The sequence below is a fragment of the Dietzia sp. 111N12-1 genome (genome assembly GCF_001658045.1).
GTDB lineage: Bacteria > Actinomycetota > Actinomycetes > Mycobacteriales > Mycobacteriaceae > Dietzia > Dietzia kunjamensis.
Map to the genome: position 1 here is coordinate 56,872 of NZ_LSSV01000049.1, position 57,671 is coordinate 114,542.

Genomic DNA, 57,671 nt, shown 5'->3' on the forward strand with positions numbered 1-57,671 from the left:
CGCGGGGATGACCGCGTACGACGAGCTGTCCCCGGAGGACGAGCCGAGGGCGATGTGGCGCCAGGCGTGGTGGAAGCGCGTCGCGGTGTTGCTGGCCGGGCCCTTCATGAACGTCGTCCTGGCGATCGCGTTGTTCTACACGGTCGCCCTCGGTTGGGGCCTGGTGAACCGGGACGTCCAGCCGATCCCCACCGACCGCGTCGCGGCCGTCGTCGGGGACACCTGCGCGGGGGCGGACCGGTGCGGGACCGGGGTGGGTCCGGCCGGCGAGGCGGGGATCCTGCCGGGCGACCGGATCACGTCGGTCGACGGCGTCCCGGTGGCCAGTTGGGACGACCTGTCCACCGTGGTCTCGGCGCGGCCCGGTGAGACCGTGCCGGTGGCGGTGGAACGCGACGGGGAGACGATCACGACGACGACGACGTTGACGTCAACGGGCGTGGACGGCGAGCAGCGGGGTGCGCTCGGGGTCCGACTCTCGGAGGACGGGATCCCCCGGGAGATCCTCGATGATCCGGCCTATCAGACCGTCAACACCTACGACGCCCTCAGCGCGGTGCCCGCGACCTTCGTCTTCACCGGGGAGATGGTCGAGGCGACCGTCGATGGGCTGATCTCGTTCCCGGCCAAGATCCCGGCGGTGGCCGCGTCGATCTTCGGGGGCGAGCGGGCGGACGACTCCCCGGTGTCCGTGGTGGGGGCCAGCTACATCGGCGGGCAGGCGGTCGAGCAGGGCCTGTGGAGCCTGTTCCTCCTGTTCCTGGCCGGCCTCAACCTGTTCCTGGGGGCGTTCAACCTCGTGCCCCTGACCCCGTTCGACGGCGGCCACATCGCGGTGGTGTTCTACGAGAAGATCCGCGACGCCGTCCGCCGGCTTCGCGGCCTCGCGCCGGGCGGCCCGGCGGACTACGAAAAGCTGGCGCCACTGACGATGGGGGTGTTCGTACTCCTCATCGGCGTCTCCGCGATCGTGATCACCGCCGACTTCGTCAACCCGATCCTGCTGCCCGGCTGAGCCGGGCGCACACCCACCTCGCACCCGCGCCCGGTTACCCGGATAATGGGACGCGGGACCTGCGAGCACCCGGCTGGCAGCCCCTACGGAAGGCCTGAAGTGAACGACTCATCCTCGATCCCAGTGGGACTGGGCATGCCCGACGGCCCGCCGCCGGTCCTCGCGCCCCGGCGCACGACCCGGCAGCTGTTCGTGGGCCAGGTGGGCGTGGGCAGTGATCATCCGGTCTCGGTCCAGTCCATGACCACCACCAAGACCCACGACGTCAACTCCACCCTCCAGCAGATCGCCGAGCTCACGGCGTCCGGGTGCGACATCGTCCGCGTGGCGTGTCCCCGGCAGGAGGACGCCGACGCGCTGGAGACCATCGCGCGCAAGTCCCCGATCCCCGTGATCGCGGACATCCACTTCCAGCCCAAGTACATCTTCGCGGCGATCGATGCCGGGTGTGCCGCGGTGCGCGTCAACCCGGGCAACATCAAGGAGTTCGACGGACGCGTCAAGGAGGTCGCCAAGGCCGCCGGTGACGCGGGCATCCCCATCCGCATCGGTGTCAACGCCGGGTCGCTGGACCCGCGCCTCTTGGCCAAGTACGGCAAGGCGACCCCGGAGGCGCTCGTCGAGTCGGCGATGTGGGAGGCCTCGTTGTTCGAGGAACACGGCTTCGGCGACATCAAGATCTCGGTCAAGCACAACGACCCGGTGATCATGGTCGAGGCCTACCGCCGGCTCGCCGCGCAGACCGATTACCCGTTGCACCTCGGCGTGACCGAGGCCGGGCCCGCGTTCCAGGGCACGATCAAGTCGGCCGTGGCGTTCGGTGCACTGCTCTCCGAGGGGATCGGCGACACCATCCGGGTCTCCCTCTCCGCCCCGCCGGTGGAGGAGATCAAGGTCGGTACGCAGATCCTGCAGTCGCTGAACCTGCGTCCGCGCAAGCTCGAGATCGTCTCGTGCCCGTCGTGTGGCCGCGCCCAGGTGGACGTGTACAAGCTCGCCGACGAGGTCACGGCCGGACTCGAGGGGATGAGCGTCCCTTTGCGGGTGGCCGTCATGGGCTGCGTCGTCAACGGGCCCGGCGAGGCCCGTGAGGCCGATCTGGGTGTCGCGTCCGGAAACGGCAAGGGCCAGATCTTCGTCAAGGGCGAGGTCATCAAGACCGTGCCGGAGGCGATGATCGTGGAGACCCTCATCGAGGAGGCCATGCGGATCGCCGAGGAGATGGGCGAGCCCGTGGGAGACGCCGCCGAGGGCCAGGGGCCCCAGGTCAAGGTCACGCGATAGACCGTGACCGACACGGCTGCCCCGGAGGCCGGGCTCGGCGGGTGCCGGGCGGTCGGTCGGGGAGAGTCGCGGGCGCTTCTCGCCGTGCTCGCCGCCGACCCGTTGGTGTCCGCGCCGGCGGCGGAGAAGTTCGCCTCGTCGGGTGTGGCCGCCGGCGCGGACGGACGGTTCCTCACCTTGGGCGGGCCTGAGCGGTCTCTCGCGTTCGTCGGCAGTTCGGTGTTGCCGCTCCGGGGGGACGCCGCTGATCAGCGCGCTCTCGGTGACGCGGTGGCCCGACTGGGACTCGGGCCCATGTCGGTGCACGGTCGGCGCGACCTGGTCGCCGGCATGTGGCCGGCGCTGCGTGGACGTTGGGGCGAGGCCCGGGAGTACCGGGCGCACCAGTTCCTCATGGCGCTCGAGGGCCCGCTCGATCCGGCGCTCGTCCTGGACGGGATCCGGCCCGCGACCTTGGAGGAGTTCGAACCGGTGCTCGCCGCCGCCGCGGCGATGTACCGCGAGGAACTGCGCGCCGACCCGTTCGCAGTGGGCTCCGGGATACCGTTTCGTCGCCGCGTGGCGCGGTCCCTCGCGCGGAGGAGGACCTGGGTGGGGATCGACGACGGCGAGGTGGTCTTCAAGGCCGATGTCGCCGCGATCTCCACGGAGGTCGCCCAGATTCAGGGCGTATGGGTCCACCGCGACCGGAGGGGTGCCGGGCTGGGGTCCGGCGGTACCGCCTCGGTGTGCGCCGCCCTCCGCTCACGCGGGCTTCGACCTTCTCTGGTGGTGAACGGGTCCAACGGCGCGGCGCGCGCCGCTTATCGGCGGGTGGGCATGGTCGACTGCGTCGACTACGCGACGGTCCTGCTGTGAGTCGGCTCGCAGCGCCACCCCGGGCGGGGTGGCGTCGGCCCGCCGACTGCGGGATCGGCGGCGCCTGTGGAAAAGTGGAGCACAGTCAGACTGCGGACCCCGGAAGGTGCGAACCGATGACAGACAGTGCGGCAGTGCGCGCCGTGGGCAACGTTCTCCGGGGGAGGGCCGTGTGAGTACCCCGATGACAGCACCTGTCACCCCGGAACCCGCGAGCATGACGGCACCCGCGGCTGTATCGGCGCCGGCGGCCGCGACGGGGCCGGCGGTGGTGGCGTCGGCGCCCACGACGGGCCCGGCACCGGGCGCGGCGACCAGCCCGGATTTCCGATCGCAGCGGTCGGCCGACCGCGCCATGCGGCGTCTGCTCGGCGTCCGGGGCGTCGACCGCGAGGCCGGCTCCGGCGCCCACCGTGCATTCCGGATCTCGGTGATGGTCTCGGCCGTTCGGTGCCTCATCACCTACCTCGCGATCCCGATTCTCGTGCCGCTGCTCAGCCTGTCCGGCTGGGTCGCGGCGCCCGTCGGTCTCGCGTTGTGTGTGGTCGCCGTGGTGAACGGTGTGGTCAGCGTCCGCCGGTTCTGGGCGTCCGACCACGCCAAGCGCTGGATGTACACCGGCTTCATGGCGGTCGTGTTCGCGATCCTCGCCGTGGCGATGGTCTCCGAGTTCCACCGTCTGGGGGTGATCTGATGGATCCGCGACAGGACTCCGACCCCGGTGTGGACACCGCGGCTGACGAGACCGACCCGGTGATGCCCGACGATTCCGGCCCGCCCGAGAACCGCGAACCCGGCCAGTCGTCCGCGGACGTGATCACGATGTGCCTGTTCGGGGCGATGGTGCTCATCGCCTCCGTGTGCTTCGTCATCTGGTGACCGGACCGGGGCGACCGGTCGCGCCGGGCGGGCCTATCCTGGGGGCATGACCACCTCCACCCGTCAGCCTCTCGTCCCAGGCGAACCCACCCCGATCCGGACCGTTCCCGAGTCGATCCCCCGGCCGGAGTACGTCTGGCGCGACAGCGTCGACGAGGCCAACGGGGAGGCGTGGGTTCAGCCGGCTGAGGTCATCGACGCGATGCGCGTGGCCTCCAGGCTGGCCGCGGACGCTCTCGTGCTCGCTGGCGAGGCGGTCGCGCCCGGCGTGACGACCGACGAGATCGACCGGGTCGTACACGAGTTCCTGTGCGACAACGGGGCGTACCCGTCGACCCTGGGGTACAAGTCGTTCCCCAAGTCGAGCTGTGTCTCGCTCAACGAGGTGATCTGCCACGGCATCCCCGATACCACGGTGATCCGTGACGGGGACATCGTCAACGTCGACGTCACGGCGTTCATCCACGGCGTCCACGGTGACACCAACGCGACGTTCCTGGCCGGGGATGTCAGCGAGGAGGTCAGACTCCTGGTCGAGCGCACCGAAGAGGCGATGAACCGGGGGATCAGGGCCATCCGACCCGGGCGCGAGGTCAACGTCATCGGGCGGGTCATCGAATCCTATGCCCGACGCTTCGACTACACGGTCGTGCGGGAGTTCACCGGCCACGGTGTCGGCCCGACCTTCCACAACGGTCTGGTCGTGCTCCACTACGACGAGCCGTCCCGGACCGAGGTCCTCGAGCCGGGTATGACGTTGACCGTCGAACCGATGATCTCCCTCGGCGGGCCGGGGTTCGACGTCTGGGACGACGACTGGACCGTGACCACGGCCGACAAGGCGTGGACCGCCCAGTTCGAGCACACCGTCGTCGTCACCGAGGACGGGTACGAGATCCTCACCCTGCCGTCCGGCTCCTGAGCGCGTCCGGCGTCCCGCGGGCCCACCCGGCCGGCCGGGAAAAGTTTGTGGACGATCGTCCTGATGCAGCCCGCGGTCGTGGACAATCCGGGGCATACTGTCCACCATGATCGATACCCCTCGTGGACCCGTGGAGCAGATCGACCTGGTGGTGGTGGGCGCCGGCTTCGGCGGCATCGCCATGGCCGACCGTCTGTTGGGGGAGGGGCGTGGCCGGGACTTCCTCGTCGTGGAGGCCGCGGACTCGGTGGGGGGCACCTGGCGCGACAACACCTACCCGGGGTGCGCCTGCGACGTCCCCACCGCCCTGTACTCGCTGTCCCGACACGCCCACCCCGGGTGGTCCCACTCGTTCGGGAGGCAACCGGAGATCCGGGCCTATCTCGAGTCCGTGACGGACCGCATCGGTCTCCGTGACCGACTCGTCACCTCCTGCGAGGTGACCGCGGCGGTGTGGGACACCGAGTCGGCGCACTGGGTCGTCGACACGAGCCGCGGGCGGATCCGGGCGCGCGATCTCGTGGTGGCCTCGGGGGCGCTGTCCGCCCCCTCGATCCCCCGGCTACCCGGTCTGGAGTCGTTCGAGGGCCAGGTGTTCCACTCCGCGAGGTGGCGCCACGACATCGCGCTCGAGGGCCGGAGGGTCGCCGTCGTCGGGACGGGGGCCTCCGCGGTCCAGTTCGTCCCCGAGATCGCCGGGCCCGCCGAGCACGTCACGGTCTTCCAGCGGACCCCGGGCTGGATCCTGCCCAGGCTGGACCGATCGATCTCCGGACGCCGTCAGCGGCTCTACCGACGCTTCCCGTTGGTACAGCGGCTGGTCCGGGGTCGTATCTACCTGGGGCGTGAGCTCTACGTCGTGGTGTTCACGCGAGCCCAGTTCCTCTTGCGGTTCTTCGAGTGGTTCGCACGGTTCTACCTCTTCCTCAAGGTGCGGGACCGCGGGATGCGCCGTGAGCTCACCCCCCATTTCTCGATCGGGTGCAAACGGGTGTTGCTCACCAGCAACTGGCTCCCCGCCCTCACCCGGTCCGACGTGACCCTGGTGTCCGGCGCGGCGTCGGCTGTCACCCCGCGCGGGCTCGTGGCCGACGACGGCACGGAGCATCCGGCGGACGTCATCATCTTCGGTACCGGCTTCCAGCCGACCGAGCCGCCCATCTCTCGCGTGATCACCGGCGCGGACGGGCGCACCCTCGCCGACCACTGGGACGGCAGTCCGCGAGCGCACAACGGCATCACCGTTGCGGGGTTCCCCAACCTGTTCCTGCTGTACGGCCCCAACACCAACCTGGGGCACTCGTCGATCGTGTACATGCTCGAGTCCCAGGCGGATCACGTACTGCGGTTGCTCGACCTCGCCGGGCGGGAGGCCCGACGCACCATCGAGGTCCGTCCGGAGGTGGAGGAGTCCTACGCCGCCCGGATGGACCGCGAACTGGCGCACACGGTGTGGAACCAGGGCGGCTGCTCGAGCTGGTACATCGACTCGCGGGGACGCAACTCCCTGCAGTGGCCGACGTTCACCTTCCGGTATCGGGAGCAGGTCCGCACCGTCGATCCGGACGAGTTCGTCCTCGCCTGAGGCCGGCGGGGAGCGGGTGTCACGCGACTCGCGGCCCCGCCCCCGATCGTCGGCCCACCGACGTCGCCCCCGGTCGTCTGCCTTCCGGCATCGTCCGGTAGCTAGAAGCCGCGGTCCGGGAAGTCCAGACCCAGCAATGCGTTCTCGACGACCTCGGCCATCGCCGGGTGGATCCAGTACTGCTTGCGCGCGAGGTCCGGCACCGTGATCTCGAACTCCATGGCCTGGATGAGGATCTGCACGAGAGACGGGGCGTGGGCGCCCATGAGGTGGGCGCCCAGGAGCAACCCGGTGGCGCGGTCGGCGATGAGCTTGCAGCACCCGACCGAGTCCTCCATCGCCCATCCGTACGCCACGTCGCCGTAGTCCTGGGTCTTCACGGTCACGTCGTACCCGGCCGCGCGGGCCTCTGCTTCCGTCAGCCCGACCGACGCGATCTGTGGCCAGCTGAACACCGCGTACGGCACGTGACTGTGGTGGAACGGCTGCAGGTTCTCCGGGTGGTTGAGGTTGTGGCCCAACACCCGCTGCTCGTGGTTGGCCACGTGCTTGAGCTGGAACGGCGAGCTCACGTCGCCCAGCGCCCAGACGCCCTCCGCCGTGGTGCGGCCGAACTCGTCCACGCGGACCCGCTCGCCGTCCATCTCCACCCCGGCCGCGTCCAGACCGAGCAGGTCCCCGTTCGGGGTCCGACCCGTGGCGACCAGCAGCGCGTCGCCTGCACAGGTCGACCCGTCCTCGAACGTGATCTCCACGCCCCGGCGGTCGTCACCGGTCGCGGTCATCGAGGTGACGTGCTGGCCGAGGCGGACGTCCCACCGTCCCCGGGCGGCGTCCGTGAACCGATCGGCGAGTTCGCGGTCGAGGTGCTTGAGCAGTACGTCCGACCGGCCGATCACGGTGACCTCGACGCCCAGCGCGGAGAACACGTGGGCGAACTCGCAGGCGATGAATCCTGAGCCCTGGATGACCATGGATTTCGGCAACTCGGGGATCCGCATGACGTCGTCGCTGGTGTGGTAGGCGACGCCGGCCCCGGTGACGATCTCGGGGATCGACGGCCGTGCCCCAGCGGCGATCACGACGGAGTCCGCGGTGATGATCTCGCCGGTCCCCGTGTCGATGGTGCGCGGGCCGACGAAGGTCGCGTGTCCGTCGAACACCGTGACGTTGTCGCAACGGTTGCGCCGGTAGTCCTCCCCGCTCGACGCGATCGGGTCGATCCGCCGGTCGAAGACCCGCGAGACGATGTCCGGCCACCGGACCCCGTCCAGCGTCGAATCGACACCGTAGGCGGACGAGTGCCGGATCGAGGTGGCCGTGTCGGCGGCGTAGACGAACATCTTGGTGGGGATGCAGCCGACGTTGAGGCAGGTGCCACCGAACGTCCCCTTCTCGCAGATCGCCACGGACTTGTCGGCGAACGATTCGTCGATCAGCGAGTTGCCGCTGCCCGTGCCGATGACGACCAGGTCGAAGTGGCGGGAGGGGGTCTGGGTCATGGGGTTCAGGACTCCTTGGTGTGTGAGGACAGGGTCTGGTCCAGCCAGCGCCCGAGATGGTCGAAGACCACCTCGAGGACGTCGGCGCGGGAGAGGAAGACGTCGTGCCGGGCACCCGGTACGGGGACGTCGGTGACGTCACGGGAGACACGGTCGGCGAAGCGCTCCATCGACCGGACGTCCAGGATCAGATCGGTGTCCACGTCGAGCACGGCGCCCCGTGGGCGGGCCCCGACCGACGACGCCGTCGAGCGGAGCAACAGGACCGGGAGCGGTAGGTCGACCCCGGACTGTAGCCGCTTCTGGGCGCGCCGGACCGCGGCCAGCCACCCCGCCCGGACACCCACCCCGCCGGGGGGCTTGAGCGTGGTGTCGAAGTGGTAGTCACCGTCGTGGTCGACGTGCGTGCTGATCACATACCGGTCCGAGGTGGGTAGCGGCAGTCGGTAGAAGGGCCGGAGGGATCCGAGCGTGCGGATGACGGGGTCCAGCACGGGGCGGGCGCGCTCCGGGACGTCGAGCTGGAACCACGGGGAGTTCAGCACCACCCCCACGACGGGGGCGAGAGCGCCCCTGTCGCGACGTCTGCCCAGCCACAACGGCACCACCAGCCCCCCGGTCGAGTGGGCGGCCACGAGGACCGGCGTTCCCGGGTGCTCGGAGACGATCACGTCGAGGGCCTGATCCAGCTCGTCGTCGTACCTCTCCAGGTCGGTGGTGAAGTGCGGTGTCAGACCTTCCTTCCGGGACCGGCCACATTTGCGCAGGTCGATCCCGTAGGTCGCGAACCCGCTCGACGCGAGGAACTCGGCGAGGTGGGTGTGGAAGAAGTAGTCCGACAGGCCGTGGACGACCAGGACGACGCCGGTGGGCTCGGCCGGTGCGTCCTCGTGGCGGACGAGGGTCGCGGAGATCTGCCCCTCACCGTCGGGATCGGCACCGAGAGGCAGGTCGCGCCGTGTGTACGACGGCCCCAGCAGATCCGGGGCCCACTGCGGGTCGGATCCGTCGGGGGCGCCGGGATCTGGAGAGGGCGTCGACACGACGACCACCCTAGTCCGGTGTGTCCCACGCCCGGCGCGGTGAGTAGTCTGACAACCCTGTGGGCGCGGGCCTGTCGGGACGACCCGCGTCGACGAGAGATTCGGGTCCACGACCAATGAGCGAGGGTAGCCGGTGACTTCAGACCAGGTGGCAAAGCACGGAACGACGGATGTGGCGCTCATCGGCGCGGGCACCATGAGCGCGACTCTGGGTGCCCTGCTGCGGCGGCTCCAACCGGACTGGGACATCCAGGTGTTCGAACGGCTCGAGGGGCCCGCACTGGAATCCTCCGACGCCTGGAACAACGCCGGCACCGGGCACTCCGCCCTCTGCGAGCTCAACTATTCGCCCAAGACCGCCGACGGCGACGTCGACATCACCAAGGCCGTCAGCGTCAACGAGAAGTTCCAGGTCTCCCGGCAGTTCTGGTCGTACGCGGTCGAGAACACCATCCTCGGCGACCCCACCGAGTGGATCCGCCCGGTCCCGCACATGAGTTTCGTGGCGGGCAAGGACGGTCAGGACTACCTCCGGAAGCGTTACGACAAGCTCGCCGGGCACCCGCTCTTCCCGGGAATGGGTCACACCACCGACTTCTCCGAGCTGGAGCGGCTCGTTCCGCTCATGGCCCGCGGTCGCTCGCCCGAGCAGCCCTTCGCCCTGAGCCACTTCTCGAACGGCACCGACGTCAACTTCGGTGCGCTCACCCGGCAGCTCATCAAGTACCTCACCCGCACGGGCACCGAGGTGCACTACCAGAACCAGGTCAAGGACCTCGAGCGCAACAGTGACGGCAGCTGGCGGCTGACCGTGGCCAACCGGCACACCGGTGACGAGCGCACCGTCGACGCCAAGTTCGTGTTCGTCGGCGCGGGTGGCGGTGCCCTGCACCTGCTCCAGAAGTCCGGCATCCCCGAGATCAAGGGCATCGGTGGCTTCCCCGTGGGCGGCCAGTGGCTGCGCTGCACCAACCCCGAGCTCATCGAGCAGCACCAGGCGAAGGTCTACAGCCAGGCCTCCGTGGGCGCGCCGCCCATGTCGGTGCCGCACCTGGACACCCGCGTCATCGACGGCAAGAAGGGTCTGCTGTTCGGGCCGTTCGCCGGGTGGACCCCCAAGTTCCTCAAGATGGGCAGTTTCCTCGACCTGCCGTCGAGCATCCGGGCCGGGAACCTGCTGCCCATGGCCAATATCGGCCTCACCGAGATGAGCCTGGTCAAGTACCTCATCACCGAACTCGCGAAGAACCACGGTGCGCGGGTCGACGCACTGCGCGACTTCGTGCCCTCGGCGCAGGACGGGGAGTGGGAGAAGGTCATCGCCGGCCAGCGTGTCCAGGTGATCAAGCCCAGCGGCCGGGGCGGAACCCTCGAGTTCGGCACCGCCGTGGTCAACGCGGCGGACGGGTCCATCGCGGGTCTGCTCGGAGCCTCCCCGGGCGCCTCCACCGCGGTGGACGCCATGGTCGACGTGCTCAAGCGCTGCTTCCCGAGCCGGTTCGCGGACTGGACCCCGGCCCTCGAGGAGATGATCCCCTCGCTCGGCCGGGACCTCGCCGAGGAGCCGACCCTGTTCACCGAGCAGTTCGAGCGCTCGACCCGCACCCTGAAGCTCGACCAGAAGGCCTGACGGAACGGCGCTGATCCGCCACCACGCACCATTCCTCATCCCCCGGTCGCCCGACGTGGTGGCCGGGGGGTGAGTCGTGTCACGGGCCGCAGGCCGGGGCCTGGGGCCGAGCCGGGGGCGGATAGGATCAGCAGCATGATCCGGCCTGTGAACCCGTACCCCGTCGGTCTGGACCTCGAAGGCCGTCGTGTCGTGGTGATCGGCGGAGGGTCCGTGGCGCAACGACGCATCCCCGTGCTGCTCGAGGCGGGTGCGGTGGTGCACCTCGTGAGCCCCGACGTCACGCCCACGCTCCAGGGACTCGTGGACGCCGGGCGCATCTGGTGGGAGCCACGAGAGTACGAATCAGGCGATCTCGAGGGTGCGTGGTACGTGGTCGCCGCGACGAGGAACTCTCTGGTCAACGCCCGGGTCGCGGCCGAGGCCGAGCAGAACCGCACCTTCTGCGTCCGGGCTGACGCCGTGACGTCGGGTTCCGCGGTGACCCCGGCGGTGGTCCGCAGGGGCGAGATGCTCGTCGCAGTTCTCACCGGCGACCGCGCGCGTACCGCCGAGGCCCGGGACGTGGTCGCGCGGGCCCTCAGCGACGCGGGGGCGGAGGCACCCGAGGTCGACGAGGCGCTCCGCGGCACGGTCGCGTTGGTCGGAGGCGGGCCGGGGGCCGACGACCTCATGACGGTGCGTGGACGTCGACTGCTCGCCCGCGCCGACGTGGTCGTGGCCGACCGTCTCGCCCCCCAGCGCCCACTGGCCGAGCTGCGGGCGGACGTCGAGATCGTCGATGCGGCCAAGATCCCCTACGGGCGGGCCATGGCGCAGGACGCGATCAACGAGGTGCTGGTGGACCGGGCACGAGCCGGCAAGTTCGTGGTCCGCCTCAAGGGCGGGGACCCGTTCCTCTACGGGCGTGGCTACGAGGAGGCGCAGGCGTGCGCGGAGGCGGGAGTGCCGTGCACGGTCGTGCCGGGCGTCTCCAGCGCCCTCGCGGTCCCGGCCCTCGCGGGGATTCCCGTGACCAACCGCGGGATGACACACGAACTGACGGTCGTGTCCGGGCATCTCCCGCCCGGGCACCCGGGCTCCCTCATCGACTGGGACGCCCTCGCTCGTATGCGCGGGACGCTGGTGGTGCTGATGGGGGTCAAGAACTCCCCGGCGATCGCCGAGTCGCTCATGGCGGGGGGTCGCTCGTCGGACACCCCGGCCGCGGTGATCGTCGACGGCAGTCTCGACGGTCAGTCGACCCATCGCTGCACCCTCGGCACCCTCACCGACACCCTGGCGACCCACGAGGTCAGGCCCCCGGCCATCGTGGTGGTCGGCGACGTGGCCGGGCTTCCGCAGGCGCTGTCCACGGACCTGCGGCACCGCTGACGCATCCCGACGCCGGGCGTGGTGCGTGCCCGTCAGGAACCGACGCGGCGCCGCTCGGTCAGGAAGACGTCCGAGTAGGTGGCCGGATCCTGACCGCGTAGGTGCGAGGTGTGGTCCTGCATGACCAGCCGCGCCGAACAGACGTTGCGGATCGCCACCAACTCGACTTCCACGCCTGGGAGTTCCTCCGCCAGCCGGCGCGCGATCGCCAGTCCCTCGCGGTACCAGTCGACCGGATCGACGCCGTCGGTCCAGACGGGCACGCCGTAGCCGTAGCCGAGAAGGCCGAGGGCGGCGCCGCTGTCGTCGACGCTGCTCCCGTAGTCCGCGAATCCGCGCCGCCAGTCGTCATTCCATCGCAGGATCCGGCTCTCCAGATCAGCGGTCAGTCCAAGGCTGCGAGGCGTGGCGAAGTCCATGAACCCGTCCCGGAGGCGGGGAGGCTGGTAGTAGGGGAGCCGTCCCGCCCACAGTCCCCACGTCACGCCGTACTCGGGCATGAGCCGGATCGTCGGCGTGCGGTCGGGGTCGGGTCCGTTGCCCGGCGCCCGCCAGCCCTCGGTGCGCACGTAGTCGCCCCGCAGAGGGTGGACGTAGTCCAGTTGATCGGCGGCCAGCTCACACACGACATACCGCTCCGCGGTGCAGAACACCGCCGTTCCGGTCAGGCTCACCTCGAGCCGGTCGGCGAGCTCGTGGCCGCGGTCGAGCCAGGCCAACTCGTCGAAGCCCTCGCGCCACACTGGTTGGTCGACGGGGCGGTCGCCGAGATGGACGAAGTTCTCTTTCCATTCGTCGATCCACGCCTCGATGTCGTCCCGCAGGTCGCCGGGGAGGTCGAGGTCGGCGGCCACGCCCTGGTCGTGGCGCCGATGTCCGGGCGGGAAAGCGGAGGGCGATCCGAAGAGGTGCGCCTCGTAGTACTGGACCGGCGACAGGCACAGACGGGGCAACGAGGCGAGCCCAGGTTCCTCCTGCAGCCGCCACGCCGCGCGGGAACCGTGCGAGGGAAGGACCCGCGGCGTGGCGGGGACGGAGTCGGCGTCGGCGTCGGGATCGGGACTCGAACTCACGGCTCCGTGACCATGGTGAGAACGGTTTCCGAGGTGCGCTCGAGGGTGTGCCCGGCCCGACGGGCCACCCGGAGGAGGGAGGCGACGTCACCCATCTCGGCCCGGGACGTGGCGAGCGTACGGGCGAGGAGACCCTTGTGATGCTTGGAGAAGTGCGAGACCACCTTGCGCGTGCCGTCGGGGTAGTCGGTGACGACGTCGACGGTGATCGCCCCCGGGACCGGCCCCAGCTGGTGGTAGCCGCCGGAGCGCAGGTCCACCACGAGGTCGTCGCCCCACCCGGCGGTGGAGGCGGTGAGGGCCGGCTTCCAGGTCGAACGCAGGGTGCCCAGTCCGGGCAACTGCGTCCCGGCGGAGAGGCGGTAGTGCGGAATGGGGTCGGTAGCACCGAGCAGGCCGAACAGGGCCGAGCCGATCCACAGCCGCGACTCCGCTCGTGACCGGGTGGCCGCGGTGAACGAGGCGGGGTCCAGGGCGTCGAAGAGGACGCCGGTGTAGCGGCTCAGCGCCGACGCGGTGGGGGAGGTCCACAGGTCGGCGTTCAGTGTCACCTCGTCGCCGAGCTTCTCACTCAGCCCGAGCGCGTCGCGAGCTGCCGCCGCCTCCCCCGAGCACAGCGAGACGAGGGAGTCGGCGACGGCGCGGCGGGTTCCTTCGAGCTCGGGGAGCGAGAGCGCGGCCAGGTCGAGCGGCTCCCCGGACCCGCCGACGGATTTGGTCTCGGAAGGGGACAGGAGGATTCGCACCCGGCTCAGGGTACCGAGGCCACCGGCAGCCCCGACGGCGGGCGGCGGGTCCGCGAGCAGGGGCGGCTAGGCTGGTGCATCGTGATCACGCGTCTGTCCCACCTTTTCCTGCGCACGCTCCGCGATGACCCGGCCGATGCCGAGGTCCTCAGCCACAAACTGCTGGTCCGCGCCGGGTACGTCCGCCGCGTCGCTCCCGGCGTGTACTCCTGGCTGCCGCTGGGTCTGCGCACCCTCCGCAGGGTCGAGCAGGTGGTGCGCGAGGAGATGAACGCCTTCGGCGCGCAGGAGATCACCCTGCCCGCACTCCTCCCGCGGGAACCGTACGAGACCACCGGACGGTGGACCGAGTACGGCCCGGCGTTGTTCCGGCTGAAGGACCGCAAGGGCAACGACATGATGCTCGGCCCCACCCACGAGGAACTCTTCACGCTCACCGTGCAGGGCGAGTACTCCTCGTACAAGGACCTGCCCGTCACGCTGTACCAGATCCAGACCAAGTACCGCGACGAGGAACGACCCCGTGCCGGGATCCTGCGCGGTCGCGAGTTCGTCATGAAGGACTCGTACTCGTTCGACGTCGACGACGCCGGACTCGAACGCTCCTACCAGGCGCACCGAGAGGCGTACCGACGCATCTTCGACCGTCTCGGGATCGAGTACGTCATCTGTGCCGCCACCTCCGGCGCGATGGGTGGTTCCGCCTCCGAGGAGTTCCTCGCCGTCTCCGCCGCCGGCGAGGACACGTTCGTCCGATCCACCGACGGGCAGTACGCGGCCAACGTCGAGGCCGTTGTCACCCCCGCGCCGCCCGCCCTCCCGATCGAGGGTTCGCCGCGGGCGGTCGTGCACGAGACCCCGGACGCGCCGACCATCGACACGCTCGTCGCCTGGGCGAACTCCGCAAACCTCGGCCGGGAGGTCACCGCCGCGGACACTCTCAAGAACGTCATGTTCAAGGTGCGTCGGCCCGGTCAGGACTGGGAGCTGTTGGCGGTGGGCCTACCGGGCGACCGCGAGGTCGACATGAAGCGGGTCGAGGCCGCGCTCGAGCCGGCGGAGGTCGAGATCCTCGACGAGGCGGATTTCAAGACCAACCCGTTCCTCGTGAAGGGGTACATCGGCCCGCGCGCGCTGCAGGAGAACGAGGTCCGCTACCTCGTCGACCCCCGGGTCGTCGACGGCACGGCGTGGATCACCGGAGCCGACGAGCCCGGCAAGCACGTGGTGGACCTGGTGTGCGGCCGTGACTTCACCCCGGACGGCACCATCGAGGTCGCCGAGGTGAGGGAGGGCGACCCGGCACCGGACGGGCACGGCACCCTGACCCTGGCGCGCGGGATCGAGATCGGCCACATCTTCCAGCTGGGCCGGAAGTACACCGACGCCTTCGGGTTCGACGTCCTGGGCGAGAACGGCAAGCCCGCGAGGGTGACCATGGGGTCCTACGGCATAGGGGTCTCACGTCTCGTGGCGGTACTCGCGGAGCAGTTCGCCGACGACAAGGGCCTGGTCTGGCCCGCTGAGGCCGCGCCCGCGGACGTCCACGTGGTGATCGCCAACAAGGACGATGCCGCGATCTCGGGAGCCGCGACGCTGGTGGAGGCGTTCGACCGCGCCCGACTCGAGGTCCTCTTCGACGACCGGAAGGCCTCGCCCGGAGTGAAGTTCAAGGACGCCGAGCTGATCGGTGTGCCGTGGGTGGTCGTGGTGGGTCGCGGCTGGTCCGAGGGCACCGTCGAGCTGCGCGAGCGCGCCACCGGCGAGGTCACCCAGGTCCCGGTGGACGGTGCCGCGGAGGAGATCGTCCGGTTGATCGGCGCCGGACGCCCCTGAGCCTCAGGCCGGCGGCGGGAACCCGGGTAGCGCCTCGAACGGCGCTCCCGGGACCAGGGTTCTCCAGCGTGCGAGTTGCACCGCCGCCGCGGTGAGGGCGTCGACGCAGAAACGGCGGGTCTCCGGCGTCCGGGCGAGGCCGAGTTCGACGCGCCAGGCCTCGCAACAGTCCGATTCGATCCGGATCGCCAGAAGGACGGGAGCGCCGGGGGCGTCCGGATCGGGGACGTATCCGACCGGCGCGGGGGGCGATGCCGGCCACAACACCTCAGCCGCGTCCCGACGGGCTCGATGAGCAGCGAGCTCACGCCTGACCGCGGCTCGGATGGAGCCGTCCGCCCGGGACAGGACGAGACCGTACCCGTAGACCGCCGCGTCCTCGGCGGCCAAACCGACCGGAGCGCTCACGCGAGTTCCACCTCGACCGCCGCCGTGCACGCCGCCGAGACCGCGCCGGCGATCTCCGCGCGGGCCCCCTCGGTCGCCGCGGCCGCACCGGCGGCGTCGGCCGCGTCGGCGCGGAGTCGCGAGCGCACCTCCTCGGCGGGCGGGCAGACCGGCGCCGGTGTCGGCACGGGGGTCGGCTGCTGCTCGTCGTCCTGCGGGCGGTCCACGAGCCCGGCGAGCCGTTCCGCGTGAACTCTCCGGGTGTCGGCGAGCCGACGCAGGGCACCCACCCGATCGCCGTGGGAGGCGTCCGCGGCCGCGAGTTCCCGTGCGTCGCGCTCGGCGGCCTCGAGCAGGCCGAGCAGGGGATCGGGGCGGTCGGTGACCGTGGGCAGGGCACAGCCGCCGGCGACTGCGAGCCCGGCGACTCCGGCGGCCGCGACGGCGAACTGACGGCGCGAGAGGGCGACGGGGGCGGAATGGGGCACTCCGACATCCTGCCAGGGGTCGGAGAAGGGGGCGGCGAGGCGGTACAGTGATGCGGCCCGTCCGCGTCCCGGAACGGAATCCGCCAGCCCGCACTCCAGGAGCACAGTGATCGTCCCCGAGCCCGACCGGGCCCATATACGCAAGGCGGTCTCGGACCGCAGCCTCGACCTCGAGGACCTCCGGGAGGACACCCGTTCGTCCACGTGGCACGTGACGGTCGTCGTGGACGGGGACTCCGGCGTCTCCCTCGACGATCTCGCCGAACTCTCCGTCGATCTCGACCCCCTCGCCGAGCAGTGGGGGGGATCGGGCCAGCCGGTCACGCTGGAGGTCACCAGCAGGGGCGTCGACGCGCCGCTGGAGCACCCCCGTCACTGGGCCCGTGCCCGCGGACGCCAGGTCGACCTGCTCTACGTCGACGGCGCCGACGGGCCGACCCGGGGGCGGGTCGGAGACCTCGACGAGGACTCGGGGACCGTCCGCATCGTGTCCAGGGCGGGCCGGGGGACCAGAGTGGACTCGGTAGCGTTGGATCGGGTGGCCCGCGCCGTGATCCGGGTCGAGTTCCGGCCAGCGCCACAGGAGGAGCTGGACCTGTTGTCCGAGCCGGAGAACCCCGGGCACGGCGTGCGAGAAGGAGAAAACAGTTGAACATCGACATGGCAGCGCTGAACATGCTGTCCCGAGAGCGCGAGATCCCGCTGGACGACCTCGTGCACACTCTCGAAAACGCGCTGCTCACCGCCTACAAGCGGACCGAGGGCTCGCATAGGGTGGCCCGGATCGCGCTGGACCGCAAGGCCGGCACGGTCGCCGTCATGGCCGCCGAGGTGGACGAGGACGGCAACCGCATCGGGGAGTTCGACGCCACCCCCTCCGACTTCGGGCGGGTGGCCGCGGCCACGGCACGGCAGATCATCCTGCAGCGTCTGCGCGAAGCCGAGACCGACCGCATCTACGGTGATCTCGTCGCGCGCGAGGGCGAGGTGGTCAGTGGGGTCATCCAGTCCGACTCCCGCGCCAACGCCCGTGGGATCGTGGTCGTCCACATCGGACCCGAGAACGGGGGCACCGAGGGGACCATCGCCCCGGCCGAGCAGGTACCGGGTGAGACCTACACGCACGGGGAGCGCATCAAGTGCCACGTCGTCGAGGTGCACAAGGGGCCCCACGGCGCCTCCGTCTCGCTCTCCCGCACCCACCCGGACCTGGTCCGGGGACTGTTCGCGCTCGAGGTCCCGGAGATCGACGACGGCTCGGTGCGGATCGCGGCGATCGCGCGTGAGGCGGGCCACCGGACGAAGATCGCGGTGGAATCCACCATCTCGGGACTCAACGCGAAGGGCGCCTGCATCGGACCGAACGGGGCCCGTGTGCGCGCGGTCATGGCGGAGCTCAACGACGAGAAGATCGACATCGTCGACTACGACGACGACCCGACGGTGTTCGTCGGCAACGCCCTGTCCCCGGCGAAGGTGATCTCCGTCACCGTCGCCGATGCCACCACCAGGGCGGCCCGCGTCGTCGTCCCCGACTACCAGCTGTCCCTGGCGATCGGCAAGGAAGGCCAGAACGCACGTCTGGCACACCGCCTGACCCAGTGGCGGATCGACATCCACAGCGACGCGGAGTGACGCGCTGCGCCGCCCGGCGCCACGCGGTCGGGCGCGCCGTTAGTGTCGACACGGCATTGTCTGTAGACTGATCAGTTGTCACAGTGACTTCACGTCCACCCGTCCACTCGGGCCGGGCGGCGAGAGACCGAGGTGGCCGGATGCAGGGACGCAAGGACCAGCGGTTCGGTACCGCCGAGGCCGCGGGTCCGGTCAGGACCTGCGTCGGTTGCCGGGGTCGGGACACCGATTCCCGACTCCTCCGGATCGTTCACGATCCGGAGACGGCCGCTCTCTCGCCCGATCCGCGCCGACGGGCGGTCGGACGAGGAGCCTGGGTGCATCGCGAACCGCAGTGCATCACGACAGCGCTCGACCGCAAGGCCTTCACCAGGGCCCTGCGGATCGCCGGGAACGTGTCCCAGGACGCGCTCACGGAGGTACTCGAGGCACTACGCCTCGGGCACGACATCACCCGCCGACCGCTCGGTTCGGCAGGGGGAGCACAAGAGAAGGAACGGACCAGACACGATGAGCACACCGTGAAGCTCCAGCGATGAACGTCCATCGAATGTAGACCGAGGTCGCGCGGCCAGCCCTGCCGTGGAGACCTCGCAGTGAGGAGAGCAGTGGCAGGCAAGCCCCGGGTACACGAGCTGGCAAAAGAGTTCGGTATCACCAGTAAAGAACTTCTGACGAAACTCCGCGATCAGGGAGAGTTCGTCAAGTCCGCGTCCTCGACGTTGGAGGCCCCGGTCGTCCGGCGCCTGCGTGAGGCACATGCACCGGCAGGCGGCGACTCCGCCCCCGCCCCGTCTAAATCCGCAGGAGGCGCTGCGCCCAAGCCGGGTGCACCCTCGAAGCCGGCACCGGGCCCCCGTCCGGGCGCGGATCCGCGCTCGGCGGCTCCCAAGCCCGCGGCCGGCCCCACCCCGGGCGCCAAGCCCGCGGCCCCCGCGCCGGCTCCCAAGCCGGAAGCCGGTCCGACTCCGGGCGCCAAGCCCGGTTCCCAGCGTCCGACCCCGGGGGCGACCCCCGGCGCGGCCGCCGCAGCCTCCCGTCCGGCTCCCGGGCCGCGCGCGGCGGGGCCGAAGCCCGGTCCCAAGGCGCCTCGCGTCGGGAACAACCCGTACTCCAGCGGCACCACGCCCGCGCCGCGTCCGCAGGGCGGTCCCCGCCCGGCACCCGGCCAGGGTGGTCCCCGTCCCGGAGGCGCCCGTCCGGGCGCACCCGGTCAGGGTGGGCCCCGTCCCCCGCAGCGGTCGGGCGCACCGGGCCAGGGCGGTCTCCGTCCCAACCCCGGCAACATGCCGGCGCGTCCCAGCCCCGGTCAGATGCCGGGACAGGTCGCACGTCCCGCCGCGGGTCGCGGCCGTCCGGGTGGCCCCGGTGGCCGTCCGGGTGGCGGCGGTTTCCGTCCCGGTGGCGGCGGCGGTGCCCCCGCAGCCGGTGGCGGCGGTTTCCGGGGTCGTCCCGGTGGCGGCAACCGTGGCCGCGGTGGTGCCGCGGGTGCGTTCGGTCGTCCCGGTGGCGCCCCGCGTCGTGGTCGCAAGTCGAAGCGGCAGAAGCGTCAGGAATACGACTCGATGCGGGCCCCGGAGGTCGGCGGCGTCCGGCTTCCCGACGGTCGCGGGCAGGTCCTGCGACTGGCACAGGGTGCTTCGCTGAGCGATTTCGCGGACAAGATCGACGTCAACCCCGCGCAGCTGGTCCAGGCCCTGTTCAACCTGGGTGAGATGGTCACGGCCACGCAGTCGGTCACCCCGGAGACGCTGCAGTTGCTCGGTGAGGAGATGGGCTTCAAGGTCCAGATCGTCAGCCCCGAGGACGAGGATCGCGAGCTGCTCGATTCGTTCGACCTCTCCTTCGGTGAGGACGAGGGTGACGAGAGCGATCTCGAGATCCGTCCCGCGGTCGTCACGGTCATGGGTCACGTCGACCACGGCAAGACCCGACTGCTCGACAGCATCCGGTCGGCGAAGGTCGGCGAGGGTGAGGCCGGTGGCATCACCCAGCACATCGGCGCCTACCAGGTGACGGTGCCGGTCGACGACGTGGATCGCACGATCACCTTCATCGATACGCCGGGTCACGAGGCGTTCACCGCCATGCGTGCCCGCGGCGCGAAGTCGACGGACATCGCGATCATCGTGGTCGCGGCGGACGACGGCGTGATGCCGCAGACGGTCGAGGCGATCAACCACGCACAGGCGGCAGAGGTGCCGGTCGTGGTCGCGGTCAACAAGATCGACAAGGAGGGCGCTCAGCCCGACAAGATCCGCGGCCAGATGACCGAGTACGGCCTGGTGCCGGAGGAGTACGGCGGCGACACGATGTTCGTCGACATCTCCGCCAAGCAGGGTCTCAACATCGAGTCGCTGCTCGAGGCGGTCGTCCTGACCGCCGACGCGTCTCTCGACCTGCGGGCGAACCCGGACATGGACGCGCAGGGTGTCGCCATCGAGGCGCACCTGGACCGCGGTCGCGGTCCCGTCGCCACGGTGCTCATCCAGCGCGGCACGCTGCGGGTCGGCGACTCGATCGTCGCCGGCGACGCCTACGGCCGCGTCCGGCGCATGGTCGACGAGCACGGCGAGGACGTCACCGAGGCGACCCCGTCGCGTCCGGTCCAGGTCATCGGCCTGACCAGCGTCTGTGGCGCCGGTGACACCCTGATGGTGGTCGAGGAGGATCGGACCGCACGGCAGATCGCCGACCGTCGTAACGCGCGCAAGCGCAACGCGATGGCCGCCCGTAGCCGTCGTCGGATCAGCCTCGAGGACCTGGATTCGCATCTCAAGGAGACGAGCCAGCTCAACCTCATCATCAAGGGTGACAACTCCGGTACGGTCGAGGCCCTCGAGGAGGCCCTCCTGGGGATCGAGATCGACGACGAGGTGCAGCTGCGCGTCATCGACCGCGGTGTCGGTGCCGTCACCGAGACCAACGTCAACCTGGCGGCCGCGTCCGACGCGGTGATCATCGGGTTCAACGTCCGGGCGGAGGGCAAGGCCACCGAGCTGGCTAACCGCGAGGGCGTGGACATCCGGTACTACTCGATCATCTACCAGGCGATCGACGAGATCGAGAGCGCGCTCAAGGGCATGCTCAAGCCGATCTACGAGGAGAAGAAGCTCGGCCAGGCGGAGATCCGCAATATGTTCCGCTCCTCCAAGGTGGGCAACATCGCGGGTTGCATGGTGCTCGACGGCATCATGCGGCGCAACGCCAAGGCCCGGCTCATCCGGGACGGCAAGGTCGTGGCGGAGGAGATGACCATCTCCTCGCTGCGTCGCGAGAAGGACGACGCGACCGAGGTCCGCGAGGGCTTCGAGTGTGGTCTGACGGTGACGTACTCCGACATCAAGATCGGTGACATCATCGAGACCTACGAGCTCGTCGAGAAGCCACGCGACTGACGTCGCAGGGCACTGTCGTGGGGGCGGGATCCGTTGGAGACGGACCTGCCCCCGCGGCATGCTCGTCAACCCGTGGTCGCCGTGCGACCGCATCACGCCAAGGAGGATCCCCATGACCGGTAAGGGACGCGCGGGACGGCTCGGTAAGCGGATCGGCGAGATCGTCGCGACGGCCATCGAGCACGAGATCAAGGACCCGCGGCTGGAGTTCATCACGATCACCGATTCGCGGATCACCGCGGATCTGCGGGTGGCGACGCTGTACTACACGGTTCGTGGCGTGACCCTCGACGAGGAGCCGGACCACGAGGCCGCGGAGGCTGCGTTGACCGCCGCGCGGGGCCGCCTGCGCACGATGGTCGGGAAACAGACCGGGGTGAAGTTCACCCCGGAGTTGACGTTCGTGCTGGACTCCGTGCCGGACGCGGCACGCCAGATGGAAGAACTGCTCGCCAAGGCCCGGGCGCAGGACGAACAGGTCCGGCGCGTGGCCGAGGGGGCTCGCCCGGCGGGCGACGAGGACCCGTACCGCAAGCCGGAGGAGGCGGACCGGCCGGAGGACGACGATCGGTGACCGAACCGGTGGACGCCGCCGGCGCGGCGGACGTGTTGGCACGTCACCACGAGGTGACCGTGCTGTGCCACGTCCGCCCGGACGCGGATGCGCTCGGTAGCTCCTCCGGTCTCGCCCGGGCGTTGCGTGCGCGGGGCGTGACCGTCCACCACTCGTTCGATCCCGGCGTCGTCCCGGGGGCGATGGGGGCCATCCCGGGGACCGACCGGGTGGTGCCCCTCGCGCAGGTCCCCGCCCACCGGGGTCTCGTCGTGACGTTGGACTGCGCGAGCCCGGACCGGGTGGGCCGGTGGGGCCGGCTCGCCGACGCGGCAGCGGAGGTCCTCGTCGTCGACCATCACCGGTCCAATCCGGGCTTCGGTTCCCACATGCTGCTCGACCCGGACGCCGCGTCGACGGCGTCGCTCGTCCTGGATGTCCTCGACGCGGGCGGGTTCCCCGTGGACGCCGTGACGGCCACGAGCCTCTACGCAGGGCTCGTCACCGACACCGGATCCTTCCGTTGGGGCGGCGCGGACTCGCACGAGACCGCCCGACGACTGCTGGCCGCGGGCGCGGAGACCACCGAACTCACCCACGCCCTGCTCGACGCGCACTCGTTCGCCTGGCTTCGGGTGCTGGGCGGGCTGTTGAGGACGGTGCGTCTGGAAGCCGACGCGGTGGGCGGGCGCGGATCGGTGTGGCTGGCCGTCCCGCACGAGGTGATCTCGGTAGCGGACGAGGACGACGTGGAATCCCTCGTCTCGCACCTCCGCGGCGTCCGGGAGGCCCGCGTGGCGGTTCTCCTCAAGGAGTACCTGCCCGGCGAGTGGGCCGTCTCCCTCCGCTCGCGACCCGGTGGCCCGGGTGCAGGCGTCGTGGACGCCGCGGACGTCGTGGACGTCTCGGCCATCGCGGCCGCGCTCGGGGGCGGCGGTCATCCGTCGGCCGCCGGCTGCACGATGCGCGGTGATGTGGAGACCATCAGCACGAGGCTCCGTGAACTCCTCGGCTGACGTGACGCACACCGGGCCCGATCCGGCCGTCGGGCTGGGAGCGATTGGACGCCGACTCTGGTCGATCGCCCTGCCGGTCCTGCCGGTGCTGTCCGCCGAGCCCGTCTATCTCCTGGTCGACGGGATCATCGTCGGTCGCCAGGGACCGGAGGACCTGGCCGCGCTCGGCGTGGGAGCCCTCGTCCTGCTGGTACTGGGCACCCAGATGAACTTCCTGTCCTACGGGACCACCGCCCGATCGGCGCGGTTGCACGGGGCGGGCCGCCGCGGCGACGCCGTGGCCGAGGGGGTGCAGGCGACGTGGATCGCCGTCGCCGTCGGCGCGCTGGTGGTGGCCGTCGTACTGGCGTTGCGGGGGCCGATCACCCGGGTACTCGCCGCGGATGCGGACGTGGCCGCCGGCGCGGCCGAATGGCTCGGGGTGGCCGTGTGGGGCATCCCGTGCATCCTCGTGGCGTCAGCCGGCCACGGGTGGATGAGGGGCGTCCAGCGCCTGCGCACCCCGCTCGTGCTCGTCGGCGTGGGCATCGGCGTGTCGACCGCCGGGTGCGTGGTGTTGGTCCCCGGTCTGGGGCCGGCCCCGGCGCTGGGGTTGGTCGGGAGTGCCTGGGCGAACCTCGCGGGGCAACTGCTCATGGCCGCCGGTTTCCTCGTCGCGCTCGTCCTCGAGCGCCCGGGGTCGCTTCGGCCACGCCGCGCCGTGATCGTCAGCCAGCTCCGCATGGGCGTGGACCTGATCATCCGTACCGCGTCGTTCCAGATCACCTTCGCCGTCGCCACCACCGCGGCAGCCGCCGCCGGGGTCGACTCGCTCGCGGCGCACCACCTCGCACAGCAATTGTGGGCGCTGTACTCGCTCGTGTTGGACTCGGTCGCGATCGCGGCCCAGTCGCTCGTCGGCGCCGCGCTCGGGGCCGGACTCGCCGCCCACGGCCGGGCGCTGGCACGAGCGGTGGTGGTGTGGTCACTGGGTCTGGGAGCGGGGCTCGCCCTGCTGACGGCCGTGTTCAGAGCACCCCTGGCATCGCTGCTGTCCGGGGATCCCGGGGTGGCCGATCGCCTGGTCGTCGCCCTGATCGGGATGGCGGTGGTGGTGATCCCGGCCGCGGTGGTGTTCGGACTCGACGGCGTGCTGCTGGGCGCCGGTGACGCGGCGTACCTGCGCACCAGCACCGTGGTCGCGGCGCTTCTGGGTTTCCTGCCCGTGCTGCTCGTCACCCGCCACCTCGGGTGGGGGCTGCCGGGGATCTGGGTCGGGATGGGGGTGTTCGTCGGTCTCCGACTGATCGCCGTCGTGGCCCGGGTGCGCGGCGACCGGTGGATGGTGCTGGGAGCGCAGACGCCGGGCGCACGGGCCCTGCAGGAGGTGGACGGATGACCGCCGGGGCGACGGGCGTGCAACCGACCCTGCGCGCGGTGTCCGACCTGCACGTGGGACATCGGGGCAACGCGGACGTCGTGGACGAGATCCACCCCGCGCACCCGGGGGACTGGCTCATCGTGGCAGGTGACGTCGCCGAGAAGGTCGACCACGTCGTGGACGCGCTCGAGCGACTGGCGGCGCGTTTCGAACGGGTGATCTGGGCGCCCGGCAACCACGAGTTGTGGATCGGCCGCGACGACGACGGGATCACGTCCACCACCAAGTACGACCGGCTGGTGGAGGCGTGCCGGGCCATCGGGGTCGACACCCCGGAGGACGACTACCCCCTGTGGACCGGACCGGGCGGGCCCGCGTGGGTGGTGCCGATGTTCCTGTTCTACGACTACAGCTGGACGCGGGTAGCGGGGCAGCCGCGGGCGGACGCCCTGGCAGGTGCGCGGGAGCGTCGCGTCGTGGCCTCGGACGAGTTCCTCATCGACCCCGCCCCCTACGGTGACGCGGTCGCCTGGTGTCGGGACCGTCTCGTGGGTACGACGACGCGGCTGGCTCGCCTCGATCCCGCGCACCCGACGGTGCTCGTCAACCACTGGCCGCTGCTCCGGGACCCCACCCGGGTCCTGCGGCACCCGGACTTCGCGCTGTGGTGCGGGACAGATCAGACGGCAGACTGGCACCGCCGGTACCGCGCCACCGCGTGCGTCTACGGTCACCTGCACATCCCGCGGACCACGGTCCACGACGGCGTGCGCTTCGAGGAGGTCTCCCTGGGTTATCCGAGGGAGTGGAACGGGCGTGGGCGGCCGGATCCGCTCACCCGTCAGATCCTCCCGGCGCCGGACGGTCCGCAGGTCCAGTGGGTCCGCGGCGACGGTGGGATGCCGAGGATCGCCCGGCCCGCCGACACCGGCCCCTACCTGGAGGACGAACGGTGATCGACGACCTGTTCCCGACCGACGTGGTGGGGGTGACCGACGCCGAGCTGGGCCTGGACGACGCGGCGCTGTTGGCGTCGCTGTACCCGGTGGAGGTCGAGCAGATCGGGGCCGCCGTCGAGCGGCGCCGGATCGACTTCGCGGGCGCGCGTGCGTGTGCCCGGGAGGCCATGTCGAGGCTCGGCGTCCCCGCCGGCCCCGTCCTGCGCGGGGGTCGGGGCATGCCGGTGTGGCCGCCGGGCCTGGTGGGCACGCTCACGCACACCGAGGGGCTGCGGGCCGCCGCGTTGGCGCCGACCGCCCGGGTCCGGTCGCTCGGGCTGGACGTGGAACGCCACGCACCGCTGGCCGCGGGCGTCCTCGAGGCCGTCTCCCTGCCCGAGGAGGCGGCGTGGGTGCGTGCGGCACGCGCCGAGGTCGCGGACGTCGCCTGGGATGCGCTGCTGTTCACGGCGAAGGAGGCCACCTACAAGGCGTGGTTCCCGCTCACCCACCGGTGGTTGGGGTTCGGTGACGCACACATCACCCTGGTCCCGGACGGCGACGACGACGAGGTGGTCACCGGCACGCTGCGATCGCGGATCCTCATCGACGGCCATGCCGTGGACGGGGGGCCCGATCTGGTCGAGTTCCGGGGCCGCTGGGCCGTCCGGGACGGGTACGTGGCCTCGGCGATCGTGCTGCGACCCGCCGGGGTCGCTAGCGTGGGCCCGTGACGCCGCGCAGACCCGACCCCCGCCCCGCTCCCGACCCCGGCCTGGTGGTCGTCGACAAGCCGGGGGGGATGAGCAGCCACGACGTCGTCGGACGGCTCCGACGCTACTTCGGTACCCGCAAGGTCGGCCACGCCGGAACGCTCGACCCGATGGCCACCGGGGTGCTCGTGGTGGGCATCGAACGCGCCACCAAGATGCTCGGACTGTTGGCACTGGAGACCAAGTCCTACGAGGCCACCATCCGTCTCGGCCAGACCACGACCACCGACGACGCCGAGGGGGAGACCACCTCGACCACCGACGCCTCCGCCGTGACCGACGAGGCGATCGACGCGGCCGTCGCGGCGCTGACCGGGGAGATCGACCAGGTCCCGTCCGCGGTGAGCGCGATCAAGGTGGACGGGAGGCGGGCCTACGACCGGGTGCGGGCGGGGGAGGAGGTCGAGCTCCGGTCACGGCGGGTCACCGTCGCCCGGTTCGACGTGCTCGAGCGGGCCCGCTCCGGTGCGGTGATCGACCTCGTCGTCGTCGTCGACTGTTCCACCGGAACCTACATCCGCGCCCTCGCCCGGGACCTCGGCTCCGCCCTCGGGGTCGGCGGTCACCTCACGGCGCTGCGCCGCACCCACGTCGGGCCGTTCGGTCTCGACGTGGCACGGACCCTCGACCAGCTGGAGACCGATCCGACACTGTCGCTGGACCTCGACTCCGCCGCGCTGACCGCGTTCCCCCGACGCGACATCGACGTCGACGAGGCGGAGGGACTGCGCCACGGCCGATGGCTCGAGGCCCGCGGTGACGCCGGGGTCGTCGCCGCCGTCGGCCCGGACGGCCGGGTGGCGGCGCTGGTGTCGGAATCGGGGCGGCGTGCCGCTCCGGTCGTGGTCATGCGCCCGGCGGGCCTGTGAACGCCGCGCGTAAGGTGGTCGCCGTGCAATTGTGGCGGACGTTCGACGAGATCGTGATCCCCGACGGCGGGACCTCCGTCGCCCTCGGCGTGTTCGACGGGCTCCACCGGGGTCATCGGAGCCTGGTGGACCGCGCCGTCGGCCACGGCCGGGACCTGGGCGCGAGTCCCGTCCTCGTGACGTTCGACCCCCACCCCGTCGAGGTCGTCAGGCCGGGGACCCACCCGTCGGTCCTCACCCCCCTCGAGCGGCGTGCCGAGCTCGCGGGCGGGTTCGGGATCGACGCCGTGTTCGCGTTGCCGTTCGACCGCGAGATGGCGTCGTGGGAGCCCGACGAGTTCGTGGACCGGGTCCTCGTCCGCGGCCTGCGGGCCCGCGCGGTCACCGTGGGGCGGAACTTCACGTTCGGTCGACGCGCGGCCGGTACCCCGGAGACCCTGCGCGAGCTGTGCGCCGAACGCGGCATCGTCTGCGAGATCGTCGACCTGCTCGAGGCCGGGGGAGAGACCGTCTCCTCCAGCCGTATCCGCCGCTTGCTGTCCGAGGCCGACGTGGCCGGCGCCGCCGAGGTCCTCGGCCGACCGCACCGCGTCTCGGGCGTCGTGGTCCACGGTGCCGGCCGCGGGGGGCGGGACCTGGGGTACCCGACCGCCAACCTCGACCTTCCCGAGTACACCGCCGTGCCCGTCGACGGCGTGTACGCCGGGTGGTTCACCGTGCTCGACGACGGCCCCGTCGACGGCACGATCGTCCCGGGACGGCGCTACCCGTCCGCGATCTCCGTCGGCACCAACCCGACGTTCGGGGACTCCGCCCGCAGCGTCGAGGCGTTCGTCCTGGACGAGTCGGCCGACCTGTACGGACGACTGGCGGCGGTCGACTTCGTCGACCACGTCCGCGACATGGTGAAGTTCGCCTCCGTCGACGAGCTGCTCGTGGCCATGGACCGCGACGTCACCACGACCCGGACCGTGCTCGGGGCGGACGCCGACCGGCCGTGACCTCGGATTGGGCCGACACGTCCGTGGACTGGTAACGTCTCCCGTCGGCCCTCCTGTGGTCCGCGGCGGCGGGGCCCAACATTCACGCGGACTGGAACAACCAGGAGTCACCATGGCGCTGAGCACCGAAGACAAGAAGGCCGTCCTGGCCGAGTACGGCCTCCACGAGACCGACACCGGCTCGCCCGAGGCCCAGATCGCCATGCTCACCAAGCGGATCTCCCAGCTCACCGAGCACCTCAAGACCCACCAGCACGACCACCACTCGCGGCGCGGCCTGCTCCTCATGGTCGGCCGTCGGCGTCGTCTGCTCAAGTACATCGCCAAGACCGACATCGCGCGCTACCGCTCGCTGATCGAGCGTCTCGGCCTGCGTCGCTGACGCACGACGACCACCGCGTCACCGACCCCGCCCGGTCCATCCGGGCGGGGTCGGCGCATTTCCGCGAACCGGGCCGCCGGGTGTCGGGGGCGTCACCCGCGCGCGCCCGGTGACCCGGACGGTTTTCCCTGATAGCCTCGGTGGAGCCGGTGCACACGTGCCGGGGTGGTCGACAGGTCCGATTGACGGTCCTCGGTAGTGGCCGCCGGAACCCGACGCCCGGGAGCATCAGCATCCGTGGCACGCGTTCCGGCCGCTTCGATCGAAGACCGAGGTCGAACCGGGACCCCCTGACGTGACGCCCGGTGGCCCCGGCGGGACGACTCCGCCGTGCGGCCCATGCACCCGACACGACAGGAAACACATGCCACAGATCACGGCCGTCGAGGTCGAAGACGGGGTCTTCGAGACCGTCGCGACCATCGACAACGGCGACTTCGGTCGCCGCGAGCTCCGCTTCGAGACCGGCCGGCTGGCCAAGCAGGCCGCCGGTGCGGTCGTCGCCTACCTCGACGACGACACCATGCTGCTGTCCGCCACCACGGCGGGCAAGCACCCCAAGGAGCACTTCGACTTCTTCCCCCTGACGGTGGACGTCGAGGAGCGGATGTACGCCGCGGGACGGATCCCCGGTTCGTTCTTCCGCCGCGAGGGGCGTCCCAGCACGGACGCCATCCTCACCTGCCGGCTCATCGACCGGCCGCTCCGCCCCACCTTCGCGGACGGGGTCCGCAACGAGGTCCAGGTCGTCGTGACCGTCATGAGCCTCGACCCCAAGGACCTGTACGACGTGGTGGCCATCAACGCCGCCTCCGCCTCCACCCAGCTGTCCGGCCTGCCCTTCTCGGGTCCGGTCGGCGGCGTGCGCGTCGCGCTCATCCCGACGTCGGCCGACCCGGCCGGCCAGTGGGTCGCCTTCCCGACCGTCGAGCAGCTCGACGACGCCGTGTTCGACATGGTCGTCGCCGGCCGTGTCGTCGGCTCCGGTGACACCGCAGATGTCGCGATCATGATGGTCGAGGCCGAGGCCACCGACGACGTGATCGAGAAGGTCGCCGGGGGCGCGCAGGCCCCCACCGAGGACGTCGTGGCCCGGGGGCTCGAAGCCGCCAAGCCGTTCATCGCCGAGCTGTGCGCCGCACAGCAGGCACTGGCCGACGCCGCGCCCGGCACGCCGCGGGAGTTCCCGCTGTTCCCGCCGTACGCCGACGACGTCTACGCCGCCGTCGCCGAGATCGCCGAGACCAAGCTCGCCGAGATCATGCAGATCGCCGACAAGCAGGATCGCGACGTCGCGACCGACGAGCTCAAGGCGACCGTCCTCGAGCAGCTCACCGAGCGGTTCTCCGACCGCCTCGGCCAGGTGGGGGCCGCGTTCAAGTCGCTGACCAAGAAGGTCGTGCGCCAGCGCATCCTCACCGACCACTTCCGGATCGACGGTCGTGGCACGCGGGACATCCGCGCGCTGTCCGCCGAGGTCGAGGTCATCCCGCGCGCCCACGGCTCGGCGCTGTTCGAGCGCGGTGAGACCCAGATCCTCGGCGTGACCACGCTCGACATGGTCAAGATGGCCCAGCAGATCGACTCGCTCGGGCCCGAGACCAGCAAGCGCTACATGCACCACTACAACTTCCCGCCGTACTCCACCGGTGAGACCGGTCGCGTGGGGTCGCCCAAGCGTCGCGAGATCGGCCACGGCGCGCTCGCCGAGCGCGCGCTCATGCCGGTCCTGCCGAGCGTCGAGGAGTTCCCCTACGCGATCCGCCAGGTCTCCGAGGCGCTCAGCTCCAACGGGTCCACCTCCATGGGCTCCGTCTGCGCCTCGACGCTGTCGCTGCTCAACGCGGGTGTGCCGCTCAAGGCCCCCGTCGCGGGTATCGCGATGGGCCTGGTCTCCGACGAGATCACGAACGAGGCCGGTGAGTCGGAACGACGTTTTGTCGCGCTGACGGACATCCTCGGGGCCGAGGACGCGTTCGGCGACATGGACTTCAAGGTCGCCGGCACGGGCATGTTCGTCACCGCGCTGCAGCTCGACACCAAGCTGGACGGCATCCCGTCCGAGGTGCTGGCCGGCGCGCTGACCCAGGCCCGCGAGGCCCGGCTCACCATCCTCGACGTGATGGCCGAGGCGATCGACGAGCCCGACGAGCTCAGCCCGTTCGCACCCCGCATCATCGCGATCAAGGTCCCCGTCGACAAGATCGGCGAGGTCATCGGGCCCAAGGGCAAGATGATCAACTCGATCACCGAGGAGACCGGCGCGTCCGTCTCGATCGAGGACGACGGCACCGTGTACATCGGGGCCACCGACGGCGAGTCGGCCCAGGCCGCGATCGACAAGATCAACGCCATCGCCAACCCGCAGCTGCCCAAGGTCGGGGAGCGCTTCCTCGGCACGGTCGTGAAGACCGCCCCGTTCGGCGCCTTCCTCTCGCTGCTGCCGGGCCGCGACGGTCTGGTCCACATCTCCAAGCTGGGCCAGGGCAAGCGCGTCGGCAAGGTCGAGGACGTGGTCAACGTCGGCGACAAGATGCAGGTGGAGATCGCCGACATCGACAACCGCGGCAAGATCAGTCTCGTCCCGGTCGGTGACGACTCGGACGGCGGAGCCGACGCGGACTCCGGCACCGACGACTGAGACCCCGCCGGTCCGCCACCCACGGCGCCCGGCACCCCACGAGGCACGCACCCCGCGCGCGGGGTGCGTGCCTCGTTCGTCGACAGAAGGGAGGGACCGTGAACCCGACGATCCGCGTGGACCGGTCGATCCCGGGCGTGCGTGTGGTGACCGAGGACCTACCGTGGTGCCACACCGCGGCGGTCGGGGTCTGGATAGGGTCCGGTTCCGCGGACGAGGGCCCCGGGGAACACGGCGCCGCGCACTTCCTGGAGCACGTCCTGTTCAAGCGCACCAGCTCGGCGTCCGGTCTGGAGTTGTCCCAGCGTATCGACCTGCTGGGTGGTGACCTCAACGCCTTCACGGGACGCGAGCACACCTGCTATCACGTCCACGTCCCCGCCGAGGGGCTGGACACCGCGGTGGACGTCCTGGTGGACGTCGTCGCCAACGGGTCCTGTGACCCCGCCGACGTCGAGATCGAGCGTGACGTCGTGCTCGACGAGCTCGCCGGCCGTGCGGACGACCCGGAGGACCTCGCCTGCGAACTGGTCGCCACCGCGGCCCTCGGTAGCGACCCGCTCGCCCGCCCGATCATCGGGACCGAGGAGTCGGTGGAAGCACTGGACGCCGAGACCCTACGGGCATTCCACCGACGCATGCTCGGTGCCGGCGACGTCGTGGTCGCGGCGGCCGGGCGTCTCGATCACGACGCCCTCGTGCGCCGGATCGCCGCCGGGCCACTGGCGGCGGCGGTGTCCCGCAACGGGACGTCGCGGGACGGCGCCGATCTCGGCGCCGGGACCGGCGGTGGCGACACCGGGCCGGGCGCGGGGGCCCCCGGGTGGGCGGCGACGTCCGTGCTCACCGGTGAGGACGACGACTCCGAACAGGCGTTGATCGCCCTCGCCCGCAGAACCCCGGCCCGGGATCACCGGGACCGGGCCGCGGCGCAGGTCGGCACCGCGGTTCTCGGCGGGGGACTGAGCTCCCGGTTGTTCCAACGCATCCGCGAGGAACTCGGTCTGGCGTACACGGTCTATGCGGGCATGGACCAGTTCCGGCCGACCGGTCTGCTCACGGTGGTGGCCGGCGCCCCGGTCGACCGTGTGGACGCACTGTGCGACGAGGTGGGCGAGGTCGTGTCCGGGATGCTGGCCGCGCCGCCCGCCGCCGACGAGGTGGGTCGGGCGATCGGCCACCTCACGGGGTCGATCAGGCTCGGGTTGGACGATCCACTCTCCCGCATGACGCGGATCGGTCGACACCTCCTGGACCGCGACACGGTGGTCCCCGTCGAGGAATCGGTGGCCAGGCTCCGTCGGGTCACCCGCGACGAGGTCGCCGCCTACTGGACCGACGAGTCCGCCCCGTGGTGTCTGGCGGCGGTCGGCCCCGGGATGCCCGGCGACGGCGCGGCTGGACTGCTCGGGCGCGTCGGCGGATAGGCTGGACGGGCTCGACGAGGACCACGTGAGGAGACGATGACGGTGACGAAGGTCGGAGTGCTCGGCGCACGCGGCAAGGTGGGGACGGCGATCTGTGAGGCCGTCCGTGACGCGGAGGACCTCGAACTCGTCGCGGAGGTCGACCAGGGCGATCCGCTGGACGCGCTCGTCGACTCCGGTGCCGAGGTGGTGGTGGACTTCACCCACCCGGACGTGGTGATGGACAACCTCGAGTACTGCGTGGCCAACGGCATACACGCGGTGGTCGGCACCACCGGGTTCACCGAGGACCGTCTCACCACCCTCAGGGGGTGGCTGGAGGACAGTCCCGGGACCGGTGTACTGGTCGCGCCGAACTTCGCCATCGGCGCCATTCTGATGATGCGGTTCGCGGTCCAGGCCGCGAAGTACTTCCCGTCCGCCGAGATCGTCGAGCTGCATCATCCCAACAAGGCCGACGCGCCGTCGGGGACGGCCCACCGCACCGCCGCCATGATGGCGGCGGCTCGCCGGGAGGCGGGGCTCGGGCCGTCGCCCGATGCCACGTCCACGGAACTCGACGGGGCCCGCGGCGCCGACGTCGACGGGATCCGCGTGCACTCGGTGCGACTGTCGGGCCTCGTCGCCCACCAAGAGGTGCTGCTCGGGACGCAGGGGGAGACCCTCACCCTCCGGCACGACTCGCTGGACCGCACCTCGTTCGCGCCCGGGGTGCTTCTGGGGGTCCGCTCGATCGCCGGGGCCCCGGGCCTGACCGTCGGGCTCGACTCCTTCATGGACCTCTAGGACCACCGCCGTGGAGCGCATCGTCAAGCCCCTGGTCATGGCCCTCACGGCGCTGGGCCTGGTCGTGGCCTTCGGGTACCTGCTGTACCTCGGCTGGTCGATGGTCAGCGCCTCCGACTATCTGGCCGTGCGCGGGCTCGGGGCGGGGATCATCCTGCTCACCGGCGTCGGCGCCTGGGCGACCTGGGCCATCGTCCGCAACGGTCTCGAACTCCAGAGGATCTCGGCCGCCGCCGCGGCGGAAGGGATCGAGCTCGATGTCGCGGACATGGAGCGACGCCCCTCCGGTCGGCTCCAGCATGACGCGGCGGACGCGCTGTTCGACCGGGTCAGCGCCGAGTACCAGGCCGCCCCCGATGACTGGCGGACGACCTACCGGCTGGCGCGGGCCTACGACCACGCCGGCGACCGCGTCCGCGCCCGGGAGGTAATGAAGGCCGCCATCGGGCTGCGCGAGACGGAACTCACCTCGGGGAAGGGGCTGGGATGAGCACGGTACTGGTCGTGCACCACGCCCCGTCACCACGCCTGCGACGCATTCTCGAAGCACTCGTCACCGGTCTCGACCATCCCGAACTCGAAGGGATCGCGGTCGAGTCCGTCCCCGCGTTGGCCACCACCGACGACCACGTCCTGCGTGCCGACGGCTATGTCCTGCTCACCCCGGCCAATTTCGGGTACATGTCCGGCGCGCTCAAGCATTTCTTCGACCGCACCTACTACACCTGCGAAGGAGCGGTGGCAGGCCGGCCGTACGCCCTGTGCGTACACGGGGACAACGACACCGCGGGAGCGGTCACCTCGGTCGAACGGATCGCCACCGGCTGGGGACTGCAGGCCGTCGCCCCCGCAGTCCAGTTGACCGGCGAACCCGGACGCCAGGATCTCGACACCGCCGCCGAGGTCGCGGCCACCGTCGCCGCACATCTGCTCGGCTGAACCGCCGGGCACATCATCGAAGGAGTCAAGCGATGTCCGAGCTCGTCCGCCGGCAGGTCCGCCTGGTCGCGCACACCGAGTTCATCCCGCCCGACGAGGTCGAGTGGGAGACGGACGCCGAGGGCGGATCCGCGCTGGCCGAGTTCGCGGGGCGGGCCTGCTACCAGAGCTGGGAGAAACCGAATCCGCGCACCGCGACCAACGCCGGGTATCTGCGGCACATCCTCGAGGTCGGGCACCTGTCGGTATTCGAGCACGCGAGTGTGTCGTTCTACATCACCGGGATCTCCCGCTCGTGCACCCACGAACTGATCCGGCACCGCCACTTCTCCTACAGCCAGTTGTCCCAGCGCTTCGTCCCCGAGCACGACTCGAAGGTGGTGCCCCCACCGGCGATAGCGGACGATCCCGAGCTCGTCGAGATCTTCCGGCGCGCGACCGACGCCTCCCGTGACGCCTACGCGGAGATGCTGGCGAAGCTCGAGGACAGGTTCGCGGACGTGCCCAACCCCATGCTGCGGCACAAGCAGGCCCGGCAGGCCGCCCGCTCCGTGCTACCGAACGCCACCGAGACCCGGATCGTCGTGACGGGGAACTACCGCTCGTGGCGCCACTTCATCGGCATGCGCGCCACCGAGCACGCCGACACCGAGATCCGGGGCCTGGCGATCGACGTACTCCGTCGTCTCCGCGAGGCGGCGCCGGCAGTGTTCTCGGACTTCGAGATCGCCACGCTGGAGGACGGCTCGGAGATCGCGGTCAGCCCCTACGTTCTCGAGGGATGACGACGCCCCCAGGGTGGGAATCGGGGTCTGCCGGGTACTGCGGGTAGTCTGGGAGACCATGACACACGTGACCACCGGGGGCCCTGTCGGCCGGCAAGCGCCGACCGACCGTGGCCCGGCCCCCGCCGATACAGGGCGCCCCGCGCCGTTCGGCACGGTCGTCACGGCGATGGTGACCCCGTTCGGGTCCGACGGTTATGTCGATCTGAAGGCCGTCGCACGTGTCGCGCGACATCTCGTGGACTCGGGGTGCGACGGTCTCGTCGTCTCCGGCACCACGGGGGAATCGCCCACCACCACCGACGCGGAGAAGATCGCGGTCCTCGAGACCGTCCTCGCCGAAGTGGGGGACCGGGCGACGATCGTCGCGGGTGTCGGTACGTACGACACCGCGCACTCGGTACACGCGGCCAGGCAGGCCGCTGCCTCCGGGGCGCACGGACTGCTCGTGGTGACGCCGTACTACTCGAAGCCCACCCAAGCAGGTCTGGACGTCCACTTCCGGACGATCGCCGACGCGACCGACCGGCCCGTGATGCTCTACGACATCCCGCCGAGATCGGTGGTCCCCATCCAGGCGGACACCCTGATCGGTCTGTCCGACCACCCGAACATCGTGGCGGTCAAGGACGCGAAGGGCGACTTCCACGACGCCGTCACCGTCATGTCCCACTGCGACCTCGTCTACTACTCGGGGGACGACCAACTCAACCTCCCGTGGCTGGCCGTCGGAGCGACCGGGTTCGTCAGTGTGATCGGCCATGTAGCCGCATCACGGCTGGTCGACCTGCGCCGTGCGTACCTGAGTGGCGACATCGAGACGGCACGACGTATCAACCTCGGGCTCCTCCCTCTCTTCGACGCCCAGCGGGCGCTCGGAGGTGTGTCGATGTCCAAAGCAGCACTAGAACTTCTCGGGGTCCCGGCCGGTGTGCCGCGACTCCCGCAGTTACCACCAACCGACGAGCAGCGAGACGCCCTCGCGGCGCTGCTGCACAGAGCAGGAGTCACCAGATGACGGAAAGTACCTCCACCGGCCGCGGACGCGGCCGCACCCGACGTGCCGCAGGACGGCCCTCGGGAGAGCCGGCGGCCACGGCCGCCGTGCAGTTCACCGAGCCCACCCCGGTAGCCGACGCCCCCGCCGCAGACGCGGGGCAGGGACGCTCCGATCGGACCAAGGGTAGGCAGGACCAGCCCCAGCAGGGTAGGAACCAGCAGGGCGACGGCCCGAAGGACAGCGGCCCGAAGGACAGCGGCCCGAAGGACAGCGGCCAGAAAGACAGCGGCCAGAAGGACTCGCCCAAGGGCGGATCGCGTGGCCGGGGCAGGGGTTCGTCCTCGGGAGCCAAGGGCGGATCGTCGGGCGGCGACCAGAACGGCGGCCAGAACTCGGGCGGCCAGAAGGGCGGCCGTGGTCGCAGCGGACGCGGCCGGGGTCGCGGCGACACCTCCACCGCCGAGTTCGGTGGCGTGAAGACCATGCAGGGCGGCGACATGACCGTCCGCCTGCCCAGCCCGCCCAAGCCCCGCAAGGGTGCGCTGCGCATGGTGGCGCTCGGCGGCGTCACGGAGATCGGCCGCAACATGATGACCTTCGAGTACGACTCGAAGCTGCTCATCGTCGACTGCGGCGTCCTCTTCCCGAGCTCGACCGAGCCCGGCGTCGACCTCATCCTCCCGGACTTCGGCCACATCGAGGATCGTCTGGACCAGGTCGAGGCGCTCGTGCTGACCCACGCCCACGAGGACCACATCGGGGCGATCCCGTTCCTGCTCAAGCTGCGCCCGGACATCCCGGTCATCGGATCGCGGTTCACGCTCGCACTGGTCGCCGCGAAGTGCCGCGAGCATCGCATCAAGCCGGTCTTCCGCGAGGTCGACGAGTCCAGCGTGAGCACCCTGGGCAAGTTCGAGGTGCGCTACTTCGACGTCAACCACTCGATCCCCGAGTGCCTCGGCCTGGTCATCCGCGCCGGTGGCCAGTCGGTGATGATGACGGGTGACATCAAGCTCGACCAGCTGCCCACGGACAAGCGCCCCACCGACCTGCCCAAGATGGGGCGATTCGGTGACGAGGGCATCGACCTGCTGCTGATGGATTCGACCAACGCCACCACTCCGGGCGTCAGTCGTTCGGAGTCGGAGATCGGTCCCGCGCTCCAGCGGCTCATCTCCGACGCGCGTCAGCTCGTCGTGGTGGCCTGCTTCGCCTCCAACGTCTACCGCGTCCAGTCCGTCATCGCGGCCGCCGCCGCGAGCGGTCGCAAGGTCGCGCTCACCGGTCGGTCGATGATCCGGAACATGGAGATCGCCCTCGAGATGGGCCTGCTCACCGATCCGAACAAGGTGATCGTGGACATGGACACGGCCGCCAAGCTCCCCTCGGAGAAGGTCGTCGTCATGACGACCGGTACCCAGGGTGAGTCCATGGCGGGGCTCTCCCGGATGGCGCGTCGTGAGCACCGGCAGATCAACCTCTCCGAGGGCGACACCGTGCTGTTCTCCTCGTCGATCGTCCCGGGCAACGAGGAGCCCGTCTTCAGCGTGCAGAACAGCCTGTCCCAGATGGGCGTGAACGTGGTGACCAGCCGCGAGGCCAACATCCACGTCTCCGGCCACGGGGACGCGGGCGAGCTGCTCTTCGTCTACAACGCCGTACGGCCGAAGAACGCCATGCCGGTGCACGGTGAGTGGCGGCACCTGCGCGCCAACAAGGCGCTGGCGATCGCCACCGGGGTACCGGAGGAGAACGTCGTCCTGGCGCAGAACGGCGTCGTGGTCGACCTCGTCGACGGCAAGGCGTCCGTGGTCGGTCAGATCCCGGTGGGCAACCTGTACGTCGACGGCCTGTCCACCGGTGACGTCGGCGACACGGTCCTCGCGGACCGCACCGCCCTCGGCGAGGACGGCTTCATCGTCGCGACCGTCGTGGTGGACCCGCGTACGGGCCGGCCGGTGAGCAAGCCCCAGATCATCGGTAAGGGCTTCACCGACGAGCCGGGTGCACTCGACCCGGTCGTGGAGCTCGTGGAGAACGCCCTGTGGGACCTGGCCGGCGAGGGCGAGACCGATCCGTACCGTCTCGCCCAGGCCGTGCGGCGCGTGGTCGGCCGGTGGGTGTCGGACAAGTGGCGCCGCAAGCCCATGATCGTGCCCACCGTCATCACCTCCGCCGTCGCGCAGGTCTGAGTCCGGTGAGTCCCAGCCGTCCGACCCTCGCGCAACGGGAACGCAGCGCTCTCGTGGAGAGCATGCGTGCCACCGGGCCCGACGCCCCGACGCTGTGCGAGGGCTGGACGACCAGGGACCTGGCCGCCCACCTCGTCGTGCGGGAGTACCGCCCGGACGCCGCGGCGGGAATCGTCGTCCCCGCCCTCGCGGACCGCATGGAGCACCTGCGCCTGCGGGAGGCCGAACGCCCGTGGGAGGACCTGCTCGACACGATCGCCGGAGGAGCTCCCTGGTACTCACCGCTGCGCTACGCGGACCGGGTCGCGAACCTGGCCGAGTACCTCGTCCACCACGAGGACGTGCGCAGGGGGCGCCCCGGGTGGGTGTCCCGCGAGTTCGAGGTGGATGACCTCGAACGGGTCTGGTCCCTCGCCACGACCGTGGCGAAGACCTTCCTGCGCAAGGTCGGCGCCCGAGTGGACATCCGGACCCCGGTTCACGTGGGATCGACCACGATCGCGTCGGTCTCGACGGGCGCGGCGCTCGCCCCGCTGGTGAGCATCACGGCGGATCCCGTCGAGTTCCTCCTGTGGACGTTCGGTCGCGACGAGGTCGAGATCGACATCTCCGGTGCCCAGCGGGGGATCGACGCGCTCGAAGCCGTCCCACGCGGCATCTGAACCACCCCGCCCCCGTGTGGCTGCTGTTACCAGTGGTGCTCCAGACGATAGAGTGACGGCCATGGCATCCAGCTCGAGCACGCGCTCCACCCGTGCCCCCGGCGGCCGACGTCCGGCTTCGACCTCGGGAGCACAGCGATCGACCAAACCCGCCCCGTCGTCGTCGCGGGGTGGCGGTTCCCGTCGCGGTGCGGTCGTCTCGACCCCCAAAAAGGAGACCCGCAGCGGTCCTCGTACCGCCGTCCCGGCGCCGGAACGCACCACGGGTGCGTTCGGTGCCGTGGGGCGTGGGCTGCGCGGAGGGTGGTCCGCGATGGCGAAGGGTGTCGGCCACGGGGTCCGTGGCCTCGGGGGTGGGGACGACGACGACAAGGTGGTCCCGCCGCACCGCCGTGACGGTCTCGGCCTGATCCTCATCGGCGTGGCGATCGTGTTCGTCGGCGCCGTGTGGTTCGGCGCGGCCGGCCCGATCGGCCACTGGATCGACACCGGGATCCGGACGGTGGTCGGTACCCCCGGTGCCCTCCTGCCGCTCCTGCTGGGCGGATGGGGCGTGCTCGTCATGGCCCGCGAACCCCGTCCCGACGTGCACTCGCGCTGGCTGGTCGGAACGACCGTCGCCGCCCTCGGTGTGCTCGGACTGTGGCACCTGGGGTCCGGCTCGCCGACCGATCCCGACGGGGTGCGGTCCGGCGCCGGGGTGCTCGGCCGGATCGTCGGTGGAACGCTCGAAGCCGGCTTGTCCGTCTTCGTCGCGGTACCGCTCCTCGTGCTGCTCGTCGCGTTCGGGATCCTGGTGATGGTGGGGCGGCCCGCGCGCGAGATCCCCGGGATCGTCCGCGGGTTCTTCGGCTGGGACGGCAGCGGCGACATCGTCGACCACGACTACGTCGATTCCGACGAGGACTGGGACGACGAGATGACCACGGCGTACCCGATCGCGGAGACGACGCGGGTGTCCGAGACCGAGCGCTCGGCGACGCGGCGCAGCTCCCGCCGCCGGATCGCCGCGTGGTCCGATACCCCCACGGCGGGCGAGACGGTCGAGATGCCCCGCGCCTCGCGGCCATCCGCCGAGCCCGAGGCGGCACCGGAGGTCGCCGACCTCCCCCCGGAGGAACCGGCCCGGGCCCCGGCACGCCCGAAGCGCACCCCCCGCAGGACCGAGGTCCTGCCCGCGGGCGGCGACGCCGACGAGGCCCCCGCCGGCCCGCCGGCCTCGGCCACCCCGTCCTCGCCGGCCACCGCGCCCGGACGTGCCGCCTCGACACCGTCGGTGGACACCTCCGCGGTCCCGCAGACCAACGTCCCGTCCACCCACACCGCCTCCGAGAGCGACGCGGAGCGGCTCGACTCCCAGACCCAGCTGCTGAACGGCGTGGACTACGCCCTGCCGCCCGTCAGCCTGCTCACGGCCGGTGACCCGCCCAAGGCGCGCAGCGAGTCCAACGACCAGATGATCGAGGCCATCCAGGGCGTCCTGGAGCAGTTCAAGATCGACGCGGCCGTCACCGGCTTCACCCGCGGCCCGACGGTCACCCGGTACGAGGTCGAACTGGGTCCCGGCGTGAAGGTCGAGAAGATCACCGCCCTGCACCGCAACATCGCCTACGCGGTCGCCACGGACAACGTGCGGCTGCTGGCACCGATCCCCGGCAAGTCCGCGGTCGGCATCGAGGTGCCCAACCTCGACCGCGAACTGGTGCGGCTGGCGGACGTGCTGACCGACCCCAAGACCGCCAGCAAGCACAATCCGATGCTCATCGGACTGGGCAAGGACATCGAGGGCGACTTCGTCACCGCCGACCTGGCCAAGATGCCGCACCTCCTGGTGGCCGGCTCCACCGGCTCGGGTAAGTCGAGCTTCGTCAACTCGATGCTCGTGTCCCTGCTCACGCGGGCCACTCCGGACGAGGTCCGCCTCATCCTCGTCGACCCCAAGATGGTGGAGCTCACGCCGTACGAGGGCATCCCGCACCTCATCACGCCGATCATCACGCAGCCCAAGAAGGCGGCCGCGGCGCTCGCGTGGCTCGTCGAGGAGATGGAGCAGCGCTATCAGGACATGAAGTCCACCCGCGTTCGCCACATCACCGACTTCAACGAGCGCGTGAAGTCGGGAGCCATCACGACGCCGCCCGGCAGCGAGCGCGTCTACCGGCCCTACCCGTACATCGTGGCGGTGGTCGACGAGCTGGCCGACCTCATGATGACCGCGCCCCGCGACATCGAGGACGCGATCGTCCGCATCACCCAGAAGGCCCGCGCCGCCGGCATCCACCTCGTCCTGGCCACGCAGCGGCCGTCCGTCGACGTGGTCACCGGCCTCATCAAGACCAACGTGCCGTCCCGCCTGGCGTTCGCCACGTCCTCGCTCACCGACTCCCGGGTCATCCTCGACCAGGCCGGGGCGGAGAAGCTCATCGGTATGGGCGACGGGCTCTTCATCCCGATGGGTGCCTCGCGTCCCATCCGTATGCAGGGTGCGTTCATCACCGACGAGGAGATCCACGAGGTCGTCGACTACGCCAAGAACCAGGCCGAGCCCGAGTACGACGAGTCCATCACCGCCGCCAAGGAGGACGGCAAGAAGGACATCGACGCCGACATCGGCGACGACCTCGACGACCTGCTCGCCGCCGTGGAGCTCGTGGTGTCCAGCCAGTTCGGCTCCACCTCGATGCTGCAGCGCAAGCTCCGGGTCGGCTTCGCCAAGGCCGGCCGCCTCATGGACCTGATGGAGTCGCGCGATATCGTCGGGCCCTCCGAGGGGTCCAAGGCACGCGACGTGCTGGTCAAGCCCGAGGAACTCGCCTCGGTGCTCTGGATGATCAAGGGCGGGACCCCGCCGGAGGAGGATTCGGACGACGAGCCGGCCGACCTCCGCGACCCGGCCGAGACCCCGGTGGGGTAGCGGCCGGGCGGGGTGTGCGTCAGGCGAGGGCGCCGAAAACCGGCTTCCACTCCCGGACCGAGATCTCCGAGACCATTCCGCGCAGGCAGTGGGGGTCATCGTCGACGAGCGATCGTGCGGCCTCGTCGTCGTCGGCCTCCACCACCAGCAACGCCCCGGATCCGTCGACGAACGGTCCCACGGACCGGACGGACCCGTCGTCGACGCGGGCGGACAGCCACTCGCGGTGGGCGGGCTTGTTGGACTCCCGCTCCTCGGTCTGGGCGTCGGAGTAGCGGTAGGTGACGGCGAAGAGCGGCATCGTGGATCTCCTGGGATCGGGGTCGGGGGTGCGTCGCGACCAAGGGTATTCCCGCCGTCCTCGCTAAGGTGAGGGGGTGACTGCTTCCACGCGCGAGAACAGGCGCCGGACCGACGAGGTCCCCGTCCTCAACATCGCCAACGTGCTCACGGTGGTGAGGATCCTCCTGGTCCCCGTCTTCGTGGTCCTGTTCTTCGTCGCCGGCGCCCAGGATCCCTGGTGGCGGGTGGGGGCGTTCGTCGTCTTCGCCGTGGCGATGTTCACCGATTACGTCGACGGTCACCTGGCCCGCAAGCTCGGGTTGGTCACCGACTTCGGCAAGATCGCCGACCCGATCGCCGACAAGGCGCTCATCGCCGCCGCGCTGATCTCGCTCTCACTGGTGGACGAGCTGTTCTGGTGGGTGACCGTGGTGATCCTGGTCCGCGAGGTCGGCATCACGCTGTGGCGCCTGTTCGGGGTGGACTACGTCGTGGCCGCGAGCAGGGGAGGCAAGCTCAAGACCGTCACACAGACGGTGGGCATGGGCATGCTCATCCTGCCGCTGCCGCAGTGGGTGTGGCCGGTGGAGTGGATCGTCGTCGGTGCGGCCGTGGTGCTCACCGTCTTCACCGGCATCGATTACCTGGTCAAGGCCCGCCGGGCCGCGCGCACCGCGGACTGACCCCCGTGGATCCCTCCGGCGCCGTGCCCCCGCCGGCGACCGCGGCCGTCACCGCCCTGCGGGACCGCGGATGGACCCTGGCCACGGCCGAGTCCCTCACGGCCGGGCTGCTCGCGGCCACCGTGGCCGAGGTGCCGGGCGCCAGTACGGTGCTACGCGGCGGGTTGATCGTCTACGCCACGGATCTCAAGCACGAACTCGCCGGGGTGCCGACCGAGGTCCTGGAGCGGCACGGGGCCGTGTCCGCGGAGACCGCCCGCGCACTCGCGCGCGGGGCTGCGCGGCGCTGTGGTGCCGATGTCGGCGTGGGCCTGACGGGGGTGGCGGGGCCCGAGCCCCAGGAGGGCAGGCCGGTGGGGACCGTCCACGTCGGCCTGACGGTTCCCGGGAGGGAGCCCTGGTCCGTGACGCTGGCGTTGAGCGGCGACCGGAGCCGTATCCGTACGGCGGCGTGCACGGCGGCGTTGGAGCTGGTCATCGCGGCGGCGACGGGGGAGGGGACCGGTGACGACGACGACGGGAACGAATCCGGGATGTGATGCGTTGTACCCCGTGATGCCGAACATCCAGATGACCACCCTGCCCAGACCGGACCAGCCCGGCGGTGCCCCTCTGCTACGCGAGACGCTCGGGACGGTCCTGCGCGGCCTGCGCGGGGAATCCGGTCGGACCCTGCGGGACGTGGCCGACGCCGCCCGTGTGAGCCCCGGGTACCTCTCGGAGATCGAGCGCGGCCGCAAGGAGGCCTCCAGCGAACTGCTGGCCTCCATCTCCGGGGCGCTCGACGTCTCCCTGGGCGAGATCCTCATCCGCGCCGCCCTCGAGGTCTCCCCTCCGGGCACGTTCACCGAGCCGGTGCTCGCGGCCTGACCGCGCGCCCGTCACGCCCGGTGGTCGCAACCGTGCGTTGTTCGGTACCGTTGAACAGACCCGTCGTCCGAATCGGCAGAAGGACACTACGCAGCGATGGCCAATCCGTTTACCAAGGCATGGCGCTACCTCATGGCGTTGTTCGATTCGAAGATCGACGAGAAGGCCGACCCCAAGGTCCAGATCCAGCAGGCGATCGCTGACGCGCAGCGTCAGCACCAGCAGCTCTCGCAGCAGGCTGCGGCGGTCATCGGCAACCAGCGCCAGCTGGAGATGAAGCTCAACCGGCAGCTCGCGGAGATCGAGAAGCTCCAGGGCTCCACCAGGCAGGCATTGCAGATGTCGGAGCAGGCGCGCCAGAAGGGTGACGCGGCCAAGGCCACCGAATACGAGAACGCCGCGGAGGCGTTCGCGGCCCAACTGGTCACGGCCGAGCAGAGTGTGGAAGACCTCAAGGGCCTGCACGACCAGTCGCTCCAGGCCGCCGCCCAGGCCAAGAAGGCCGTCGAGCAGAACGCGATGGTCCTCCAGCAGCGCGTGGCCGAGCGCACCAAGCTGCTCAGTCAGCTGGAGCAGGCCAAGATGCAGGAGCAGGTCAGCGCCTCCCTGCAGTCGATGTCGGAGCTGTCCTCGGGCGGCAACACCCCGAACCTCGATCAGGTCCGCGACAAGATCGAGCGTCGGTACGCCAACGCCCTGGGCTCGGCGGAACTCGCACAGAACTCGGTGCAGGGTCGCATGCTCGAGGTCGAGCAGGCCTCGACCCAGATGGCCGGCCACAGCCGCCTCGAGCAGATCCGCGCGTCGATGGCGGAGGGCGGCCAGCTCGGGTCCGGTACCGGCGCCACCGGCCAGCTCGGCCAGGGCCAGTCCGAGCCGGCGGCGCCGCCGCAGCAGCAGCAGGCGCAGACCGAACAGCAGTGATCTCGCGGCAACGGGCCGTCGGCGACCACGCCGGCGGCCCGTCGTCGTCCGTAGGGGAGGGCGAGACGTGACCCTGACCGAGTTCCGCGCACGCACCGTGGAGGCCTTCGGTGAACTCCGCGCCGACAGTCTGACCAGATCGCACCATCTGGCGGAGTGTGGCGGGAGGACCGCCCTCGAGGCGATCGACGCCGGCCTCCCCGTCAAGCGCGTGTGGTTGGCGTTGTGCGCCGAGTTCGAGGTACCCGAACAGCTGCACTAGCGCTCCGTCCACGGCGTGTCGGTCGACCTCGAACACCCGTTCGCCTACACTGGGTGGCACGTGATGACGGTTCGCCCCGTCCACAGGGCGCCCTTCCTCCACAGGAAAGCGGTCGCCGGGTTCGCGCGAGACGTTCGTGTCGTACCCGGCCCGTAACGTCCGCAACTGAATCACCACCCAGACCGATCGGCCGGACGCCGGGGGTCGCGCAGGAACGGAGAGCACCATGGCACCCAAGACCACCGCGAAGTCGGGGACCAAGACGGGCGTGGCCCAGAATCGCGAACAGGCGCTGGAACTGGCCCTCGCGCAGATCGACAAGGCCTACGGCAAGGGCTCGGTCATGCGGTTGGGTGACGACAACCGGCCGCCGGTCCAGGTCATCCCGACCGGGGCGCTGTCCCTCGACGTGGCACTGGGCGTGGGCGGCTTCCCCCGGGGACGCGTCGTGGAGATCTACGGGCCGGAGTCCTCGGGTAAGACCACGGTCGCGTTGCACGCCGTCGCCAACGCGCAGGCGGCCGGCGGGATCGCGGCGTTCATCGACGCGGAGCACGCCCTGGATCCGGAGTACGCCCGCAAGCTCGGCGTGGACACGGACAACCTCATCGTCTCCCAGCCGGACACGGGTGAGCAGGCCCTGGAGATCGCGGACATGCTGGTCCGCTCCGGTTCGATCGACATCCTGGTGATCGACTCCGTGGCGGCGCTCGTCCCGCGTGCCGAGATCGAGGGGGAGATGGGCGACAGCCACGTCGGCCTGCAGGCGCGACTCATGAGCCAGGCCCTGCGGAAGATGACGGGCGCGCTTCACAACACCGGCACCACCGCGATCTTCATCAACCAGCTGCGCGAGAAGATCGGCGTCATGTTCGGCTCGCCGGAGACCACCACCGGCGGTAAGGCGCTGAAGTTCTACGCGTCGGTGCGGTTGGACGTGCGCCGTATCGAGACGCTCAAGGACGGTGCCGACGCGGTCGGTAACCGCACCAAGTGCAAGGTCGTCAAGAACAAGGTCGCGCCGCCGTTCAAGATCGCGGAGTTCGACATCCTCTACGGCGAGGGGATCAGTCGCGAGGGCTCGCTCATCGACATGGGCGTGGACAACGGCTTCATCAAGAAGTCGGGGTCCTGGTTCACCTACGGACCGGACCAGTTGGGCCAGGGCAAGGAGAACGCCCGTCGGTACCTCAAGGAGAACCCGTCGGTGCGGGACGAGATCGAGCGCAAGATCCTGGACAAGCTCAATATCGGCGCGGGGGCGGAGATCGCCGAGATCGAGGCGGAGTCCGACGAGGACGCGCCGATCGACGTGGTGCCCGTCGAGTTCTGATGTCGGGCAGGGACACCCGCGGGCCCCGCGGCGCCGGGGCGCCCGGGGCGGAGGAACTCCGTACGGCGATCGCCGCAGTGGAGGCCAGGCCCTCCGGGTCCTCGGACCTGCCGCCCCTGGCCCCCGAAGCGCACGAGGCCGCGAACGCCGCGCTCCGACTACTGCGCTACCGGCCGCGCAGTGAGCACGAGTTGCGCGAGCGGCTGCTCGACAAGGAGTACGCCGCGGAGGCTGTCGACGAGGCGCTCGGCAGGGTCAGGGCGTGGGGACTGGTCGACGATGCCGACTTCGCCGAGGAGTGGGTACGTGGCCGTAGGAGACGCCGTGGCCGTTCGCGCGGCGCCCTCGAGCGCGAGCTGCGGGACAAGGGCGTGGCGGAGGCGCACATCGCCCGGGCTGTCGGCGAGATCGACGAGTCGGATGACCGTCGGCAGGCCGCCGAACTGGTACGCGGTCGGCTGGATCGCCGGCCGCGCGCCGCACTGTCCGGGCCGGACGTGCAGGGCGAGCGGCGCAGGCTCATCGCCTTCCTGGCCCGGCGGGGTTATCCGACGGGGTTGGCGGTGAAAGTCGTGGACGCCGAATTGGCGGCCCACGCATCGCCCTGAGTACCCTGGCCTGCGTGGATACTCTCGTGACCGACCTGCAGGCGGCGGCGCAGGAAGCGCATGCCGAGGGCGACGCCCGCCGGACCTACCAGGTTCGCACCTTCGGATGTCAGATGAACGTCCATGACTCCGAGCGTCTCGCCGGGGTCCTCGACGCCGCGGGGTACGTGCCCTTCGAGGGCGACGCCGACCCGGCCGGAGGTCACCTTCCCGATCTGGTCGTGTTCAACACCTGCGCGGTCCGGGAGAACGCCGACAACCGGCTCTACGGCACCCTCGGTCACCTGCGGCCGTGGAAGGACGCGAACCCCCGCCTGCAGATCGCCGTCGGGGGGTGCCTCGCGCAGAAGGACAAGGACGTCGTCGTCTCCCGCGCACCGTGGGTCGACGTCGTGTTCGGCACCCACAACCTCGGACACCTGCCGACGCTCCTCGACCGCTCCCGCCACAACGAGCGGGCCGAGGTGGAGATCGCCGACTCCCTGCAGCATTTCCCGTCGACCCTGCCGGCCACCCGCGAATCCTCATACGCCGGGTGGGTCTCGGTGTCCGTGGGATGCAACAACACCTGCACGTTCTGCATCGTTCCGTCCCTGCGCGGCAAGGAGGTCGATCGTCGGCCCGGCGAGGTCCTGGCCGAGGTGCAGGCGCTCGCCGACGAGGGCGTACTCGAGGTCACGCTGCTCGGCCAGAACGTCAACGCGTACGGGCGGTCCTTCCACGACCCCGACGAGCCCTCCGATAAGGGCGCCTTCGCCTCACTGCTGCGGGCGGCCGGCCGGGTCGAGGGGATCGAACGGATCCGCTTTACCTCGCCGCACCCGGCGGAGTTCACCGACGACGTGATCGACGCCATGGCCTCCACACCGACCGTCTGCCCGCAACTGCACATGCCGCTGCAGTCCGGGTCCGACCGCGTCCTGCGCGCCATGCGACGCTCCTACCGGTCCGAGCGCTTCCTCGGGATCATCGAGCGCGTCCGCGCGGCCATGCCGCACGCGGCCATCACCACCGACATCATCGTCGGGTTCCCCGGGGAGACCGAGGAGGACTTCCAGGCCACCCTCGACGTGGTCGAGAAGGCGCGGTTCTCCAGCGCGTTCACCTTCCAGTACTCGCCCCGCCCGGGGACCCCCGCGGCCACCATGGAGGACCAGATCCCCAAGGCCGTGGTCCAGGAACGCTACGAGCGGCTGATCGAGCTCCAGGAGCGCATCACGCTCGAGGAGAACCAGAAGCAGGTCGGGCGCGTCGTCGAGCTCCTCGTGACCGCCGACGAGGGCCGCAAGGACGCGGCCACCGCCCGGATGACGGGCCGGGCCCGCGACGGTCGGCTCGTACACTTCGCCCCCATCGGCGACCACGCCGACCGGGTGCGTCCGGGAGATGTGGTGACCACCCGGGTCACCGCCGCGGCCCCGCACCACCTGCTCGCCGATGACGGGGTGCTCAGCCACCGAGCAACCCGGGCCGGCGATCGTCACGAGGCGGGCCACAAGCCCGAGACCCCGCCCATCGGGGTCGGGCTCGGGCTTCCCACGCTCCGGCGCGACACCGTCAGCGCCCCAGTCACCACCGAGAAGGGATGCCCCACGTGAGCACCGACGAGCGCCCCGATCCGATCGCGGGGATCATGAAAGTCACCCGGAACGCGGAATCGGAGATGCGGGACCGTGACCGCGTCCTCGGGCGCACCCTCGTGATCGGGCGGGCCTACCTGGCGTCCGCCGTCCTCATCGTGCTGTTGGCCGTGGCCCTGGCCTTGCCGCACAGCGAGGGGGTGCGGGGCCTCGACGTCCTGTTCTTCACCGACGTGGCGCGTGAGCAGTACACGACCCTGCCGTCCCATCTGTTCGTCCTGCTGTACTCCGTGGGCACCATCGCGTTCGGGGCAGCGATGATCATGACGCAGAAGTGGTGGGCCGCCGGGATCGCCTGGAGCGCGACGTGCGTGTCCGCCGTGTACGGCGTGCTGGCGATCTGGCTCCGCCAGTCCGGTCGCGGCCCCAATCCCGACGTGCAGGACTTCGGCGGGCCCAGCATCGGCCTCTACGTCAGTGAGATCATCGTGTTCGCTCTGGTGATCACGCTGGCGAGTGTGCTGTGGGCGAGGACCCCGGAGCAGATCACGCTCGAGGAGAACGCCCGTCACGGAGACGGGCGCTGAACCGACCTCCCGGACGGCGCGCCGTCTGATGACCGGCGCGAGAAGAGCCCGGCCCCGTCGTGACGGGCCGGGCTCTTCTCGTCTGCGGGTTCTCGTCGCCCGTCGGCGGGTGGCCGCAGGTGGGGCGCGTCGGCGGGTGTCCGCCGGTGGGGCGCGTCAGCGGGTGTCGACCGCCTTCTCGGCTGCCTCCGCCCACTCCTTCCACTGCGCGGCCTGGGCCCGTGCGCTCTCGGCGTCCTTGTTCTTGCCCGCAGCCTCCGCCTTCGCGGCCTGCTCCTCGAAGTCATGGACCCGGTCCCAGAACTGGCCGGCGCGGGCCTTGGCCTCCGGGTCGGTACGACGCCACTCCGTGTCCGCCGCATCGGCGACACGCTTCTCCAGGGCCCGGATACGCCCGTCCAACTGACCCATCCGCTCGCGCGGGACCTTGCCGATCTCCTCCCACCGCGACTGCAGCTGCCGGAGAGCGGACCGGGCGGCGCCCAGGTCGGCCGTAGGATCGATCCGGCCCTCGTACTCGGAGAGCAGGGCCTCCTTGGCCTGGGCGTTGGTCTCGAACTCGGCGTCCCGTTCCGCAGCGGCGGCGTGGCGGGCGTCGAAGAACGTGTCTTGGGCCGCCTTGAACCGCTTCCACAGGGCCTCATCGGCATCCCGCGGGGCCCGGCCGGCGGCCTTCCACTCGTCCATGAGACGACGGAACGCCGTGGCCGTGTCGTTCCAGTCGGTGGACCCGGACAGGGCCTCCGCCCTCTCCACCAGGTCCTCCTTGACCTTCTTGACCGAGGCGCGGTTGCGGTCCAGTTCGGCGAAGTGCGAGCCCCGGCGATGGTTGAACGCCTCCCGGGCCTTGGAGAACCTCTTCCACAGGGCGTCGTCCGTCTTGCGGTCGATACCCCGGATCGTCTTCCACTCCTCGAGGATCTCGCGCAGACGGTCCCCGGCGGACTTCCACTGAGTCGACGACGCCCCGATCTCCTCGGCCTCGTCCGCCAACGCCTCCTTCCGCGCGATCGCGGCCGCCCGCTGCTCGTCCTTGCGCTGCTTCGACACGGCCTCGACCTCGCCGGAACGCTCGATCACCGCAGCCACACGCGCGGAGAGAGAATCGAGATCGCCCACGGCGGCGGCGGTGGGGATCTGTTCCGCCAGGGTCTCCGCCGAGGCGCGGGTCTTCCTGGCGTCCTGCGGATGGGACTCGAGACGGGTCTCGAGCAGAGCGACCTCGGCGGCGAGGTCATCGAAGCGCAGACCGAAGTGCGCGAGGCCCTCCTCGGGAGCACCGGCCTGCCACGACCCGACCTGACGCTCACCGTTGGAGGTCCGGACGAACACCGCGCCCGACTCGTCGACGCGACCCCACTGCGACGGGTCCGAGGCGCGCGTGACCCCTGGGGTACCCGCGGGGGTCGGCCGCGGTGCCACCTTGCGTGCCAGCGCGGCGGGGGATGGCGCACCCGGCCTCGGACCGGGGATCGGGGTCGCTCCGCCCGAACTCGATCCGCCCGAACTCGATCCGCCCTGGGCGGTGGGTGACTGCTCGGTCATGTCGTCCTCGTTTCCTTCTGCCGCGTGTCACGGCACCATCACCGGGATCGCACCGGTCATCGCCTCGCCGCCCCGTTTCGAGGAGACGGCATCCTCCTAGTGTGTACCAACCCCCGCCCGGGTGTCCGGCATATCCCCGCCGTATCCCCGCGGTATCCCCGGACGGGTCCGTTCCGCGGCGTCGGGGGCGGTCAGTAGGGTTTCCGGGTGTGAGCCCCTCTGTCGTCCTGGTCCCCGGAGCGCCGGTCCTCGTGCCGGAGCTGTCCGGCTCTGCGGTCGCCGAGACCGAGGGCGGTGTGGCCTCGATATGCGAGATGCTCCGCCGGGCCGGACGCGGCGCGGCACGGGTCGTCGTCCTGGGGACCGACCCCGCGGGCAGAAGCCTGGGGGAGATGCGCTCCTCGCTCTCCAGGTGGGGGGTCGACGTGCCCGTGGGCCCGCCCGGTGCCCCGCCGGCGACGCACGCGGCGGTTCCCGACCCGGCGTTGATCGCCTGGTGGCTGCTCGACCTGGCGGGTATCGACCTCCCGAGGAGGTTCTTCGGCGTGACCGGGGGACCGCAGCCCGTCCCCACGCCGGTGTCGGACGACCTCGTCGTCGTCGTCGCCGACGGCCCCGCCTCCCTCACTCCGCGTGCTCCCGTACCGGAGGATCCCCGCGGTATCGCCCTCGACGGGCGGCTCGCCCGGTGGTTGCGCGCCTCCGGCGAGCTCCCGGACCCCGGAGAGCCGGTCGCCGACGAGATCGGCTGGTGGAGCCGGCCCGCGTGGCGCGTCCTGGCGGACCTCGTCGCGGACCGCACGGCTGTCGAGGCCCTGTCCTGGGCGCCGTTCGGGGTGGGGTATCACAGCGCGTGGTGGCCACCGGTGGCGGCCGCGCACGCCGCGGTGGGTGACGACGCGCCGGCCACCACTCCCGGCGAACCCGGGGCACCGTCATGACCGGGCGTATCCCCGTCGCCGTGGTGGGGCCGACCGGGACGGGGAAGTCCGAGCTGGCCCTCGGCCTCGCCGAGCGACTCGGCGGTGAGATCGTCAACTGCGACGCCATGCAGCAGTACCGCGGGATGGACATCGGGACCGCCAAGCTCGCGCCGGCTCAGCGGCGCGGGATCCCGCACCATCGGCTCGACGTGCTGGAGGTCACCGAGACCGCCAGTGTCGCGGACTTCCGTACCGAGGCGGAACGCGAGATCAGCGAGATCCGCGATCGCGGCCACGTGCCGATCCTGTGCGGAGGGTCGATGATGTACATCCAGGCGCTCGTGGACGGGTGGTCGATCCCGGACACGGACCCGGAGGTCCGGGCCCATTACGAACGTCGCCTCGAACAGATCGGGGTGCAGGCCCTGCACGCCGAACTCGCCGTGGTGGACCCCGAGGCCGCGCAGACCATCCTCCCCAGCGACCCCAGGCGCACCGTGCGCGCGCTGGAGGTCGTGGAACTCACCGGCAAGCCCTTCTCCGCCTCCCGACCGACGATCGGGGAGCCGCGCTGGGGCACGCGCATGCTGGGCCTGCGCTGCGGTCTGCCCGAACTGGACGAGAGGCTGACGACGCGTACGGCCGCGATGTTCGCCGACGGGCTCGTCCCGGAGGTCCGCCGGCTCGTGGGAGTCGGACTGCTCCGGGGCGTCACCGCACGACGCGCGATCGGGTACGCCCAGGTGCTCGACGAGATGGATGCACAGCAGCGGATCGACGACGCCGGGGCGGCCCGCGCCGAGGAACGGACGGTGATCGGGACCCGCCGCTACGTCCGGCGCCAGCGGTCGTGGTTCGGCCGGGATCACAGGATCCGGTGGATCGACACCGACACCCACGGACGCGACGCCGACGCACCCCGGCCGCTCGAGACCGCGCTGGGGATCCTCGGGGAGGGCCGGCGGTGAGCAGCCCCGGATCCGGGCGCTCGCGGGTCCAGTCCGTCGACCGCGCCTTCGACCTACTCGACGCGCTGAGCATCCGCGGGGGCCGGGCGAGCCTCGGGGACCTGGTCTCCGACACGGGCCTGGCGGCCGCCACCGTCCACCGGCTGTGCGGGACGCTCGCCGAGAGCGGTCACCTCCGGCGCGACGCGGGCCGCGACTATCTGCTGGGACCGCGTCTCCAGCGGATCGGCGACGTCGCCGGACGCGCCACCGCGTCCTGGGCCGTGCCGGTGCTCACCGCCGTGGTCGAGGGCACCGGGGAGACCGCCAACCTGGCCGTCCGGGAGGGCGACGGGGTGGTCTACCTCGCCCAGGTGCCGTCCCCACACTCGATGCGGATGTTCACCGAGGTGGGACGACGGGTGGACGTGCACTGCACCGCAGTGGGCAAGGCCCTGGTCGCGGGCGACGACGACGACGAGGTCCGCAGGATGCTCGACAGGGCGGGCATGCGCCGCTTCACCGACTCGACCATCGTCGACCCCGACAGATTGATCGAGGAGCTGCGGGTGGTGCGACAGGCGGGGTTCGCCACCGATGAGTCCGAGCAGGAGGAGGGCGTCCGCTGCGTCGCCATCGCGGTGGGTACCGGGGACGCCGCCTTCGCGGTGTCGGCATCCGGCCCCGAGGCCAGGTTCACGCGCGATCGCCGCGACGCCGCCGTCGCGATCCTGCGTGCGGCCGTGGCCGGGCTCGTCCCCTGATCTCGCGTCCGGCGAGCACGCCCGCCCGCCGGACGCCATCGGGCCGGGCGCAGGACGCCCGCGGCCGTGAGAGCGGAGAATCCGCCACCCCCGCCCGGAACCGGCCCCACCGGCGTGGGATCGGAAGTCGGGCGGACGTGGCGGATTCTGCGGGTCGGCGGGTGGGCCGGCGCCGGTCTAGCGCGCGTTGGCGGCCTTGAACTCGCGACGACGGCGATGCAGGATCGGCTCGGTGTAGCCCGACGGCTGCTTGGTGCCCTCGAGGATCAGTTCCCGGGCCGCCTGCCAGGCGATGGACGAGTCGAAGTCCGGTGCCATGTTCCGGTAGGCGTCGTCGCCGGCGTTCTGCTTGTCGACGATCTCGGCCATCCGGCGCAGCGAGTCCTCGACGTCGTCGGCGGTGATGATGTCGTGACGGATCCAGTTGGCCAGCATCTGCGAGGAGATCCGCAGGGTGGCGCGGTCTTCCATGAGGTTGACGTCGTGGATATCCGGCACCTTCGAGACGCCGATGCCCTGCTCGACCCACCGCACGACGTAGCCGAGGATGGTCTGGCAGGAGTTGTCGACCTCTTCCTTCTTCTCCTCGTCCGTCCAGTCCGTGGACGGGGCCAGGGGGACGGTGAGGATGTCGTCGACACTCGCGCGGGCACCCCCGGCGAGCAGCTCTTCCTGCCGGGTCATGACGTTGACCCGGTGGTAGTGGGTGGCGTGCAGCGTGGCGCCGGTCGGCGAGGGCACCCACGCGGTGTTGGCGCCGGCCTCGGGCTGGCCGATCTTCTCGGCGAGCATCTCGGCCATGAGGTCGGTCTTGGCCCACATGCCCTTGCCGATCTGGGCACGGCCACGCAGGCCGCACGCCAGACCCGTGTCGACGTTGAAGTCCTCGTAGGCGTTCATCCACCGGGCGCCCTTCATCTCGCCCTTGCGGATCATCGGCCCGGCCTCCATGGAGGTGTGGATCTCGTCGCCGGTCCGGTCGAGGAAGCCGGTGTTGATGAACACGACCCGTTCGGTGGCCTCGGCGATGCAGGCGGCGAGGTTGACCGAGGTACGACGCTCCTCGTCCATGATGCCCACCTTGAGGGTGTTCTCGGGCAGCCCGAGGAGCTTCTCGACACGACCGAACAGCTCGGTGGTGAACGCGACCTCCTCCGGCCCGTGCTGCTTGGGCTTCACGATGTAGATCGACCCGTGGCGGCTGTTCCGGCGCTCGTTGCCCTCGGCGATCCCGTGCATGCCGGCGAGCGAGGTGACCAGTGCGTCGAGGATGCCCTCGGGCATCTCGTTGCCGTCGGCGTCGAGCACGGCCGGGTTGGTCATCAGGTGGCCGACGTTGCGCACGAACAGCATCGAGCGGCCGTGGAGACGGACTTCACCCGAACCATCGGGCGCGGTGAAGACCCGGTCGTCGTTGAGGACACGGGTGAGGGTCTTGTCGCCCTTGGTGATCTCCTCGGACAGGTCTCCCTTCATGAGACCCAGCCAGTTGCTGTAGCCCTGGGTCTTGTCCTCGGCGTCGACGGCGGCGACCGAGTCCTCGAAATCCATGATGGTGGAGACGGCGGACTCCAGGACGACGTCCTTGACGCCGGCGCCGTCGGTCGAGCCGATGGGGGAGTCCGGGTCGATCTGGATCTCGATGTGCAGACCGTTGTTGCACAGCAGGACCGAGGACGGGCTCGAGGGCTCGCCCAGGTAGCCCACGAACTTCTCCGGGGCCGCCAACCGGGCGGTCGACCCGTCGGACACGGTCACCTGCAGGCCTCCGTCGACCACGGCGTAGGCCGTGGAGCCCACGTGGCTGCCCGACTCCAGCGGTGCGGCGTCGTCGAGGAATTCACGGGCCCAGTCGATGACCTTGTCCCCGCGGACTTTGTTGTATCCCGAGCCCTGCTCGGCGCCGTCGGACTCCGGGATCGCATCGGTGCCGTAGAGGGCGTCGTAGAGCGAACCCCAGCGGGCGTTACCCGCGTTGATCGCGAACCGGGCGTTCATGACCGGCACGACGAGCTGTGGGCCGGCGACCGTGGCGATCTCCGCGTCGACGTTCTCGGTCGTGACGGAGACGGACTCGGGCTCGGGCACCAGGTACCCGATCTCCCGCAGGAACGCCTTGTAGGCGCCCGGGTCGATCGGCGCCGGGTTCTCGTGGTGCCAGGCGTCGATCCGGGACTGCAACCGGTCGCGGGTGTCGAGCAGTTCGCGGTTGCGGGGGGCCAGTTCGGTGAAGATCTCGGAGGCGCCCGCCCAGAACGCGTCGGGATCGACCCCGGTGCCCGGGATCGCCTGGGAGTTGACGAAGTCGTACAGGACCTCGTCGACCTGGATTCCGCCGACAGTGATGCGTTCGGACATCGATGCTCTCCTGGAGGTAGGGGACCGTTCTCCAGGCCGACTCTAGTGGGCGTACCGTCCGGCATCATCCGACATTTCCACAGTGCGGAACGGCCCCCGCCGGCGAGTACGATTTCGCCATGACTTCGACGCGCCAGGCCTCGCAGCCCGACGGTATCGCCTTCCTCAAGGGCCACGGCACCCTCAACGACTTCGTGATCCTCCCGGACGATCAGGCCGACCTGGACCTCGACGTGGACCTCGTACGGGCACTGTGCGATCGGCGTGCCGGAATCGGCGCCGACGGAGTCCTGAGAATCGCGACCGCCGGAGCCCTCGTCGACCGGGGCGTGCTCGCGACCCTGCCGCCCGGCGTGGACGGTGGGGACTGGTTCATGGACTACCGCAACGCCGATGGTTCCATCGCGGAGATGTGCGGCAACGGGGTCCGGGTCTTCGCCCACGCCCTCGTCGCGACCGGGAGAGCGGAGTCCGGCTCCATCCCGGTGGGCACGCGGTCAGGGACCCGCCCCGCCGAGGTCCTCTCCCACTCGGGTGATGACGCGGTGGTGCGGGTGGACATGGGGGAGCCGCGTCTGCTCGGACTGTCCTCGGCGGTGGTCGGTGGCCGGACCTTCGCGGGACTCGCCTTCGACATGGGAAATCCGCACCTCGCCTGTGTGGTCCCCGATCTGGACGCCGCGGACCTCGCCGGGCTGCCGGTGCAGGAGACCCCGGTGTACGACCGGGACTTCTTCCCCGACGGCGTCAACGTCGAGATCGCCACCCCGATGGTGGACGGTCGGGTCTCGATGCGGGTCCACGAGCGGGGATCAGGGGAGACCATGTCCTGCGGAACCGGAATCGTCGCGACCGCGGTCGCCGCGCTGGCCGACTCGGGGGAGGCGACGGGCGACGTCGTCGTGGTGGTCCCCGGCGGCGAGGTCGAGGTCTCACTCACCGAGGCCGGGTCCTCGCTCACCGGGCCGTCCACACTCGTCGCCCGCGGTCATTACCACCGTGGTCGGTAGCACACCGTCTCGCACGGGACACCGGGGGGCCCGGTGTGAGAAGATGAACCCGAATGACTACTGATCACACGGCCGCTGACCGGCCGACACGCGACCTCGATCCGTCCATCGGTGATTTCCAGCTCGAGGAGAGATCCTCGATGCGCCGGGTGGCGGGACTCTCCACCGAACTCCAGGACGTCAACGACGCCGAGTACCGCCAGCTCCGACTCGAACGGGTCGTGCTCGTCGGTGTCTGGACCGAAGGGTCCGCCGCGCAGGCGGACGCCGCGATGGACGAGCTCGCCCAGCTCGCCGAGACCGCGGGATCGGAAGTGTGCGACGCGCTCATCCAGCGCCGCGACAAGCCCGATGCCGCCACATACATCGGGTCGGGCAAGGTCAGCGTCCTCAAGGACGTGATCGCCGCGACCGGCGCGGACACCGTCATCTGCGACGGCGAACTCACCCCGGGACAGTTGCTCGCGCTGGAGAAGGCGGTCAACGTGAAGGTCATCGACCGTACCGCGCTGATCCTCGACATCTTCGCGCAGCACGCCACCAGCCGTGAGGGCAAGGCCCAGGTGACCCTCGCCCAGATGGAGTACATGCTCCCCCGTCTGCGTGGGTGGGGCGAGTCGCTGTCGCGCCAGGCGGGCGGTCGTGCCGGGAGCAACGGCGGCGTCGGTCTCCGTGGCCCGGGTGAGACCAAGATCGAGACCGATCGGCGTCGGATCCGCGAGCGGATGGCCCGTCTGCGCCGGGACATCAAGGGGATGAAGCAGGCCCGAGACACCAAACGGCACCGACGGCGTTCCACTCCGGTGCCGTCCATCGCCATCGCCGGATACACGAACGCCGGGAAGTCGAGCCTGCTCAACAGGATCACCGGAGCCGGCGTCCTGGTTCAGAACGCCCTGTTCGCCACACTCGACCCGACGACGCGCAAGGCCGAGTTGCCTGACGGCAGAGCAGTCGTCTTCACGGACACCGTGGGATTCGTCCGACACCTGCCGACCCAGTTGGTCGAGGCGTTCAGGTCCACACTGGAAGAGGTCGTCGACTCCGAGTTGCTCCTCCACGTCGTGGATGGTTCGGATGCCTTCCCGCTCCGCCAGATCGA

General features: G+C 70.7%; 55 protein-coding genes (2 of these 55 only partly in view). 46 read left to right on the top strand and 9 right to left on the bottom strand.

The annotated features are described in order from the left end of the window. From AYO52_RS12160 to AYO52_RS12190, 7 genes are all read left to right on the top strand, one after another. A protein-coding gene (locus AYO52_RS12160) for an RIP metalloprotease (protein WP_082923977.1) crosses the window boundary here: on the top strand, positions 1–1,015 show its 3' portion. 206 nt of this gene lie to the left of the window's left edge; 1,015 of the gene's 1,221 nt are visible here — the last part of the coding sequence; the start codon falls outside the window, past its left edge; its stop codon occupies positions 1,013–1,015. A gap of 135 nt (positions 1,016–1,150) precedes the next feature. Continuing rightward, positions 1,151–2,299, top strand: a complete 1,149-nt coding sequence (gene ispG, locus AYO52_RS12165) for a flavodoxin-dependent (E)-4-hydroxy-3-methylbut-2-enyl-diphosphate synthase (protein WP_082923994.1) — start codon at positions 1,151–1,153, stop codon at positions 2,297–2,299. Between the two features lie 3 nt (positions 2,300–2,302). Further along, positions 2,303–3,157: a GNAT family N-acetyltransferase gene (locus AYO52_RS12170; RefSeq protein ID WP_067717636.1), complete on the top strand. Its 855-nt coding sequence runs from the start codon at positions 2,303–2,305 to the stop codon at positions 3,155–3,157. Positions 3,158–3,374: 217 nt separating this feature from the next. Continuing rightward, complete coding sequence (locus tag AYO52_RS12175; RefSeq protein WP_253702116.1) at positions 3,375–3,851, top strand: hypothetical protein; 477 nt, start codon at positions 3,375–3,377, stop codon at positions 3,849–3,851. Next, entirely contained in the window at positions 3,851–4,036 is a 186-nt protein-coding gene (locus AYO52_RS12180; RefSeq protein WP_067717644.1) for a hypothetical protein, read from the top strand. The genes AYO52_RS12175 and AYO52_RS12180 overlap by 1 nt, the downstream gene beginning before the upstream one ends. Before the next feature lie 46 nt (positions 4,037–4,082). Next, positions 4,083–4,958 (top strand): type I methionyl aminopeptidase, encoded by an 876-nt coding sequence (gene map, locus AYO52_RS12185; RefSeq protein WP_067717647.1) that lies wholly within the window; start codon positions 4,083–4,085, stop codon positions 4,956–4,958. 106 nt (positions 4,959–5,064) lie between these two features. Beyond that, positions 5,065–6,543: an NAD(P)/FAD-dependent oxidoreductase gene (locus AYO52_RS12190; protein WP_067717650.1), complete on the top strand. Its 1,479-nt coding sequence runs from the start codon at positions 5,065–5,067 to the stop codon at positions 6,541–6,543. 101 nt (positions 6,544–6,644) lie between these two features. Here AYO52_RS12190 and mtr read toward each other — a convergent pair whose 3' ends face one another. Together mtr and AYO52_RS12200 are read right to left on the bottom strand one after the other, a co-directional pair. Further along, positions 6,645–8,045, bottom strand: coding sequence for a mycothione reductase (gene mtr / locus AYO52_RS12195; protein ID WP_067717653.1), 1,401 nt, complete (start codon positions 8,043–8,045; stop codon positions 6,645–6,647). A 5-nt stretch (positions 8,046–8,050) separates the two neighbouring features. Beyond that, positions 8,051–9,088, bottom strand: coding sequence for an alpha/beta hydrolase (locus tag AYO52_RS12200; protein ID WP_253702118.1), 1,038 nt, complete (start codon positions 9,086–9,088; stop codon positions 8,051–8,053). Between the two features lie 133 nt (positions 9,089–9,221). Here AYO52_RS12200 and mqo point away from each other — a divergent pair, with 133 nt between their 5' ends. Beyond that, positions 9,222–10,718, top strand: coding sequence for a malate dehydrogenase (quinone) (gene mqo, locus AYO52_RS12205; RefSeq protein ID WP_082923978.1), 1,497 nt, complete (start codon positions 9,222–9,224; stop codon positions 10,716–10,718). A 135-nt stretch (positions 10,719–10,853) separates the two neighbouring features. Further along, positions 10,854–12,092 (top strand): uroporphyrinogen-III C-methyltransferase, encoded by a 1,239-nt coding sequence (gene cobA, locus AYO52_RS12210; RefSeq protein WP_067717661.1) that lies wholly within the window; start codon positions 10,854–10,856, stop codon positions 12,090–12,092. Positions 12,093–12,124: 32 nt separating this feature from the next. Here the strand turns inward: cobA and AYO52_RS12215 are convergent, their stop codons facing one another. Both AYO52_RS12215 and AYO52_RS12220 read right to left on the bottom strand, forming a co-directional pair. Then, positions 12,125–13,165 carry a hypothetical protein gene (locus AYO52_RS12215; RefSeq protein WP_067717664.1) on the bottom strand — a complete coding sequence of 347 codons (1,041 nt, stop codon included), beginning with the start codon at positions 13,163–13,165 and terminating at the stop codon, positions 12,125–12,127. Next, the gene (locus AYO52_RS12220) at positions 13,162–13,911 is read right to left on the bottom strand and encodes a YaaA family protein (RefSeq protein WP_067717667.1); all 750 of its coding nucleotides are present in this window, start codon (positions 13,909–13,911) and stop codon (positions 13,162–13,164) included. Before AYO52_RS12220 ends, AYO52_RS12215 begins: the two co-directional genes overlap by 4 nt. A gap of 81 nt (positions 13,912–13,992) precedes the next feature. Here AYO52_RS12220 and AYO52_RS12225 point away from each other — a divergent pair, with 81 nt between their 5' ends. Beyond that, a complete protein-coding gene (locus tag AYO52_RS12225) occupies positions 13,993–15,747 on the top strand; it encodes a proline--tRNA ligase (RefSeq protein WP_067717670.1) in 1,755 nt (584 codons plus the stop codon). Positions 15,748–15,750: 3 nt separating this feature from the next. On the opposite strand, the gene AYO52_RS12230 is transcribed toward AYO52_RS12225, so the two are convergent. Both AYO52_RS12230 and AYO52_RS18335 read right to left on the bottom strand, forming a co-directional pair. Further along, complete coding sequence (locus tag AYO52_RS12230) at positions 15,751–16,155, bottom strand: DUF4439 domain-containing protein (RefSeq protein ID WP_082923979.1); 405 nt, start codon at positions 16,153–16,155, stop codon at positions 15,751–15,753. Continuing rightward, positions 16,152–16,622, bottom strand: a complete 471-nt coding sequence (locus AYO52_RS18335; RefSeq protein ID WP_143337679.1) for a hypothetical protein — start codon at positions 16,620–16,622, stop codon at positions 16,152–16,154. Before AYO52_RS18335 ends, AYO52_RS12230 begins: the two co-directional genes overlap by 4 nt. A gap of 106 nt (positions 16,623–16,728) precedes the next feature. Between AYO52_RS18335 and rimP the strand changes: the two genes are divergently transcribed. The 22 genes from rimP (at position 16,729) to AYO52_RS12345 (ending at position 41,893) form a co-directional block, all read left to right on the top strand. Then, complete coding sequence (rimP, locus tag AYO52_RS12240; RefSeq protein ID WP_067717678.1) at positions 16,729–17,274, top strand: ribosome maturation factor RimP; 546 nt, start codon at positions 16,729–16,731, stop codon at positions 17,272–17,274. Then, entirely contained in the window at positions 17,271–18,257 is a 987-nt protein-coding gene (gene nusA / locus AYO52_RS12245) for a transcription termination factor NusA (protein ID WP_067717681.1), read from the top strand. The genes rimP and nusA overlap by 4 nt, the downstream gene beginning before the upstream one ends. A gap of 140 nt (positions 18,258–18,397) precedes the next feature. After that, positions 18,398–18,796, top strand: coding sequence for a YlxR family protein (locus tag AYO52_RS12250; protein WP_082923981.1), 399 nt, complete (start codon positions 18,398–18,400; stop codon positions 18,794–18,796). Between the two features lie 69 nt (positions 18,797–18,865). Beyond that, positions 18,866–21,655 carry a translation initiation factor IF-2 gene (gene infB, locus AYO52_RS12255; RefSeq protein WP_082923982.1) on the top strand — a complete coding sequence of 930 codons (2,790 nt, stop codon included), beginning with the start codon at positions 18,866–18,868 and terminating at the stop codon, positions 21,653–21,655. 112 nt (positions 21,656–21,767) lie between these two features. Continuing rightward, positions 21,768–22,229, top strand: a complete 462-nt coding sequence (rbfA, locus tag AYO52_RS12260; protein ID WP_067717687.1) for a 30S ribosome-binding factor RbfA — start codon at positions 21,768–21,770, stop codon at positions 22,227–22,229. Next, a complete protein-coding gene (locus tag AYO52_RS12265) occupies positions 22,226–23,224 on the top strand; it encodes a bifunctional oligoribonuclease/PAP phosphatase NrnA (RefSeq protein WP_067717690.1) in 999 nt (332 codons plus the stop codon). Before rbfA ends, AYO52_RS12265 begins: the two co-directional genes overlap by 4 nt. Continuing rightward, a complete protein-coding gene (locus AYO52_RS12270) occupies positions 23,181–24,602 on the top strand; it encodes an MATE family efflux transporter (RefSeq protein ID WP_082923983.1) in 1,422 nt (473 codons plus the stop codon). Before AYO52_RS12265 ends, AYO52_RS12270 begins: the two co-directional genes overlap by 44 nt. Further along, on the top strand, positions 24,599–25,540 hold the full coding sequence (locus AYO52_RS12275) for a metallophosphoesterase (protein WP_067717693.1): 942 nt from the start codon (positions 24,599–24,601) through the stop codon (positions 25,538–25,540). The genes AYO52_RS12270 and AYO52_RS12275 overlap by 4 nt, the downstream gene beginning before the upstream one ends. Beyond that, a complete protein-coding gene (locus tag AYO52_RS12280; RefSeq protein ID WP_067717695.1) occupies positions 25,537–26,256 on the top strand; it encodes a 4'-phosphopantetheinyl transferase in 720 nt (239 codons plus the stop codon). The genes AYO52_RS12275 and AYO52_RS12280 overlap by 4 nt, the downstream gene beginning before the upstream one ends. Beyond that, entirely contained in the window at positions 26,253–27,164 is a 912-nt protein-coding gene (truB, locus tag AYO52_RS12285) for a tRNA pseudouridine(55) synthase TruB (RefSeq protein WP_067717698.1), read from the top strand. The genes AYO52_RS12280 and truB overlap by 4 nt, the downstream gene beginning before the upstream one ends. Before the next feature lie 23 nt (positions 27,165–27,187). After that, entirely contained in the window at positions 27,188–28,165 is a 978-nt protein-coding gene (locus AYO52_RS12290) for a bifunctional riboflavin kinase/FAD synthetase (protein ID WP_172812160.1), read from the top strand. A gap of 112 nt (positions 28,166–28,277) precedes the next feature. After that, complete coding sequence (rpsO, locus tag AYO52_RS12295; RefSeq protein WP_067717704.1) at positions 28,278–28,547, top strand: 30S ribosomal protein S15; 270 nt, start codon at positions 28,278–28,280, stop codon at positions 28,545–28,547. A gap of 373 nt (positions 28,548–28,920) precedes the next feature. Then, entirely contained in the window at positions 28,921–31,188 is a 2,268-nt protein-coding gene (locus AYO52_RS12300; protein WP_172812166.1) for a polyribonucleotide nucleotidyltransferase, read from the top strand. Positions 31,189–31,286: 98 nt separating this feature from the next. After that, positions 31,287–32,615, top strand: a complete 1,329-nt coding sequence (locus tag AYO52_RS12305) for a pitrilysin family protein (RefSeq protein WP_067717709.1) — start codon at positions 31,287–31,289, stop codon at positions 32,613–32,615. Between the two features lie 36 nt (positions 32,616–32,651). Next, positions 32,652–33,401, top strand: a complete 750-nt coding sequence (dapB, locus tag AYO52_RS12310; protein ID WP_067717713.1) for a 4-hydroxy-tetrahydrodipicolinate reductase — start codon at positions 32,652–32,654, stop codon at positions 33,399–33,401. Positions 33,402–33,411: 10 nt separating this feature from the next. Further along, entirely contained in the window at positions 33,412–33,891 is a 480-nt protein-coding gene (locus tag AYO52_RS12315; RefSeq protein ID WP_096905350.1) for a hypothetical protein, read from the top strand. After that, complete coding sequence (locus tag AYO52_RS12320; RefSeq protein ID WP_067717716.1) at positions 33,888–34,340, top strand: flavodoxin family protein; 453 nt, start codon at positions 33,888–33,890, stop codon at positions 34,338–34,340. Before AYO52_RS12315 ends, AYO52_RS12320 begins: the two co-directional genes overlap by 4 nt. A 32-nt stretch (positions 34,341–34,372) precedes the next feature. Beyond that, positions 34,373–35,125: an FAD-dependent thymidylate synthase gene (gene thyX / locus AYO52_RS12325; protein WP_067717719.1), complete on the top strand. Its 753-nt coding sequence runs from the start codon at positions 34,373–34,375 to the stop codon at positions 35,123–35,125. Positions 35,126–35,183: 58 nt separating this feature from the next. Further along, a complete protein-coding gene (gene dapA, locus AYO52_RS12330) occupies positions 35,184–36,143 on the top strand; it encodes a 4-hydroxy-tetrahydrodipicolinate synthase (RefSeq protein WP_082923995.1) in 960 nt (319 codons plus the stop codon). Further along, complete coding sequence (locus tag AYO52_RS12335) at positions 36,140–38,317, top strand: ribonuclease J (protein ID WP_067717725.1); 2,178 nt, start codon at positions 36,140–36,142, stop codon at positions 38,315–38,317. Before dapA ends, AYO52_RS12335 begins: the two co-directional genes overlap by 4 nt. Positions 38,318–38,322: 5 nt before the next feature. Next, complete coding sequence (locus AYO52_RS12340; RefSeq protein ID WP_082923985.1) at positions 38,323–38,979, top strand: TIGR03085 family metal-binding protein; 657 nt, start codon at positions 38,323–38,325, stop codon at positions 38,977–38,979. Positions 38,980–39,292: 313 nt separating this feature from the next. After that, positions 39,293–41,893 (top strand): DNA translocase FtsK, encoded by a 2,601-nt coding sequence (locus AYO52_RS12345; protein ID WP_067717731.1) that lies wholly within the window; start codon positions 39,293–39,295, stop codon positions 41,891–41,893. Between the two features lie 19 nt (positions 41,894–41,912). Here the strand turns inward: AYO52_RS12345 and AYO52_RS12350 are convergent, their stop codons facing one another. Further along, on the bottom strand, positions 41,913–42,194 hold the full coding sequence (locus AYO52_RS12350) for a YciI family protein (RefSeq protein WP_067717733.1): 282 nt from the start codon (positions 42,192–42,194) through the stop codon (positions 41,913–41,915). A gap of 76 nt (positions 42,195–42,270) precedes the next feature. On the opposite strand from AYO52_RS12350, the gene pgsA reads away from it, so the two are divergent. From pgsA to AYO52_RS12395, 9 genes are all read left to right on the top strand, one after another. Further along, on the top strand, positions 42,271–42,858 hold the full coding sequence (gene pgsA / locus AYO52_RS12355) for a CDP-diacylglycerol--glycerol-3-phosphate 3-phosphatidyltransferase (RefSeq protein WP_067717737.1): 588 nt from the start codon (positions 42,271–42,273) through the stop codon (positions 42,856–42,858). A 5-nt stretch (positions 42,859–42,863) separates the two neighbouring features. Then, complete coding sequence (locus tag AYO52_RS12360) at positions 42,864–43,397, top strand: CinA family protein (RefSeq protein ID WP_172812161.1); 534 nt, start codon at positions 42,864–42,866, stop codon at positions 43,395–43,397. Between the two features lie 16 nt (positions 43,398–43,413). Further along, positions 43,414–43,728, top strand: a complete 315-nt coding sequence (locus AYO52_RS12365) for a helix-turn-helix domain-containing protein (RefSeq protein WP_067717740.1) — start codon at positions 43,414–43,416, stop codon at positions 43,726–43,728. Between the two features lie 96 nt (positions 43,729–43,824). Then, positions 43,825–44,652 (top strand): phage shock protein PspA, encoded by an 828-nt coding sequence (gene pspA / locus AYO52_RS12370; RefSeq protein ID WP_067717744.1) that lies wholly within the window; start codon positions 43,825–43,827, stop codon positions 44,650–44,652. Positions 44,653–44,719: 67 nt separating this feature from the next. Then, on the top strand, positions 44,720–44,914 hold the full coding sequence (locus AYO52_RS12375; protein ID WP_067717747.1) for a DUF3046 domain-containing protein: 195 nt from the start codon (positions 44,720–44,722) through the stop codon (positions 44,912–44,914). A gap of 226 nt (positions 44,915–45,140) precedes the next feature. Then, positions 45,141–46,247: a recombinase RecA gene (gene recA, locus AYO52_RS12380; protein ID WP_067717750.1), complete on the top strand. Its 1,107-nt coding sequence runs from the start codon at positions 45,141–45,143 to the stop codon at positions 46,245–46,247. Beyond that, positions 46,247–46,855: a regulatory protein RecX gene (locus AYO52_RS12385; protein WP_067717753.1), complete on the top strand. Its 609-nt coding sequence runs from the start codon at positions 46,247–46,249 to the stop codon at positions 46,853–46,855. Before recA ends, AYO52_RS12385 begins: the two co-directional genes overlap by 1 nt. A 26-nt stretch (positions 46,856–46,881) precedes the next feature. Beyond that, positions 46,882–48,453, top strand: coding sequence for a tRNA (N6-isopentenyl adenosine(37)-C2)-methylthiotransferase MiaB (gene miaB / locus AYO52_RS12390; RefSeq protein ID WP_067717756.1), 1,572 nt, complete (start codon positions 46,882–46,884; stop codon positions 48,451–48,453). Continuing rightward, positions 48,441–49,022 (top strand): hypothetical protein, encoded by a 582-nt coding sequence (locus AYO52_RS12395; protein ID WP_067717758.1) that lies wholly within the window; start codon positions 48,441–48,443, stop codon positions 49,020–49,022. Before miaB ends, AYO52_RS12395 begins: the two co-directional genes overlap by 13 nt. Positions 49,023–49,178: 156 nt before the next feature. Here AYO52_RS12395 and AYO52_RS12400 read toward each other — a convergent pair whose 3' ends face one another. Next, on the bottom strand, positions 49,179–50,567 hold the full coding sequence (locus AYO52_RS12400) for a DUF349 domain-containing protein (protein WP_067717762.1): 1,389 nt from the start codon (positions 50,565–50,567) through the stop codon (positions 49,179–49,181). A 209-nt stretch (positions 50,568–50,776) separates the two neighbouring features. Here AYO52_RS12400 and AYO52_RS12405 point away from each other — a divergent pair, with 209 nt between their 5' ends. The 3 genes from AYO52_RS12405 to AYO52_RS12415 are packed head-to-tail and all read left to right on the top strand — an operon-like array spanning position 50,777 to position 53,201. Next, positions 50,777–51,508: a hypothetical protein gene (locus AYO52_RS12405; protein WP_216635323.1), complete on the top strand. Its 732-nt coding sequence runs from the start codon at positions 50,777–50,779 to the stop codon at positions 51,506–51,508. Continuing rightward, entirely contained in the window at positions 51,505–52,458 is a 954-nt protein-coding gene (gene miaA / locus AYO52_RS12410) for a tRNA (adenosine(37)-N6)-dimethylallyltransferase MiaA (protein ID WP_067717769.1), read from the top strand. Before AYO52_RS12405 ends, miaA begins: the two co-directional genes overlap by 4 nt. Then, positions 52,455–53,201, top strand: coding sequence for an IclR family transcriptional regulator (locus AYO52_RS12415; protein WP_067717772.1), 747 nt, complete (start codon positions 52,455–52,457; stop codon positions 53,199–53,201). The genes miaA and AYO52_RS12415 overlap by 4 nt, the downstream gene beginning before the upstream one ends. 177 nt (positions 53,202–53,378) lie before the next feature. On the opposite strand, the gene AYO52_RS12420 is transcribed toward AYO52_RS12415, so the two are convergent. Then, positions 53,379–55,559: a malate synthase G gene (locus AYO52_RS12420; protein WP_067717774.1), complete on the bottom strand. Its 2,181-nt coding sequence runs from the start codon at positions 55,557–55,559 to the stop codon at positions 53,379–53,381. A 119-nt stretch (positions 55,560–55,678) separates the two neighbouring features. On the opposite strand from AYO52_RS12420, the gene dapF reads away from it, so the two are divergent. After that, positions 55,679–56,569, top strand: a complete 891-nt coding sequence (gene dapF, locus AYO52_RS12425) for a diaminopimelate epimerase (protein WP_067717777.1) — start codon at positions 55,679–55,681, stop codon at positions 56,567–56,569. Between the two features lie 53 nt (positions 56,570–56,622). Beyond that, positions 56,623–57,671, top strand: the 5' portion of a protein-coding gene (gene hflX, locus AYO52_RS12430) for a GTPase HflX (RefSeq protein ID WP_067717780.1). Its footprint extends 400 nt past the window's final position; the window shows 1,049 of its 1,449 coding nt (coding positions 1–1,049); the start codon lies at positions 56,623–56,625; its stop codon lies off the right edge, out of view.

Bases quoted from the DNA above. Each gene is read 5' to 3' on its own strand.
- AYO52_RS12335 (WP_067717725.1), top strand. From the start codon at position 36,140: ATGACGGAAAGTACCTCCACCGGCCGCGGACGCGGCCGCACCCGACGT.
- AYO52_RS12400 (WP_067717762.1), bottom strand. From the start codon at position 50,567: ATGACCGAGCAGTCACCCACCGCCCAGGGCGGATCGAGTTCGGGCGGA.
- thyX (WP_067717719.1), top strand. From the start codon at position 34,373: ATGTCCGAGCTCGTCCGCCGGCAGGTCCGCCTGGTCGCGCACACCGAG.
- AYO52_RS12420 (WP_067717774.1), bottom strand. From the start codon at position 55,559: ATGTCCGAACGCATCACTGTCGGCGGAATCCAGGTCGACGAGGTCCTG.
- ispG (WP_082923994.1), top strand. From the start codon at position 1,151: ATGCCCGACGGCCCGCCGCCGGTCCTCGCGCCCCGGCGCACGACCCGG.
- miaA (WP_067717769.1), top strand. From the start codon at position 51,505: ATGACCGGGCGTATCCCCGTCGCCGTGGTGGGGCCGACCGGGACGGGG.
- AYO52_RS12395 (WP_067717758.1), top strand. From the start codon at position 48,441: ATGCCCCACGTGAGCACCGACGAGCGCCCCGATCCGATCGCGGGGATC.
- AYO52_RS12385 (WP_067717753.1), top strand. From the start codon at position 46,247: ATGTCGGGCAGGGACACCCGCGGGCCCCGCGGCGCCGGGGCGCCCGGG.
- AYO52_RS12350 (WP_067717733.1), bottom strand. From the start codon at position 42,194: ATGCCGCTCTTCGCCGTCACCTACCGCTACTCCGACGCCCAGACCGAG.
- AYO52_RS12345 (WP_067717731.1), top strand. From the start codon at position 39,293: ATGGCGAAGGGTGTCGGCCACGGGGTCCGTGGCCTCGGGGGTGGGGAC.
- AYO52_RS12365 (WP_067717740.1), top strand. From the start codon at position 43,414: ATGCCGAACATCCAGATGACCACCCTGCCCAGACCGGACCAGCCCGGC.
- dapB (WP_067717713.1), top strand. From the start codon at position 32,652: ATGACGGTGACGAAGGTCGGAGTGCTCGGCGCACGCGGCAAGGTGGGG.
- AYO52_RS12180 (WP_067717644.1), top strand. From the start codon at position 3,851: ATGGATCCGCGACAGGACTCCGACCCCGGTGTGGACACCGCGGCTGAC.
- rpsO (WP_067717704.1), top strand. From the start codon at position 28,278: ATGGCGCTGAGCACCGAAGACAAGAAGGCCGTCCTGGCCGAGTACGGC.
- map (WP_067717647.1), top strand. From the start codon at position 4,083: ATGACCACCTCCACCCGTCAGCCTCTCGTCCCAGGCGAACCCACCCCG.
- rbfA (WP_067717687.1), top strand. From the start codon at position 21,768: ATGACCGGTAAGGGACGCGCGGGACGGCTCGGTAAGCGGATCGGCGAG.
- AYO52_RS12175 (WP_253702116.1), top strand. From the start codon at position 3,375: ATGACGGCACCCGCGGCTGTATCGGCGCCGGCGGCCGCGACGGGGCCG.
- dapA (WP_082923995.1), top strand. From the start codon at position 35,184: ATGACACACGTGACCACCGGGGGCCCTGTCGGCCGGCAAGCGCCGACC.
- AYO52_RS12190 (WP_067717650.1), top strand. From the start codon at position 5,065: ATGATCGATACCCCTCGTGGACCCGTGGAGCAGATCGACCTGGTGGTG.
- AYO52_RS12250 (WP_082923981.1), top strand. From the start codon at position 18,398: ATGCAGGGACGCAAGGACCAGCGGTTCGGTACCGCCGAGGCCGCGGGT.
- mtr (WP_067717653.1), bottom strand. From the start codon at position 8,045: ATGACCCAGACCCCCTCCCGCCACTTCGACCTGGTCGTCATCGGCACG.
- cobA (WP_067717661.1), top strand. From the start codon at position 10,854: ATGATCCGGCCTGTGAACCCGTACCCCGTCGGTCTGGACCTCGAAGGC.
- pspA (WP_067717744.1), top strand. From the start codon at position 43,825: ATGGCCAATCCGTTTACCAAGGCATGGCGCTACCTCATGGCGTTGTTC.
- AYO52_RS12320 (WP_067717716.1), top strand. From the start codon at position 33,888: ATGAGCACGGTACTGGTCGTGCACCACGCCCCGTCACCACGCCTGCGA.
- AYO52_RS12275 (WP_067717693.1), top strand. From the start codon at position 24,599: ATGACCGCCGGGGCGACGGGCGTGCAACCGACCCTGCGCGCGGTGTCC.
- AYO52_RS12270 (WP_082923983.1), top strand. From the start codon at position 23,181: ATGTGGAGACCATCAGCACGAGGCTCCGTGAACTCCTCGGCTGACGTG.
- recA (WP_067717750.1), top strand. From the start codon at position 45,141: ATGGCACCCAAGACCACCGCGAAGTCGGGGACCAAGACGGGCGTGGCC.
- dapF (WP_067717777.1), top strand. From the start codon at position 55,679: ATGACTTCGACGCGCCAGGCCTCGCAGCCCGACGGTATCGCCTTCCTC.